Origin of the sequence: Cellulosimicrobium sp. MI9406 (assembly GCF_040595865.1) — a bacterium.
In the GTDB taxonomy this organism is placed as follows: Bacteria; Actinomycetota; Actinomycetes; order Actinomycetales; family Cellulomonadaceae; genus Cellulosimicrobium; species Cellulosimicrobium funkei.
The window spans coordinates 1-57,671 of the sequence record NZ_JALIZI010000005.1; the positions used below are offsets into that span (position 1 = coordinate 1).

At 72.8% G+C, this 57,671-nt stretch carries 45 protein-coding genes and 2 pseudogenes (1 of these 47 running past the window's edge); 25 read left to right on the forward strand and 22 right to left on the reverse strand.

All coding sequences use genetic code 11. From position 1 onward, the window contains the following. The 4 genes and pseudogenes from MT994_RS10290 to MT994_RS10305 all read right to left on the reverse strand — a co-directional run. Nucleotides 1–224, reverse strand: a pseudogene (locus MT994_RS10290) (glucosamine-6-phosphate deaminase); the annotation flags it as partial. Then, entirely contained in the window at nucleotides 224–1,306 is a 1,083-nt protein-coding gene (locus MT994_RS10295; RefSeq protein ID WP_354806139.1) for a Gfo/Idh/MocA family oxidoreductase, read from the reverse strand. The gene MT994_RS10295 and the pseudogene MT994_RS10290, both read right to left, overlap by 1 nt. Beyond that, a complete protein-coding gene (locus MT994_RS10300; protein ID WP_354806140.1) occupies nucleotides 1,303–2,370 on the reverse strand; it encodes a Gfo/Idh/MocA family oxidoreductase in 1,068 nt (355 codons plus the stop codon). The genes MT994_RS10295 and MT994_RS10300 overlap by 4 nt, the downstream gene beginning before the upstream one ends. Then, on the reverse strand, nucleotides 2,367–3,122 hold the full coding sequence (locus MT994_RS10305) for a GntR family transcriptional regulator (protein WP_021481961.1): 756 nt from the start codon (nucleotides 3,120–3,122) through the stop codon (nucleotides 2,367–2,369). Before MT994_RS10305 ends, MT994_RS10300 begins: the two co-directional genes overlap by 4 nt. 100 nt (nucleotides 3,123–3,222) lie before the next feature. Here MT994_RS10305 and MT994_RS10310 point away from each other — a divergent pair, with 100 nt between their 5' ends. The 8 genes and pseudogenes from MT994_RS10310 to MT994_RS10345 form a co-directional block, all read left to right on the forward strand. Then, nucleotides 3,223–4,827, forward strand: coding sequence for an ABC transporter substrate-binding protein (locus tag MT994_RS10310; protein ID WP_354806141.1), 1,605 nt, complete (start codon nucleotides 3,223–3,225; stop codon nucleotides 4,825–4,827). Nucleotides 4,828–4,958: 131 nt separating this feature from the next. Further along, on the forward strand, nucleotides 4,959–5,915 hold the full coding sequence (locus tag MT994_RS10315; protein ID WP_021481963.1) for an ABC transporter permease: 957 nt from the start codon (nucleotides 4,959–4,961) through the stop codon (nucleotides 5,913–5,915). A 1-nt stretch (nucleotide 5,916) separates the two neighbouring features. Next, nucleotides 5,917–8,016, forward strand: coding sequence for an oligopeptide/dipeptide ABC transporter ATP-binding protein (locus tag MT994_RS10320; protein ID WP_354806142.1), 2,100 nt, complete (start codon nucleotides 5,917–5,919; stop codon nucleotides 8,014–8,016). Next, on the forward strand, nucleotides 8,013–8,855 hold the full coding sequence (locus tag MT994_RS10325; RefSeq protein ID WP_354806143.1) for an ATP-binding cassette domain-containing protein: 843 nt from the start codon (nucleotides 8,013–8,015) through the stop codon (nucleotides 8,853–8,855). The genes MT994_RS10320 and MT994_RS10325 overlap by 4 nt, the downstream gene beginning before the upstream one ends. A gap of 74 nt (nucleotides 8,856–8,929) precedes the next feature. After that, a complete protein-coding gene (locus MT994_RS10330) occupies nucleotides 8,930–9,853 on the forward strand; it encodes a dihydrodipicolinate synthase family protein (protein WP_354806145.1) in 924 nt (307 codons plus the stop codon). Further along, nucleotides 9,846–10,847: an ROK family protein gene (locus tag MT994_RS10335; protein WP_354806147.1), complete on the forward strand. Its 1,002-nt coding sequence runs from the start codon at nucleotides 9,846–9,848 to the stop codon at nucleotides 10,845–10,847. The genes MT994_RS10330 and MT994_RS10335 overlap by 8 nt, the downstream gene beginning before the upstream one ends. Further along, on the forward strand, nucleotides 10,844–11,560 hold the full coding sequence (locus MT994_RS10340) for an N-acetylmannosamine-6-phosphate 2-epimerase (RefSeq protein WP_354806148.1): 717 nt from the start codon (nucleotides 10,844–10,846) through the stop codon (nucleotides 11,558–11,560). The genes MT994_RS10335 and MT994_RS10340 overlap by 4 nt, the downstream gene beginning before the upstream one ends. A 335-nt stretch (nucleotides 11,561–11,895) precedes the next feature. Next, nucleotides 11,896–12,360 (forward strand): annotated as a pseudogene (locus MT994_RS10345) (zeta toxin family protein); the annotation flags it as partial. A gap of 308 nt (nucleotides 12,361–12,668) precedes the next feature. Here the strand turns inward: MT994_RS10345 and MT994_RS10350 are convergent. Both MT994_RS10350 and MT994_RS10355 read right to left on the reverse strand, forming a co-directional pair. Next, the gene (locus MT994_RS10350) at nucleotides 12,669–14,069 is read right to left on the reverse strand and encodes an ATP-binding protein (RefSeq protein WP_157446543.1); all 1,401 of its coding nucleotides are present in this window, start codon (nucleotides 14,067–14,069) and stop codon (nucleotides 12,669–12,671) included. Nucleotides 14,070–14,190: 121 nt separating this feature from the next. Then, a complete protein-coding gene (locus tag MT994_RS10355) occupies nucleotides 14,191–14,967 on the reverse strand; it encodes a hypothetical protein (protein ID WP_354806150.1) in 777 nt (258 codons plus the stop codon). A gap of 291 nt (nucleotides 14,968–15,258) precedes the next feature. Between MT994_RS10355 and MT994_RS10360 the strand changes: the two genes are divergently transcribed. Beyond that, nucleotides 15,259–16,626, forward strand: a complete 1,368-nt coding sequence (locus tag MT994_RS10360) for a hypothetical protein (protein WP_354806151.1) — start codon at nucleotides 15,259–15,261, stop codon at nucleotides 16,624–16,626. Between the two features lie 21 nt (nucleotides 16,627–16,647). Here the strand turns inward: MT994_RS10360 and MT994_RS10365 are convergent, their stop codons facing one another. Beyond that, nucleotides 16,648–17,040: a hypothetical protein gene (locus MT994_RS10365; RefSeq protein WP_157446541.1), complete on the reverse strand. Its 393-nt coding sequence runs from the start codon at nucleotides 17,038–17,040 to the stop codon at nucleotides 16,648–16,650. Nucleotides 17,041–17,498: 458 nt separating this feature from the next. Further along, on the reverse strand, nucleotides 17,499–21,074 hold the full coding sequence (locus MT994_RS10370) for a P-loop NTPase fold protein (RefSeq protein ID WP_354806153.1): 3,576 nt from the start codon (nucleotides 21,072–21,074) through the stop codon (nucleotides 17,499–17,501). A gap of 222 nt (nucleotides 21,075–21,296) precedes the next feature. Between MT994_RS10370 and MT994_RS10375 the strand changes: the two genes are divergently transcribed. Continuing rightward, nucleotides 21,297–22,361, forward strand: coding sequence for a PDDEXK nuclease domain-containing protein (locus MT994_RS10375; RefSeq protein WP_354806154.1), 1,065 nt, complete (start codon nucleotides 21,297–21,299; stop codon nucleotides 22,359–22,361). 164 nt (nucleotides 22,362–22,525) lie between these two features. Here the strand turns inward: MT994_RS10375 and MT994_RS10380 are convergent, their stop codons facing one another. Further along, entirely contained in the window at nucleotides 22,526–23,281 is a 756-nt protein-coding gene (locus tag MT994_RS10380) for a class I SAM-dependent methyltransferase (RefSeq protein WP_354806156.1), read from the reverse strand. A 68-nt stretch (nucleotides 23,282–23,349) separates the two neighbouring features. Continuing rightward, nucleotides 23,350–23,865, reverse strand: a complete 516-nt coding sequence (locus tag MT994_RS10385) for a DUF664 domain-containing protein (RefSeq protein WP_354806157.1) — start codon at nucleotides 23,863–23,865, stop codon at nucleotides 23,350–23,352. Between the two features lie 232 nt (nucleotides 23,866–24,097). On the opposite strand from MT994_RS10385, the gene MT994_RS10390 reads away from it, so the two are divergent. Genes MT994_RS10390 through MT994_RS10415 form a run of 6 tightly spaced genes read left to right on the forward strand, consistent with a single transcriptional unit; the run spans nucleotide 24,098 to nucleotide 30,929 of the window. After that, entirely contained in the window at nucleotides 24,098–25,336 is a 1,239-nt protein-coding gene (locus tag MT994_RS10390) for a SpoIIE family protein phosphatase (protein WP_354806159.1), read from the forward strand. Then, nucleotides 25,333–27,348: a glycosyltransferase family 2 protein gene (locus MT994_RS10395; protein WP_354806160.1), complete on the forward strand. Its 2,016-nt coding sequence runs from the start codon at nucleotides 25,333–25,335 to the stop codon at nucleotides 27,346–27,348. The genes MT994_RS10390 and MT994_RS10395 overlap by 4 nt, the downstream gene beginning before the upstream one ends. Continuing rightward, nucleotides 27,345–27,680 (forward strand): STAS domain-containing protein, encoded by a 336-nt coding sequence (locus MT994_RS10400; RefSeq protein ID WP_051028350.1) that lies wholly within the window; start codon nucleotides 27,345–27,347, stop codon nucleotides 27,678–27,680. Before MT994_RS10395 ends, MT994_RS10400 begins: the two co-directional genes overlap by 4 nt. Nucleotides 27,681–27,687: 7 nt before the next feature. Next, nucleotides 27,688–28,134 carry an ATP-binding protein gene (locus tag MT994_RS10405; RefSeq protein ID WP_114553422.1) on the forward strand — a complete coding sequence of 149 codons (447 nt, stop codon included), beginning with the start codon at nucleotides 27,688–27,690 and terminating at the stop codon, nucleotides 28,132–28,134. A gap of 57 nt (nucleotides 28,135–28,191) precedes the next feature. Continuing rightward, complete coding sequence (locus MT994_RS10410) at nucleotides 28,192–30,063, forward strand: sodium:proton antiporter (protein WP_051028348.1); 1,872 nt, start codon at nucleotides 28,192–28,194, stop codon at nucleotides 30,061–30,063. Nucleotides 30,064–30,110: 47 nt separating this feature from the next. After that, nucleotides 30,111–30,929, forward strand: a complete 819-nt coding sequence (locus tag MT994_RS10415; RefSeq protein WP_163186713.1) for a MerR family transcriptional regulator — start codon at nucleotides 30,111–30,113, stop codon at nucleotides 30,927–30,929. Here MT994_RS10415 and MT994_RS10420 read toward each other — a convergent pair. After that, on the reverse strand, nucleotides 30,845–32,578 hold the full coding sequence (locus MT994_RS10420) for a helix-turn-helix transcriptional regulator (RefSeq protein ID WP_354806162.1): 1,734 nt from the start codon (nucleotides 32,576–32,578) through the stop codon (nucleotides 30,845–30,847). The two genes, MT994_RS10415 and MT994_RS10420, sit on opposite strands and share 85 nt — an antisense overlap. Before the next feature lie 390 nt (nucleotides 32,579–32,968). Here MT994_RS10420 and MT994_RS10425 point away from each other — a divergent pair, with 390 nt between their 5' ends. Next, a complete protein-coding gene (locus MT994_RS10425; protein WP_354806164.1) occupies nucleotides 32,969–39,196 on the forward strand; it encodes a hypothetical protein in 6,228 nt (2,075 codons plus the stop codon). A 72-nt stretch (nucleotides 39,197–39,268) separates the two neighbouring features. Here MT994_RS10425 and MT994_RS10430 read toward each other — a convergent pair whose 3' ends face one another. The 5 genes from MT994_RS10430 to MT994_RS10450 form a co-directional block, all read right to left on the reverse strand. Further along, nucleotides 39,269–39,433, reverse strand: a complete 165-nt coding sequence (locus MT994_RS10430; RefSeq protein ID WP_158097153.1) for a hypothetical protein — start codon at nucleotides 39,431–39,433, stop codon at nucleotides 39,269–39,271. Between the two features lie 91 nt (nucleotides 39,434–39,524). Next, nucleotides 39,525–40,643 carry a glycosyltransferase family 2 protein gene (locus MT994_RS10435; protein ID WP_354806165.1) on the reverse strand — a complete coding sequence of 373 codons (1,119 nt, stop codon included), beginning with the start codon at nucleotides 40,641–40,643 and terminating at the stop codon, nucleotides 39,525–39,527. 175 nt (nucleotides 40,644–40,818) lie between these two features. After that, nucleotides 40,819–41,538, reverse strand: coding sequence for a zf-HC2 domain-containing protein (locus MT994_RS10440; protein WP_354806166.1), 720 nt, complete (start codon nucleotides 41,536–41,538; stop codon nucleotides 40,819–40,821). Next, nucleotides 41,535–42,041 (reverse strand): sigma-70 family RNA polymerase sigma factor, encoded by a 507-nt coding sequence (locus MT994_RS10445; RefSeq protein WP_269467723.1) that lies wholly within the window; start codon nucleotides 42,039–42,041, stop codon nucleotides 41,535–41,537. The genes MT994_RS10440 and MT994_RS10445 overlap by 4 nt, the downstream gene beginning before the upstream one ends. A gap of 20 nt (nucleotides 42,042–42,061) precedes the next feature. Then, the gene (locus MT994_RS10450) at nucleotides 42,062–42,748 is read right to left on the reverse strand and encodes a YceI family protein (protein ID WP_354806168.1); all 687 of its coding nucleotides are present in this window, start codon (nucleotides 42,746–42,748) and stop codon (nucleotides 42,062–42,064) included. Nucleotides 42,749–42,995: 247 nt separating this feature from the next. Between MT994_RS10450 and MT994_RS10455 the strand changes: the two genes are divergently transcribed. Next, nucleotides 42,996–43,547: a hypothetical protein gene (locus MT994_RS10455; protein ID WP_354806169.1), complete on the forward strand. Its 552-nt coding sequence runs from the start codon at nucleotides 42,996–42,998 to the stop codon at nucleotides 43,545–43,547. Nucleotides 43,548–43,623: 76 nt separating this feature from the next. Here MT994_RS10455 and MT994_RS10460 read toward each other — a convergent pair whose 3' ends face one another. The 5 genes from MT994_RS10460 to MT994_RS10480 all read right to left on the reverse strand — a co-directional run bounded on the left by MT994_RS10460 (nucleotide 43,624) and on the right by MT994_RS10480 (nucleotide 47,885). Then, nucleotides 43,624–44,037 (reverse strand): VOC family protein, encoded by a 414-nt coding sequence (locus MT994_RS10460; RefSeq protein WP_076403994.1) that lies wholly within the window; start codon nucleotides 44,035–44,037, stop codon nucleotides 43,624–43,626. A 3-nt stretch (nucleotides 44,038–44,040) separates the two neighbouring features. After that, nucleotides 44,041–44,823, reverse strand: a complete 783-nt coding sequence (locus tag MT994_RS10465) for a deoxyribonuclease IV (protein WP_074804546.1) — start codon at nucleotides 44,821–44,823, stop codon at nucleotides 44,041–44,043. A 43-nt stretch (nucleotides 44,824–44,866) separates the two neighbouring features. Further along, nucleotides 44,867–45,115: a hypothetical protein gene (locus tag MT994_RS10470; RefSeq protein WP_144681297.1), complete on the reverse strand. Its 249-nt coding sequence runs from the start codon at nucleotides 45,113–45,115 to the stop codon at nucleotides 44,867–44,869. A 229-nt stretch (nucleotides 45,116–45,344) separates the two neighbouring features. After that, a complete protein-coding gene (locus tag MT994_RS10475) occupies nucleotides 45,345–46,484 on the reverse strand; it encodes an RDD family protein (RefSeq protein WP_354806170.1) in 1,140 nt (379 codons plus the stop codon). Between the two features lie 132 nt (nucleotides 46,485–46,616). After that, nucleotides 46,617–47,885: an MFS transporter gene (locus MT994_RS10480; protein WP_354806171.1), complete on the reverse strand. Its 1,269-nt coding sequence runs from the start codon at nucleotides 47,883–47,885 to the stop codon at nucleotides 46,617–46,619. Nucleotides 47,886–47,951: 66 nt separating this feature from the next. On the opposite strand from MT994_RS10480, the gene MT994_RS10485 reads away from it, so the two are divergent. Next, a complete protein-coding gene (locus MT994_RS10485) occupies nucleotides 47,952–48,383 on the forward strand; it encodes a MerR family transcriptional regulator (protein WP_354806172.1) in 432 nt (143 codons plus the stop codon). Nucleotides 48,384–48,439: 56 nt separating this feature from the next. On the opposite strand, the gene MT994_RS10490 is transcribed toward MT994_RS10485, so the two are convergent. After that, complete coding sequence (locus tag MT994_RS10490) at nucleotides 48,440–48,751, reverse strand: YnfA family protein (RefSeq protein WP_354806429.1); 312 nt, start codon at nucleotides 48,749–48,751, stop codon at nucleotides 48,440–48,442. 108 nt (nucleotides 48,752–48,859) lie between these two features. On the opposite strand from MT994_RS10490, the gene MT994_RS10495 reads away from it, so the two are divergent. From MT994_RS10495 to MT994_RS10520, 6 genes are all read left to right on the forward strand, one after another. Beyond that, complete coding sequence (locus tag MT994_RS10495; RefSeq protein WP_194521670.1) at nucleotides 48,860–49,876, forward strand: LacI family DNA-binding transcriptional regulator; 1,017 nt, start codon at nucleotides 48,860–48,862, stop codon at nucleotides 49,874–49,876. Between the two features lie 296 nt (nucleotides 49,877–50,172). Continuing rightward, nucleotides 50,173–52,347 (forward strand): alpha-galactosidase, encoded by a 2,175-nt coding sequence (locus MT994_RS10500; RefSeq protein ID WP_354806430.1) that lies wholly within the window; start codon nucleotides 50,173–50,175, stop codon nucleotides 52,345–52,347. After that, entirely contained in the window at nucleotides 52,344–53,279 is a 936-nt protein-coding gene (locus MT994_RS10505; protein ID WP_076403986.1) for a sugar ABC transporter permease, read from the forward strand. Before MT994_RS10500 ends, MT994_RS10505 begins: the two co-directional genes overlap by 4 nt. Nucleotides 53,280–53,286: 7 nt before the next feature. Next, nucleotides 53,287–54,240 carry a carbohydrate ABC transporter permease gene (locus MT994_RS10510; RefSeq protein WP_021480452.1) on the forward strand — a complete coding sequence of 318 codons (954 nt, stop codon included), beginning with the start codon at nucleotides 53,287–53,289 and terminating at the stop codon, nucleotides 54,238–54,240. A gap of 91 nt (nucleotides 54,241–54,331) precedes the next feature. Next, the gene (locus MT994_RS10515) at nucleotides 54,332–55,672 is read left to right on the forward strand and encodes a sugar ABC transporter substrate-binding protein (RefSeq protein ID WP_021480451.1); all 1,341 of its coding nucleotides are present in this window, start codon (nucleotides 54,332–54,334) and stop codon (nucleotides 55,670–55,672) included. A 102-nt stretch (nucleotides 55,673–55,774) separates the two neighbouring features. After that, nucleotides 55,775–57,671, forward strand: the 5' portion of a protein-coding gene (locus MT994_RS10520; protein ID WP_354806174.1) for a hypothetical protein. 1,007 nt of this gene lie beyond the right edge of the window; the window shows 1,897 of its 2,904 coding nt (coding positions 1–1,897); the start codon lies at nucleotides 55,775–55,777; the stop codon falls past the right edge of the window.

The window sequence follows — 57,671 nt, forward strand, 5'->3', positions numbered from 1 at the left end:
TGATCGACCGGCAACCCCACGTACTCGTCCAGCATGAACGCCCGCACCCCCGCGAACGACAACCCCTCCTGCACATGACGCCGCACCAGCTCGTCGTACACCTTCAACGGCGACGACCCCGTCGCCAGCCCCAGCACCGCCCCCGGACCCGACCGCACCACCGCCTCCACGGCATCTGCAGCCAGCACCGCCAACCGCTCCGCCGGAGCGATCACGACCTCCATCAGACCCTCGCCTCCTCGGGCACCGTCCGGTGCTCCACCGCGACCACGTCGCCCCTGTCGACCGAGCGGTACGCCGCGTCGATCACGGCGAGCGACGCGCGCGCCTCCTCGATCCCGTAGTCCGGCCGTCCGCCGGCCAGCACCGCCCCGACCACGTGCCGCAGGTACGCCGCCGCGGCGACCTGGCCCGCGTCCGCGGCGATCGTCGTCCGACCGTCCGCGCCGAACCGCGCGACCGCCGGGGCGTCGTCGTCCGCGACGGCGTGGCCGTGCGACCCGAGCAGCCGCACCGACGACGTGGTGGGCGTCCCGCCGGGCGCGAACGGGACGCGCCCGAGGGTGATCGTCGCGGTCACGCCGCGCTCCAGCTCGAGCGTGACGACCGCCGTGTCCTCGACCCCGGCCTCGCGGTGCGGCTCGACGAAGAGCGACCCCGCGAACGCGTGCACCTCGACGGTGCGCAGCCCGGTGAGGTGGTGCGCCGCGTCGGCGCAGTAGCCGAGGAAGTTCAGCAGCTCGCCGCCCCCGGAGAGCGCGCGGTCCACGACGAGGCCCGGGCGCTCGACCGACGTCGCGAAGTGGGCGCCGGACGCGAGGAACTCGAGGTCCAGGTGGCGCGGCAGGCCCACGTGGCCGGCGTCGACCCACGCGCGCAGGCGGCGCAGCGCGGGCGCGTGCGTGCGGTTCACGACGGCGCACGTCCGGCCCGTGCGGGCGGCGAGCGCGACGAGGTGGTCGGCGTCGGCGAGGGTCGTCGCGACGGGCTTGTCGACGAGCACGTCGAGGCCCGCCTCCAGCAGCGCGGCGGCGAGGCGGGCGTGCCGGGTCGGCTCGGCGCACACGACGACGAGGTCCACCGCGCTGCCCAGGGTCTCCGCGACGGACGCGACGTCGGTCACCTCGGCGTACGGCATCCCGGTGCGCTCGGCGACGGCGCGCGAGTCGTCGCGCACCCAGCCGGGCGCGTCCGCCTCCTCGACGACGCCGACGAGCTCGACGCGGTCGTCGGTGGCGAGGAGGCGCAGGTAGTCGGCCGCGTGGCGCACGGCCGACGCGAACGCGACGCGCAGGACGGTGCTCATGCGGCCACCCCCGTGGTCGCGTAGCCAGGGACGTCGGCGACGCGCTCGCGCCGCCCGGAGACGAGCGAGCGCTGCGCGGCGAGCGCGGTCGCGAGCGCGGCCCGCACCTGCGGCGTGGTGACGACGGGCGCCGCGTCGCCGCGCACCACGTCGAGCCAGTGCGCGAGCTGGAGCCCCAGCGCGCCCTCGACGGAGACCGGCGGGGCGGTCGTGGCGTCGGAGTGCAGGCCGTCCTCCTCGGTGGTGGAGTGCGCGAGCGTCCCCTCGGTCCCCACGAGCACGACCCGGCGCACGAGCTCGCCGCGGCGGCGCAGCGCGTAGCAGAGCTCGAGCGTCGCGAGCGCGCCCGACGCCGTGCGGAGCTGCACGTGGAACGAGTCGGGCGACTCCATGTCGGGCGAGAACGTGCGGAAGCCGCGCGCGAAGACCTCGACCGGCTCGTCGTCGAGCAGCCACGTCGCGGCGTCCATGATGTGGGTGCCGTTGTGCACGGGGTGCCCGCCCGAGAGCTCCGGGTCGAGCTGCCAGCCGCGCCACCCGGCGGGCCACGCGTGGCCCGTGTACCAGGAGATGTGCGCGAGCCGCGGGGTGCCGATCTCGCCCCGGCGGGCCGCGGCGGCGAGCGCCGTCACGGCGGGCTGGAAGCGCACGGTCTGCCCGACGACGAGCGTCGTGCCCCGGCCCTCGGTCGCCGCGACCATCGCGTCGAGCTCGGGCAGCGACAGCGCCGCCGGCTTCTCGACCTGGACGTGCTTGCCGGCCTCGCCCGCGGCGATCGTGTCGCGCGCGTGCGTGGGTGTCGCGGTGACGACGTCCACGGCGTGCACGGCGTCGTCCGCGAGCGCCTCGTCGAGGGCGGTCGTCGCCCGGGCACCGGGGACGAGCGCCGCGAGCGCGCGGGTGCGCTCCAGGTCGTGCCCGACGACCCAGCGCACGTCCGCGCCGTCGAGCGCCGCGAGGGCCGTGAGGTGCTCGCGCGCGAACGCCCCGATGCCCACGACGGCGATCCCGACGGGGCGGCGGCTCGACGGTCGCCCGGCCGGGGGGAGGTGCTGGGGTCTCACGCGGTCGTCACCCCGAGTGCCCGGTCGATCGGCTGGTAGTGCGAGGCGACGGCGGCCCGGAACGCGTCGACGTCGCCGGCCTCGGCGGCGTCGAGCATCGCGCCGTGCGCGCGGGCGGTCTGGTCGAGGTCGGCGGCGACGGAGAGCCCGAGCTTGGGGATCACGGCGGTGTGCACGTCCCAGAACGCGGCGACGAGCTGCCCGACGAGCGAGTTGTCGAGCCGCGCGAGCAGGCCGGTGTGGAAGGCCCGGTCCTGGGTGGGGAACGACTGGCCCTGCGACGCCGCGGCGACCATCTCGTCGACGAGGGCGTGCAGCTCGGGGTTCGAGGTCCCGGTGAGGCTCGCGACGATGCGCTCGGCCATGGCGAGGTCGAGGGACTGGCGCACCTCGACGACGTCGCGCAGCGCCCGCAGGTCGTCACCGGGGGAGAGGACGCCGCGGAAGACGAGCGCCTCGACGAGCGCGTCGAGCGACATGCTGCCGACGAACGTGCCGTGCCCGTGGCGGACCTCGACGATGTCGAGGGTCGACAGGGTGCGGATCGCCTCGCGCACGCTCGACCGGGAGACGCCGAGGTGCTCGCACAGCTCGGCCTCGGTGGGGAGCGGATCCCCGGGCCGGAGCCCCTCGCCGAGGATGAAGTCCTTGATCCGGTCGGCGGTGGTGGTCCGCCGCGGTGCGGTCGCACCGGTGCTGCCGGCTCTGGAGGCGTCGAGCGTCGCGAAGCTCCTCCGCCGTGGTGTCGCCATCTTGACCCCTTCGGTTTCTGGTCCTAGTGTCATGCTACACAACGTCAGACATCAGACATCTTCTCTCCGGAAGAGTGTCGGTCTCATGTCAGGAGAACCAATGAAGCTTCACGTCAGCTCACCTCCCCGTCGCCGGGGAGTCGCTGCGGTCGCCGCGGGCGTCGTGCTCGCGCTCGGCCTCGCGGCGTGCTCGGGTGGCGACGCCGCGCAGGACGACCCGACCGAGGGCACCGCCGCCCAGGGCGAGATCGACCAGGACGCCGTGATCGAGGCGGGCATCTCGTACTCCCTCTCCGGTGGTTTCGACCCGATGATCACCACCGGTGCCGTGACAGTAGCCGCGAACTGGCACGTGTTCGAGGGACTCACCGAGCTCGACCCCGCGACGCGCGAGGTCTACGCGGCGCTCGGCACCGACCTCCCGGCGCAGGTCGACGACACCCACTACGAGGTGGACATCCGCGAGGGCGCGGTCTTCCACGACGGCACGCCCGTCACCGTCGACGACGTCGTCTTCAGCTTCGCGCGCGTCCTCGACCCGGCGAGCGAGTCGCTCTACGCCGGCTTCATCGACTTCATCGAGTCCGTGACCCCCGTCGACGACGACACGGTCTCGATCAACCTCAAGTACCCGTTCAGCCTCGTCCCCGAGCGCGTGTCGGTCGTCAAGATCGTCCCGAAGGCGCTCGTGGAGTCCGACTACGAGTCGTTCAACGCCCTGCCCGTCGGCACCGGCCCGTTCAAGATGACCCAGGCGACGCCCGACGACAAGATCACGTTCGAGCGCTTCGACGACTACAACGGCCGTCGTCCCGCGCTGGCCGCCGGCCTCGTGTGGAACCTGCTGTCCGACCCCGCGGCGCGCGTCACCGCGATGAGCTCCGGCACGGTCAGCGCGATCGAGGACGTCCCCTACATCGACGTCCCGACGCTCGAGGGCGCCGTGGACGTCGAGTCGGTCCAGTCGTTCGGCACGCTCTTCATGATGTTCAACACCGACCTGCCCCCGTTCGACGACGTCCGCGTGCGCCAGGCGTTCTTCTATGCGCTCGACATGGACAAGATCATCGACAACGGCCTGCTCGGGAACGGCGCCGCGGCCACGAGCTTCCTGCCGCAGAGCCACCCGAACTACCAGGAGGCGTCGACCGTCTACTCGTACGACCCGGAGAAGGCGAAGTCGCTGCTTGCCGAGGCCGGCGTGAGCGACCTGTCCATCACGCTGCTCACCACCGACACCGGCTGGGTCGCGGACATCGCGCCGCTCATCAAGGAGAACCTCGACGCGATCGGCGTCGACACGACGCTCGACATCGGCCAGTCCGGCGGCCAGTACACCAAGGTCGACAACGGCGACCTGCAGGTCATGGTGGCGCCCGGCGACCCGTCCGTCTTCGGCAACGACCCCGACCTGCTCATGCGCTGGTGGTACGGCGACAACGTGTGGTCGCAGTCGCGCTACCGCTGGAACGACGACCCGAAGTTCGCCGAGCTCCAGGGCATCCTCGACGCCGCCGTCCGCACGTCGGGCGACGAGCAGCAGGAGCTGTGGAACCAGGCGTTCGACCTGATCTCCACCGAGGTGCCGCTCTACCCGCTGCTGCACCGCAAGCTGCCGACCGCGTGGGACGGCGACACGCTCTCCGGCTTCAAGCCGCTGCCCATCACGGGCCTGTCGTTCCTCGACGCCGGCCTCGTCAAGTAGCCGCGGGCGCGTAGCCCTCGGCGCCGACCGACCCCGGGCCCCTCGCCCGCCCCGGCGAGGGGCCCGGTACCCGCCCGGCACCCAGAACGGACAGACATGCACCGCACCCCCGACGCACCAGGAGGTCGACCATGAGCGCGCTGCTGCGACTCGTCGGACGCCGCCTCCTGCAGCTGCCGATCATGATCCTCGGCATCACGTTCCTCGTGTTCCTCGTGATGTCGTTCTCGCAGGTCGACCCCGCGATCCAGGCCCTCGGCGAGGGTGCCTCGGTCGAGGCGCGCGAGGCGTACCGCGAGGCCAACGGGCTCAACGACCCGCTCCTCGTCCGGTACGTCGCGTTCCTCGGCGGCCTCCTGCACGGGGACCTCGGCACGTTCAGCGCACGCCAGGTGCCCGTGGCCGACGAGGTCGCGCGCGCCCTGCCGATCACCCTGCAGCTCACGCTCATGGGCCTCGTCATCGCCGTCGTGGCCGCGCTCGTCATGGGCATCCTCGCGGCGCTCTACCGCGACCGCTGGCCCGACAAGGCGATCCGCGTCGTGTCCGTCGCGTCCCTCGCGACGCCGTCGTTCTGGCTCGCGGTGCTGCTCATCCAGGTCGTCACGCTGAGCGCCGGGTGGCTGCCCGCGAGCGGGCCCCTGCCCGACCCGTCCGAGGACCTCGGCGGCTATCTCGCGCGCATGACGCTGCCCGCGCTCGCGCTCGCGATCCCCGTCGTCGGCCAGCTCACGCGCGTCGTGCGCACGTCCGTGGTCGAGGAGCTCGACAAGGACTACGTCCGTACCGCGATCGGCGCGGGCATCCCGCGCCACGTCGTCGTGGGGCGCAACGTGCTGCGCAACGCGCTCATCACCCCGATCACGGTCCTCGGCCTGCGCGTCGGCTACCTCATCGGCGGCGCCGTCGTCATCGAGATCATCTTCGCGCTGCCCGGCATGGGCACGCTCATCCTCAACGGCGTCACCAACAACGAGCCCAACCTCGTGCAGGGCGTGACCCTCACCGTGGCGCTCGCGTTCGTGCTCATCAACATCGTGGTCGACATGCTCTACGTGCTCGTCAACCCGCGGATCAGGACGGTGTGACGTGCGCCGACAGCTCACCGAACGACTCTCGACCCCCGGGCTGCGCCTGCGCGCGCTGCCCCTCGGGTCCAAGATCTCCCTCGCGTTCGTGCTCCTCGTGGCGCTCGCGGCCGTCTTCGCGCCGCTCGTCGCGAGCCACGACCCGCTCGCCACCGGCACGCCCGTCCAGCCCCCGAGCGCGGAGAGCTGGTTCGGCACCGACCGCCAGGGGCGCGACATCTTCTCCCGCGTCGTCTACGGCGCGCGGTACTCGCTCGTCATCGGCCTCGGGGCCACCGCCATCGCGCTCGCCGCGGCCGCCGTGCTCGGCGCAGTCGCCGCGACGGCCCGCAAGAGCGTCTCCGAGACCCTCATGCGCGTGCTCGACATCGTCATGTCGTTCCCCGGCATCGCGCTGGCCGCCGTGTTCGTCTCGGTCTTCGGCCGCTCGCTGCCCGTGCTCGTGCTGACGATCGCGTTCCTCTACACGCCGCAGCTCACGCGCGTCGTGCGGGCCAACATCCTCGACCAGTACGGCGAGGACTACGTCGCCGCGACCCGCGTCATGGGCGCCCGCACGGCCTGGATCCTCGCCAAGCACGTCGCCCGCAACTGCGCGGCGCCCGTGCTCGTGTTCACCACCGTGCTCGTGGCCGACGCGATCGTCTTCGAGGCGTCGCTGTCCTTCATCCAGGCGGGCGTGCCCGACCCGGAGCCCTCGTGGGGCAACATCATCGCCGCCGGCCGCGACCTCGTCATGGGCGGCTACTGGTGGGCGACGTTCTTCCCCGGCCTGGCCATCATGCTCACCGTCCTGTGCCTCAACATCCTGTCCGAGGGCATGACGGACGCGATGGTCGCCGCCCCGCGGGCGACGCGCGCCACCCCGGCGAAGGCCCTCGCGACCGACTCCGACGACGCGGCCGTTGCCGCGGAGCTCACCGCGATGGACGCCGACGAGCCGGTCGAGACGGCGGACGAGGCACGCCTCGCCGAGTCCGAGCCGGTCGTGCCGGACGTCGAGCCGCAGGTCGCGCACGTCGGGCGGGCCGTGCCCCTCGCCTCGCGCCTCGCCACGCTGCGCGCCGCCGAGGCGGCCCGCACGGACCGGCCCGTGTACGACGGCGACGCCGAGCCCCTGCTCGAGGTGCGCAACCTGTCCATCCGCTTCCCGCGCCACGGGGACGTCGCGGTCGTCGACGACGTCTCGTTCTCCGTGCGGCCCGGCGAGACGATGGCGCTGGTCGGCGAGTCCGGCTGCGGCAAGTCGATCACCTCGCTCGCCGTCATGGGCCTGCTGGACCCCTCCGCGCAGATCAGCGGCGAGATCCGCTACGGCGGCAAGGACCTGCTCGCGATGGGCAACCGCGAGCGCGCGGCGCTGCGCGGCACCGAGATCGCGATGATCTACCAGGACGCGCTGAGCTCGCTCAACCCGTCGATGCTCGTCCGTGCGCAGATGAAGCAGCTCACGCGCCGCGGCGGGACCCGCACGGCCGAGGAGCTCCTCGAGCTCGTGGGCCTCGACCCGGAGCGCACGCTCAAGAGCTACCCGCACGAGCTCTCCGGCGGGCAGCGCCAGCGCGTGCTCATCGCCATGGCCCTCACGCGCGACCCGAAGCTGGTCATCGCGGACGAGCCGACGACGGCGCTCGACGTCACCGTCCAGGCCCAGGTCGTCGCGCTGCTCGACGAGCTGCGCGTCAAGCTCGGCTTCGCGATGGTGTTCGTCAGCCACGACCTCGCGCTCGTCGCGCAGATCGCGCACCGCATCACGGTCATGTACGCGGGCCAGGTCGTCGAGCAGGCGCCGACGAGCGAGCTGCTCACCGACCCCCGCCACGAGTACACGCAGGGCCTGCTCGGCGCGGTGCTCTCGATCGAGCAGCGCTCCACGCGCCTGCACCAGATCCCCGGCACCGTCCCGTCGCCGCGCGACTTCCCGACGGGCGACCGGTTCGCGCCGCGCTCGTCGCGCCCCGACCGCGGTCTCGACGTGCGGCCCGTGCTGCGCGCCGTGGACGCCGACGGGCAGCACCTCGTCGCGATGCCGCCGGACGAGCCGGTCGGCGCCGTCGCGGGCGGTGGCCCCGCCCCGATCACCACCGGAGGGACGCGATGAGCGCCACCGACCAGACCCCGACCGCCGCGGAGCGGGGGTCCGCGACCGACCGCGACACCCCCGTCGTCGAGCTGCGCGGCGTGCACGTCGTCTTCAAGGCCCGCACGGGCACGCTCTTCAAGGCCAACCGGGTGCACGCCGTGAACGACGTCAGCGTCGCGGTCCGCCGCGGCAGCACGCTCGGGATCGTCGGCGAGTCCGGCTCGGGCAAGTCGACCATGGCGAAGGTGCTCGTCGGGCTGCAGGCGCCGACGTCCGGCGAGATCCGCTTCCGCGGGCAGCCGGTCGACAAGTACACGACGCGCGTGCGGCGCGACGTCGGGCGGGTCGTGTCCGTCGTCTTCCAGGACCCGGCCACCGCGCTCAACGCCCGCATGCGCGTGCGGGACGCGCTGCGCGACCCGCTCGACGTGCACCGCGTCGGCGACGCGGCGTCGCGCGAGGCGCGCGTCCGCGAGCTCGTGCACCTCGTCGGGCTGCCCGAGTCGGCGCTCGACGCGCTGCCCGGCCAGCTCTCCGGCGGGCAGCGGCAGCGCGTCGCGATCGCTCGCGCCCTCGCGCTCGCGCCGGACGTGATCGTCGCCGACGAGCCCACGTCCGCGCTCGACGTGTCCGTGCGTGCCCAGATCCTCAACCTGCTCGCCGACCTCAAGGCCACGCTCGACCTGGGGATGGTCTTCATCTCGCACGACATCCAGACGGTGCGCCACGTCTCCGACGAGATCGTCGTCATGCAGGGCGGCCGCATCGTCGAGTCGGGCCCCGCCGCGCGCGTGCTCGACGACCCGCAGGACGACTACACCCGCACCCTGCTCGGCGCGGCGCCCGCGCTCCTGTGAGCGCCGCCGCGCCCCGCCCGACACCGGGCACCACCCCGACCACCACACCGCTGAACCCAGAACCGGAGCTCCTCGTGACCACCCCCTTCCGCGGGATCGTCCCGCCCGTCCTCACCCCGCTCACGACCGAGGGCGAGGTCGACGTCGCGTCCCTCGAGCGTCTCGTGGACCACCTCGTCACCGAGGGCGTGCACGGCCTGTTCGTGCTCGGGTCGACCGGCGAGGTCGCCTACCTCACCGATGCGCAGCGCGACGTCGTCGTGCGGACCGTCGTGCGCACGGCCGCGGGCCGCGTGCCCGTCATGGGCGGCGCCATCGACCTGACGACGGCGCGCGTCGTGGAGCAGGCGAAGGCGCTCGTGGCGGGCGGGGTGGACGCGGTCGTCGCCACGGCCCCCGTCTACGCGCTCAACGACCTCGACGAGATCGAGCGCCACCTGCGCGCCGTCGCGGCCGCCGTCGACGTGCCGCTCTTCGCGTACGACATCCCCGTGCGCGTGCGGACGAAGCTGCCCGCGGACCTCCTCGTCCGGCTCGGCACCGAGGGCGTCCTCGCGGGCGTCAAGGACTCGTCGGGCGACGACGTCGCGTTCCGCCGCCTCGTCGCCGCCAACGCGGCGGCCGGCTCGCCCCTCGCGCTCTTCACAGGGCACGAGGTCGTGGTCGACGGGATGCTGCTGCTCGGCGCCGACGGCGTCGTGCCGGGCCTCGCGAACGTCGACGCGGGCGGCTACGTGCGCCTGTGGGACCTCGCCCAGGCGGGGAAGTGGGACGATGCCCGGATGGAGCAGGACCGTATCGCCGCGCTGTTCGAGATCGTGTTCCAGGCACGCGGCCGCTCGGGCGACGCCGCGGGCGTCGGGGCGTTCAAGGTGGCCGCGCAGCGCCAGGGGCTCATCGAGACCGCGACGCTCGCGTACCCCGTCGAGCCGCTCGCGGACGACGTCGCCGCGCGCGTCGAGGAGATCACGCGCGCCGCGGGGCTCCTGCGTGGCTGACGCCTCCCCGGTCGCCGCGTCGCCGACGGTCGTCGTCGGCGTCGACCTCGGCGGCACCAAGACGGCCGCGGCGACCGTCGCGGCCGACGGGACCCTCGGTCCCGTGCTCGCCGTGCCGACCCCGGCCGCGGGCGGCCCCGACGCGGTGCTCGACGCCGTCGCCGGGGTCGTGCGCGAGGTCGTCGCCGCGCTGCCGGGCGCGGCGCGCCTGCGCGCGCTCGGGGTCGGCACGGCCGGGGTGGTGGACGTCGGTCGCGGCGTGATCGTCTCCGCGACCGACACCCTGCCCGGCTGGCCCGGGACCGACGTCGCGGGCGGCCTGCGCCGCCGGCTCGCCGACCTCGCGGCGGACGCCGACCTGCCCGTGTTCGTCGAGAACGACGTCGACGCGCACGCCGCGGGCGAGGTGTGGCGCGGCGCCGCCGCGGGCGCGCGCAGCGCGCTGCTCGTCGCCGTCGGGACCGGGGTGGGGGGCGCCGTCGTGCTCGACGGGCGTCCCCTGCGCGGCGCGCACCACGTCGCGGGGGAGCTGGGGCACGTGCCCGTCCCCGGCGCCGAGCTCCTGCGCTGCCCGTGCGGACGCACCGGCCACCTGGAGGCCATCGGGGCGGGCCCGGCCGTCCACCGCCGCTACCTCGCGCTCGGCGGGGACGCGACCAGCCCCGACACGCGCGACGTCGTCGCCCGGGCCGACGCGGGCGACGAGCTCGCGGCCTCGGTCGTGCGCGACGCCGCCCGGGCCGTGGGCCGCGCCGTCGCCGGGGTCGTCACCGTGCTCGACCCGGAGGTGGTCGTCGTCGGCGGCGGCATGGCCGGAGCGGGCGACCTGTGGTGGTCCGCGCTCGAGGACGCGCTGCGCGCGGAGGTCGTCGACGTGCTCGCCGACCTCCCCCTGCGGCCCGCCGCGCTCGGGAACGTCGCGGCGGTCGTCGGCGCGGCGCGCGGCGCGTGGAACCTGCTGGACGACCGCACGACCGACGGAGGGGCGCGATGAGCGCGGAGCAGCACGACCGGACCCCGTGGACGCGCGACCGCGTCCTCGACGCGATGCGCGGACGCCTCACGGTGTCCTGCCAGGCCTACCCCGGCGAGCCCCTGCGCGACCCGCGCACGACGGCGCAGATGGCGCGCGCCGTCGTCGCCGGGGGCGCGGCCGCCGTCCGCGTCCAGGGCCTGGACGACGTCGCGGCCGTCGTCGCGGCGGTCGACGTGCCCGTCGTCGGGCTGTGGAAGGACGGCGACGGCGGGGTCTTCATCACCCCGACCCTCCGGCACGCCGTCGCGGTCGCGGACGCTGGCGCGCACGTCGTCGCGCTCGACGGCACGCGCCGGCCGCGCCCCGACGGACTCACGCTCGCCGAGACCGTCGCGCGCCTGCGCGAGACGACCGACGCGCTCGTCATGGCGGACTGTGGGTCGCTCGACGACGCGCTCGCCGCCCAGGACGCGGGCGTCGACCTGCTCGGCACGACCCTTTCCGGCTACACCGGCGAGCGGCCCCGGACCGACGGACCCGACCTCGCGCTCGTCGACGAGATGGTCGCCGCCTGCACCCTCCCGGTCGTCGTCGAAGGGCGCGTGCACACCCCCGCCCAGGCCGCCGAGGCGATGGCGCACGGTGCGTTCGCCGTGTGCGTGGGCACGGCGATCACCCACCCGACGACACTGACGTCCTGGTTCGTCGACGCGGTGGCGCCGCCCGCCTGACCCGGTGGGTGCCGGGGCGGCGACGCGTCGCCCCGGCTCCGCGTGCTGCGCAACCCCGGCGCGAGCGCGGACTGCGCGGCGTGCGACCTCGCCGGGCTGCGGGCGATCCACCGGTAACCGGCGCCCCGCTGTCACGCGAGAGTCTGCACGCCACCATCGCGAACCCGGCCTGGTTCTTCACCCCCGGGATGCCGACCCCGATGCGCGAGGAGCTGCACGCGCTCCTCCTCGGCTTCGTGCCACGATGGAGAACGAGGTCGCGCACGACAAGTGCGCGATCGTCCTCGCCGTGCCGCCCGGGGCCGGCAAGTCGCGGATCCTGGGAGGGCTGATCGGTGAGCCCGGTAGCGAGAGCCAGCGCAAGTGGCTTGAAGTCGATCCAGACGAGATCAAGATTCAGCTACTGGACGCGGCCGCCGCCGACGGGTCCTACGGGAACTTCATCAAGCCGGCCTCGGTGCGCGAGCTCGAGGCCCAGGGAGGAGCGGCTCTTCCCGCTCGACTTCGCCGCCCTCGTGCACAAAGAGTCCTCCGCGCTGGCCAAGGTCGTGCACGAGGAAGCGATCCGCGCCGGCGCCAACGTCGTCATCGACTCGGTCCTGTCCAAGCCGGACGCCGCCGTCGAGCCCGGGCATCAGCTCGAGCGCGCCGGCTACCTCGTCGACGTCGTCGATGTCGAGGTGCCCTACGACGTCGCGGCCGCCAGAATCGCCCAACGCTGGCGCGACGACTACACCCTGGCGCTCCAGGGAGACCCCGAGTACCGCCACGGCGGCCGCTGGGTCCCCGAGGACTACGCACGCAGCGTGTACCCGGAGGAGGGAACCCGCGCGATCTCCCAAGAGTCGGCTGAGCGCCTGGCGCACGAGTGCACCAACGTCGTTAGCTTCCGCCGCTACTGGACGCCGGCGGGTGACCGGCCGCGGGTCACGGAGTCGGATCGAGTCCGACACGGTGGCGGACTGATCGAGCGCCGGGCTGCGGAGGTTCCCGGACTGCGGGCGCGAGCTTTCCTGTTCCACCGCGGAGGGGGCGGCGCAGCGGCCGGAACCCTGAATCGCGCGGCACCGAACGGTAGACGCGGCGTAGGTGAGGCGGGCCCCCGAGATCAGCTCCCGCCCTGCTGCCGCGGGTCTGGATTGGGCTCTTCGCCCAGGCCAGCGAGGGCATTGGCTGCCTTCTGCTTCTCGGAAGGCGTGGGATCGACCTCGGTCCAGAAGGTATCGACAGCATTGATGTCGAACAGCATGCGCGCATGCGTATGCATGAGGGGCGTTGAGAACCTGTATTGCCCCCCGAGCGTCTTCCGAATGACCGCGCCTCGGTCATCCCCCTGAAGGCGCACAAGGTATGTCGTGAGATTACCTGATGGGTAGTCCGGCTCGGTTTCTCGGATCTTCAGATAAAGCTCGTTGTGCGTCGCGCCAGATTCTCCGAAACTAGCCAGGGCGCTGAGGATCAGCGCGTAGTTGTCGAACTTGCGCTTTCGCTGGACGACCGCCAGCGCCTTCTCGAACGCCTCGCGCACCTGGGGGGCGCGGGTCCGTCCGTAGGAGCGCTTAGCTGCTTCCAGAGCCGCCGGGGTTACCTGGACGCTTTCGGCCGCGGGCTCTTCGATGCCGAGTTCCTGGCACGACATGAAAGCTAGGGCGTGGGTGACGCTGGCGAGACCGACGGAGTGTCGGATGATCTCGGTACGGACCTTGGAGAAGTCCACGTTCAGGAGCTCGGAGCCAGTGTCGAGGATTGCGCCCAGCTCCTCGGGCGTCAGCGGGGGGACTTCGATGGAAACGAGCCTCCCGGGGAGGTTCGCCGGGCTTCCCCAGACTTCGGCAGGGGTGTTTGCCGCGCCGAGTACGACGATGGTCGTCTTCGGAAACTCCTGGCTCATGTCCGAGAACACCTTTAGAGCGTGGGCCAGGCTCTCCTTGGTTTTGTCGCTCACCTTGTGGAAGTCATCGATGATCCACGAGACGCCCGCCGCGCCGAGGCGGCGCGCGAGGTGCTCAGCGGTCCGCGGGGCTTCCACCACCGGGGAGTACGACTTCTCGTTGTTGACGGTCCAAGACGCATGCGACTCGGCCCCGGCCACTCCGGGGGCTCCGACCGAGCCTTTGGCTCCCACTGTTGCTTCGTCGGTCTGCCGCACGCCTGTCGTCGCGTTGGCCCCGATCTGGTGGAACGCCGAGGTCAGCACATCTTCGTATGAGGTGACGGCGTCACAGCTCGTCACGATGCGCCTCCGGCCGAGGTCTGCCATCACCCGGTGCGCGAGGGACGACTTGCCGGCGCCCGATTCTCCGTAGACCACGATCTGGGTGCCGGGCGTCTTGAGCGCTGTTCGGAGGTCTTGCTCCGGTCCTTCGCGCTTGACGTAGGCCTGGTTGGCGGGCCGGCTGGGAGTGAAGACCGTGTCGAGCCTGACCTGCGGAGAGGCAACACCAGGCGCCGGGCTCGGTTGCTTCTTCCAGCGTCGCCAGAAGGCAAGCACGCTCCAGTTAATCGCCATCTTGCCCCTCGTCGGTCCCGTCGGATCGGACCATCATCCCAGGTCTGCGGGCTGGTAGAGGTGCGTGCTCGTGAGATGCGAGTCCCGGGCTCCATGCGGGCGGTCCCGCGGTCCCGCGCGCTCATGCGCTATTGCTATCGGCCTTCACCCGCCATATATGGCCGGCCTGGAAGTACAGAACCAGGGTGATAGCGGCGAAGGTCGCCGGTTCCGCGTCGGCGCCGCTCACTCCGAGAGGAACCTCTGGGTCATCGGTCCCGTGATGGTCGAACTCGCTGCGCCACACCATTCCCATCAGGTGATGGAGCGTGTCGCGGGAGTCGTTGTGCTCGTCACCGTCGAGTCGGACGCGGAAGTTCGAGCGGCCCGTACGAAGGTTGCCCATCAGCTTCCCGAGAGTCGCGTCGTCGTCATCGGGAGCGAGCGTGCTCTTACCCGCTGCTTCGATCGCCTTCACCGCGTGCCAGTAGGCCCCGCTTGGATCCGGGTGGAGGCCGTAGAGCTTGGCCCAGGCCAGCCGCAGGTGTTCTCCAGCCCGCCGTCGTGGCCCTGAAGCAGCCAGATGCGCCGCAGAGTCGGCGGTCGGTGATACCTCCCGGCGGAGGCCGTAGCAGCCACGACCGTTCTCGTCCGTGTCGAGGACCGCGACGCGCCAGATGGATTGAGCGGCTTCAAAGTAACTGCTCGACATCCGGCGACGCTCAACCCCGCGAGTCATCTGGGTTCGCGTGGGGTAGAACAGTTCCAGCCAGTCCCGCAGCAACCGACGACCATGCTCGTTGAACGTCGTGCGCGGCTTGAGCCACTCATCGATGGGAGCCCACCCCTCCCGGACCGGCAGCGGGAGCATCCAATCTGCAACTTGCTGATCGTCGACGGTGTCGCCCTCGTCACTCATGCGAGGAAGGCCACGCGGCAGCAGGAAGGAGCGGCTCGACGCTGCGCTCCTTTCACCCGTTGCCAACGGCAGCGGGCATTGCCTGACCGGCGCGATCGTCGGCCTCGCCGCGAGACGCGAGCTCGTGCATCCCATGCAGCCCGCACGGACCGGGAGCGGTGGACCTATTGCGGATACGGTTGCTCGAGACGTCTGGTCTCGCCCGGAAGGTTCCGAAGTGGAACGCATCAGCCCGCGCCCTGCGCGCCGCTCGTCGACTACTGCTCCTGCCGACGCAGGGAGCAGCCAGGAATGAGTCCATCTGGTGGGATAAGAGACGAGCCCATCGAGGTTCTGGGCAAGTGGTGGCTACCTGAGACACCCGACCACAAGGTCAACGGTGTCCTGACCTTCACCGAGGAAGACGGAGCGCGCCTGCAACTCAATGACGCCCTGCGTCCTAACGCGGAGGTCGTCTGGGACGACACACAACCCGACGGCACCCGCGTCGGGCACGTGACCAGTCAGTCGCTCCAGCACGCCGGTACGTACCCGCGCATCGTTGGCCGCGCCGACAATGAGTCCTACACGCTCGAGGACTGCTTCCGAACCCGATTGCGCGGCTCCCTGGGACTCGGCGACGCCGCCGAGACAGTCCATGTCAACGCAGTTCTCCGTGGGATCGAGTTCGAGGCCGACGAGGCGTTCGAGTTCACCTCCGCCACCGTCTCCCTCACGCAGCTCACGGCCTGGAGCGGCATCAACGGCATCACCGTCGAGCACCACCGGGTCGCGCCAGGCGCCAACGATTCGCCCACACCGTTCGTTACCGTCACAGCGAGCACGGTGCCAACGCTGGAGGTTCCGTTCGACGGTGGGTCTGTGAGACTTCTGCATCGGATGTCGGCAAGTCCACAGATCCCCAACGTCATGACGATCACCCAACAGGCCCGCGTTCAGGTGACTTTCGATGGTGAGGAGCTGCGGCCGCTACCGGATTTCGTCGCGCGGGTGAACGACGTGCAGGACCTCGTCACGATTGCGACGGGTACGACCGCCGCGAAGCACCACTTCCAGCTGACCCATCCTGACACCGGCGGCCCGCCCGCCGACTACTTCGTCCGGTGGAACAACCGAGCCACCACAGACACGTACCTTCACTCCACCGAGATGCTCTTCACCCTCGCCGATCTTGGGACGGACGGCCTCGCGGCATGGCTCAAGACCGCCACGACCTTCCAGTCCGAACTGCGACGCATCACCGCCACCAAGTACCAACCGTCGATGTTCCTCGAGGACAGGGCAACCAATCTCATGGCCGCGCTCGACTCACTCACGCGCCATGGGAAGAAGAAGCCCGGCAACTTCGGTCCCCGCATCACCGCTGCAATTCACGAAGTGGGCGAACCGTTCCTCACGCTCATTGGTGGCGATGTTGCCGGATGGACCGAGCACGCGAAGCAGCGGCGCAACGACCTCGCACACCACAACGTAGGAGTGCTCGAGACGTCGTCTAGCTCCGTGCAGCTCACCCGCGAGATGTACTGGCTCACCGTGCTGCTGCTGCTGCGTCGTGCCGGAGCACCCGCGGCGGTCTTCGACAAGATTGGCCGTTCGAGCGAGTTTACCTTTCTCGCCGAACAGCACGCGGCACAGCGAGCCGCCGCACCGCCGTCGTAGCCTCGAGCACCACGACGACGGCTACGCGCCGCAGGTTGGCTCGACCGGTGGTGGTGGGATCGTCTCGCCGGTGAACGTCAGCAGCAGGTAGATGACGAGGGCGACAGCGAGAATGACGGCCACGATTTTGCCCACGTGCCTTGGGCGCGCGATAAGAAGCCCGACGACGGTCGGTGCGACCAGCATCACGATCGACTCTGCATACCCCTGAGCCGCTGTGTGGCGGCACATGTCAGGGATAGGCCCCGACTCGCGACAGTTGCCGTTCTTGAAGTCGGTCGCGACGGCGAAGGTGATCACTATCGGGATGAACAGTGCGACGGTGCCGCCGAGGGCAACGATCGAGCCGAGCAGCGCACGCCACCACGGAACCCGCAGCGCTGTGGTCTGCAGAGCTTCTGCCAGTGAGCTCACCACCGGAGTGTTCCATCGCGCGACGCGCACCATGGGACGCCTCCCGAGGTTACGTGCATCAGATGCACGAAACCTGCGGTGATCTGCGGCAACACGGCAAGAGCCGGGAGATCCTTGCGACCGTCACGACGGAGCGACGGCAGTCCTGCCCTGCACAGACGCGGGCTTCGCCGCGAGGTGCGAGCTCTTGCGTCGGATGCAACTCGCACGCATCTCTCGCCGATAACCTCTGTTACGTCTGGTTTGTGATCCAACGCCGACTCGGGCCTCCGGGATCGCGTGAGCTCGTCGGGGCGGGGGAGTGCGACCTGCTCGTCGGGGGCAGGCCGTCGTAGGTGTAGTTGGCGACGATGAGGGGTGGGGCGCGCCGACGAGGGCGTAGCGGTCGGACGTGCGACGGTGGTCGTTGACGGTGAAGCGGACCTGGTGCTTGGACCAGCTGCGCTGCACTCCTTCGCTCAGCCCTTCTTCCTCCGTCGGAGGACGGAGTCGACGGCGCGGGAGACGGCGCCCTTCTTCGTCGATAGCAGTCTCATGTCGTGCAGTTGTGCCATCTGCTTCTGCGAAAGTTTGTGGTTCGCCAGAGAGGTCTCGGCGTCGAACGCGGCACGGAGCTTCATCACGCGGCCGTGGGCGCTGTCGCCAAGCTGCAGTGCGACCTTGGCAGCGAGCGGTCCGTCACCACGTACGTTCGTGTGCAGCAGCGCCAGGGCGAGGTCCGCCAGGGCGCGGGCGGCCGCCGTGTCCGCGGGGCGTGCTGCCAATGCTCGCTCAACGAGCTTGGTGCGTTCGGCCTGTGCGGTTGACCTCGGTAGCAGCTCCATGATGGTCGTGAACGCGGTCGCGCTCACACCGTGTTGTCCGACGATGGTCAGGGAGTTCACGTCGGCGGAAGCCATGGCCTGCCATAGGGTCGTGCGATCCTCGGTCGTGAGTCGCTTGGCATAGGTGGCTAGCACGTCCGTCCTGGCACTTCGGATCTGCCGAATACGGATGTAGTCCGCAACGGGCGGTTGTAGCCCGACCCAGTCGGAGACGACTCCGTCCTTTGGATCGGCGAGCGGCACAACTTCGAGCATCACGTCGAGGGGCAACGCCGCTAGCTTCGCGACGCTCCGAGCGGCCAGCCGGATCCGCACGGAAGCGACGAGGTCTGCTGGCGTCGTCTCGCGCTCCTCGAAGGCGGCGTCAACACCAACAGCCGTTTCCTTGTCCAGCTGGTGCACACGTGCCAGCACATCCGCGACCGTCTCGGGCGCAAAGTACGACTCGAACGCGGCGACCAAGTCGCTCACAAGCGCCTCGCGTACCCGCTTGGCCTGACTGCCGTCGAACAGCTCCTGCGCGAGCGCATACAGGGCCGTTCGCTGCTCCTTCTCGTCGGCGTCCGCGGTCCACTCGATCTCTGCTGCCGCGTCGACGAAAGTGTCCACCGCCGCCTCGACACCAGCGTCGTCGGCGTACCCGAGCGCGGTCCTGGCCGCTGTCTCGATCGCCGACGCAACCGACCTGGAAGCCCCCGGCAAGTCGGCGATCAGCCGTACGGCGGCACGCTTCGCGAGGGATTCGTCGGCGGTGTCCGCCGTCGCGAAGCTCGCCCACCACGCGCAGTTCTCGAGGGGCGCTTGAGCCATTCCAACTAGCGCGTGCTCCGTGCGCTTGCGGGTGTCGGTGACGCGCTCAATCGCGGCGTCCTCTCGCTCGAGCACGGCGGCCTGAACAGAGGTGGCTTCGCACAACTGGCCTAGTATCAGCACTCCGGAAACGAGGGAGCCTGCGTCGTCGGAGCGCGCCATGACGGCGTCCATTAGATCGCGCCAGCGTCCTGCAGCATCCGGTTTGTCCGCTTCGTCCGCTGGAGCTGTCCGGCTCGTGGTCGCTGGTCGGGCGGCCGTGTCCTCCTCTGCCATCTCGGTCAGCAGCTTGTCTATCCGGTCACGGCTCAGAGTCCAGAGCTTCCACGCACGGTCCGGGGGCAGCGTCCGCAGTAGGTCGTGCATCGCCTCTGGGTGGTTCCGGTACGCCTGCAGGAGCAGGCGGCGCACGGTCTCGACCTGCTGCTCGTCTCCGGATCCGAGGACCGGGCCAAGTCGCGTCAGTAGCCCCTTTTCGGCGAACTCGTCGGCGGAGTAGCGGGCGACTAGCTCGTCCACCAGGTCGGTCCGGCCAGTAACGACACCGAGCGTGAATGCTCCGGGGATCGCCCCCTCGCGTAGCGCTCCCTCCTTAGTCACGGCGCGTACGATCGGTTCGACCAGCTCGGCGACCTGCCCGAGGTCGTCGTGATCCAGGCCCTCCAGCAGACGGCACAGCGACTCCACGATCGTCGCGCGACCCGGGCCGAGTTCATCCTCGGCCTGCTGGGCGAGTAGGTGCGCTGCGGTGGTGAGTACCTCCACCGGCTGACCGTCGAGGGCCTCAAGAACCTCGTCTGGCGAGAGATCGGCTGCGATATCGATGACGTGCCCGACCTCAGGGTCGGTAATCCCGTGCTGGGAACCTGCGGACTGCATGTAGAACAGGTCGGGGCGCGGGTCGTCGATGCCCTGAGCGGCTGCCTTGGCGAGGTAGGACCGCAGTTGAGTGTTCAGTACGCGGTTAGCCACCCGTGCGCTCTCGTCGCTCTCTTGCTCCGAGTTGAGCATCGGGCCGGCGGGCTCCCCGCTGCCAGTGGGGGCGTACTCCTTCACCAGCTGCTGCAGCCGCTCCGCCCCTGCGGGGACAGGCGCTCCGCGCAGGTGAGTCAGGAGCATCGGAGCGGTCGCCAGGTCGGCGGCCAGTCGTGGGAACTCGACCTGGAGGACGGTGTACATCGCGATTTCGCTTGCACGCGGTAGCCAGTCAAGGCCACGGGACTGCGCGGTGCGGACGGTCGTCGCGTAGTGATTCAGAAGGACCTTTACGCGTCGTGGGCTTCGAACGTGGACGGGGACGAGGAGGTAGACGACCTCCAGAAAAAGCTTGTCGTCGGGCTGCGCGGCGCGCAGCTCAGCCCATATCCCTCCGTGCCCGTCCACGAGGTCGCGAGCGAACTTGGTGAGCGTCTGTGGACGCAGCGGTGGCAGGGCGAGCTGGTGCTGGAAGATCTTGTCGAGGAACGCGCCGGGTGTGGAGTAGTACGGGTCGCTCTCGCGGATGGGGGTGGTCTGGGGGACTTCCTGCAGCGCCGACTCCAGCACCTCGCGGTCGGCTGCCACGACGAACACGCAGCCTGACACCTCGAGGAATGTCTTCAGGTCGACGAGGGTCGCGACGACGTCTTTCGGGCTACACCGGTCGAGTTCGTCGACGAACACGACCAGTTTCTTCTTTCCCTTGTCGGTCGCCTTGTCCACGAGCTTCTTGAACCGGGATGCGAACTGGTCGTCGGTTTGCGGAGCGGGCGTGGTGACCTTGACGACCGCTGAGTCCAGCATCCGGGGGCCGACGAGCAGGGCAATGAGCGCCAAGCTGAGCACGGAGCCGAGCCCGGTGACGGTGACGTCCATCGCTGTGCCAAAGCCTCGTTCGCGGCTGACTAGGAACGCGGCGAACGAGGTGGCGAAGAACCAGAGCGCGGCGATGACTGCTGCCACCAGCAGGCCGAGCAGCAGCGTCTTCCAGTTCGTGCGCAGGTAGCGCAAGAGTCTGACGTGGTTGGTTTCTTGGTCGACACGCAGGCCGGTGCCGAAGTCCTCGGCCTTGATGCCCAGGTCGTCCGCGAGCGACTCGATGAAGTTCAGTTTGAGCGCCCGACCGCCGTACTTCCACGCGTCGTAGCGCACGACGCGGACGCCGCGGCTTCGTTGCTCGAGGGCGGCACGCAGGGAGGACAGGAAGGAGGACTTGCCTGAACCCCACGACCCAAATAGCGCGATGTTGACCGGCGCATCGGTGGCGAGAACCATGTCGGCGGCGACCTTCACGATCGCCGCGTGATCCAGCCGGTCATCGTTGGCACTGGTCAGCACGGTGTCGCTGACCATGTCGGCAGCCATCTCGTTCTTGTCGGTCTCGCGCCGGCTGCGGGCGCTGGCATCCGTCTGACGGGTCATCCTTGAACCACGACCATCGACACGTCCCCTCGAGCCTCGCTGTGGCGCGTCATCGTATCGGTCAGGTCCGACAGCCTCGCCCGTGTTGCGGGGCGGCGCCGCTCACGCTTCGGAATGGGCGTGGAGCCGTGCAGCGCGCGAGCTTGCGATCGGTGTCAGCTGGGCTGACGAGCAACGGTGTGAGGTCGCTCCTTCGTGGGATAGCTACGGCAGGATGTGCGGATGACGTCGTCTGGAAGCGAACTGGAGCCTGCGGGGTACGCCGAGCTCCTGGCGGAGCTGAAGGCGCGGGTGCGCGCGACGCGGTTCCGTGCGGCGCGCGCGGCGAACACCGAGGTTCTGCGGCTGTACTGGTCAGTGGGCCGCGACATCCTCGATCGGCAGCGTGCGGCGGGTTGGGGCAGCAAGGTCGTGACCTCGTTGGCGGCGGACCTGCGGCGCGAGTTCCCTGACCAGCGGGGCTGGTCGCGGTCGAACCTGCTCTACATGCGCCGGGCGGCGGAGGCGTGGCCGACGGAGGAGGAGTTCGTCCACCACGTTGGTGGACGATTGCCGTGGCGCCATGTCACGGTTCTGCTCGACCGGCTCACGACCCGTGAAGAGCGGGACTGGTACGCCGCGAGTGCGGCCGAGTACGGCTGGTCGCGCGCGGTGCTCGAGCACCAGATCAAGGCCGACCTGCGGCGCGCCGTCGGTGCTGCGCCGACGAACTTCACCGAGGCGCTCGAGGCCCCGGACTCTGAGCTGGCGCAGCAGCTGGTCAAGGACCCGTACGTGTTCGAGCACCTCGCGCTGGTCGAGCGCGTGGCAGAGCGCGACGTCGAGCAGGCGCTCATGGACCGGCTGCAGGACACGATGCTCGAGCTCGGTCGCGGCATGGCGTTCGTCGGGCGCCAGGTGCGCCTGACCGTCCCGGACGACGCGAGCGACCGGGTGGACGAGTTCTACGTCGACCTGCTCTTCTTCCACGTCGAGCAACTGCGCTACGTCGTGGTCGAGCTCAAGATCGGGCCGTTCGAGCCCGCCCACGTCGGCCAGCTCGGCACGTACGTCGCGATCGTCGACGATCAGTTCCGTCGGCCCGAGATCCACGCCCCGACGATCGGGATCTTGCTGTGCACGGGCAAGACCGGCCCGACGGTGCGGTACGCCCTGGCCGGCACCCGGGTCCCGATCGCCGTCGCGGACTACCAGGGCTTGCCCGAGGAAGCCCGCGGTGTGCTGCCGTCCGCCGCCGAGCTCGAGGCCGTGATCGAGGACGAGCTCGACCACCGGGCCGCGGAATGAGGAACCCGGTCTGGCCAGCAAGAACGCAGCGCCGTTCATCAGCCGTACGTCACACCCCCCGTCCGACCGCCGCAGAGACTCTCCTCGCTCCTCTCACCCCGACCAGCCGTAGCAGCTCTCGATCACCACAGCGGGTCGGGCCAGGCTCTCGACGGCATGCCGAGCTACTGGGGACCAACTCCCGAGACCGGTGCACAGACGATCAACCAGGACGTGTAGTGCTCGACGACGCGCCCTCCGAGGTCCGCGACGGCCGCTGCGACCTCGTCGACCTCGTCCCGACTCCAGTCGCTGAACGTGCTGAAGAGCCCGTGAACCTGCTCGGGGTCGAGCTCGATGCTCCAGCGGTACTCACCGATGTCCTCGACGGCGAACAGCCCGGACGCAGTCAGCCCTGCGGCGGTCGACCTGACGTCCTCCGGGTTCCCGGCGCGCGGCGGCCTGCTCCGCCGCGCGACGATCCGCGCGACCCGGTCACGGAAGGCGGTCGGCTCCGCCGCGGGGTCACCGAAGACGTGCCGCCAGACGAGGAACCGCCCGGCTGGCACCAGGGCGCGATGGAGCCGGGGCAGGAGCGCGTCGAGATCCATCCAGTGGATCGAGGTCGCGGCGACCGCCAGGTCGAACGCGGCTCGGCCGAGCTCGGCGTCCTCGGCCCGTGCGACGACCACCTCCGCCGTCGGGTGACGGGCCGCGAGCACGGCGGCCAGCTGCGTGCCTGGTTCGACGGCGACCACGTCGACCCCCGCTGCGAGCAGCGGCCCGGTCGCCTCACCGGTGCCCGCGCCGAGGTCGACCGCTCGCCGACCCGGCGCGACCAGGCCCGTGCGACGCACCCGCTCCCACAGCTCGGCCGGGTACGGCGGACGGGCGGACGCGTAGGCGTCCGCCAGCGCGTCGAAGTGCATCGGGTTCCCCACCGTCCGACCCTACGACCGCAGGTCCTGGCGCCCGGCGGTCGCGCCTCGCTCGTCGATCCGGCGCTGCGTCAGGCGCGCCCGGTGCGCTCGAGCACGCCCCGGAGGTAGGCGGCCTGGCCCGCGTGCTCGAGGGCGTCCACCGCGACGCTCACGAGCCGGACGCCCAGCGTCACGGGCGGGTCCCACGCCTCGTCGACGACCCGGTCGAGGTCGTCGGCGGTGAGGGACGCGAGCACGTCGCGGGACTCGACCTGGACCGCGTGGACGTAGCCGAGCAGCAGGTCGTCGCGCGCGCGGACGCGCGCGACGTCGTCGGCCGACTGCCCGTAGCCGGTCGCGCCGTCGTCGAACGGCAGGTCGAACCGGCCGGCCCACCCGTCGCGCGTCCACACCTGGTCCCGCCCGACGGCGCCCGCGACCTGGGCGTCCTGCCCGCGCGCGAGGTGCCACGCGAGCCACGCGATCGTGTTGGCGCCCGGGTCGACGCGCGCGGTGAGCGCGTCCTCGCCGAGGCCGTCGACCGCGCGCGTCGCGGTCGGCCCGATCCTCCCGAACAGGTCCTCCAGCACGGTGATCGCGTCCACGGTCCTCCCTCTCCTCGGGTGCCCGGCGGTTCGTCGCCTCTGGCAGCGTCTCCGGACCGCGGGACGCTCGCGACCGGAGCGGCCCCACGCCGAGACGCGCGGCGGCGCGCACGGGCGAAGGTCCAGGTCCGGGACGTGCGGACGGCCTCCTGCCCCTGCGGCCCGCAGCACTCCGTGATAGATGTCGGGAGGTCGCGTCACGACGGAGAGGCACGAGCAGGGGGAAGAGACTTTGACGACGACCGACGCGCTCCAGGACGAGCGCACGCGGGTCCTGGCGCTCCAGCGGCTCGGGGTGCTCGACAGCTCGCCCGAGGAACGGTTCGACCGCGTGACGCGGCTCGCGCAGCGCCTGTTCGGCGTCCCGACGGTGAGCATCACGCTCGTGGACGCGGACCGGCAGTGGCGCAAGGCGTTCGTCGGCCTCGACGGCCCGGTCGCGCAGCGCGAGGGCGCGTTCTGCGACGTGACGATCCGTGCGGACCGCACGCTCGTCGTCGAGGACGCGGCGCAGGACGCCACGTTCGCCGACAACCCCTTCGTGGTCGGCGACCCGCACCTGCGGTTCTACGCCGGGCACCCCATCGCGGCGCCGGGCGGCGAGCTGGTCGGCACGCTGTGCGTCATCGACACCCGGCCGCGCCGGTTCGACGACGCCGACCGCTCCCTGCTGCGCGACCTCGCGCTGTGGGTCCAGGGGGAGCTCCAGCACGACGTCGAGCTCGACCGGGCGGGCGCGGTGCAGCGCGGGCTCCTCCCGCGCCGCGCCCCGGAGCTCGACGGCTACCGGGTGGCCGCGCGGTGCCTGCCGGCCCGCGGCGTCGGGGGCGACTTCTACGACTGGACGACGACGGCCGACGGCGCCGGGTTCGTCGTCGCGGACGTCATGGGCAAGGGCATGCCCGCCGCGATCGTGGCGGCGTCGGCACGCGCCGCGCTGCGGCCCGCGCTCCGGTCGCCGTCGCTCGCGACGGGCGTCGAGACGGCTGACGACCTGCTCGCCCCGGACCTGGAGGAGGTCGGGTCGTTCGTCACGGCCTGGTGCGCCACGGTCGAGCGGGACAGCGGCCGGCTGGCGTACGTCGACGCGGGCCACGGCCTGGCGAGCGTGCTCCGGCCCGACGGCGGCATCCACCGCCTGGAGGCGGACGGCCTGCCGCTCGGCGTCGCGCCGGGCACCGCGCGGGTCGTCCACCACGTGACCCTCGACCCGGGCGACCGCCTCGTCGTCGTGAGCGACGGGCTCGTCGACCTGCTCGCCGACCTCGGGGTCCCGGGCGGGGACCCGCGCCTCCTCGACCCGGACGTCCCGCTGCCCGTCCCGGACGGGCCGGCCCTCGCGCGTGCCGCGCGCGAGGTCCGGCAGGCCGGGGACGCCGCGGCGACGCTCGAGGTCCTGGTTGGGCTCGCCGAGGGGCGGTACGTCGGGGACGACCTCACCGTCCTCGTGGTCGAGCGGGTCGCGGCATGAGGGGCTCCGCGCGGCGGCTCGTGCTGATCCGCGTGCTCGTCGTGCTGGCGCTGGTCACGGGCGTCAACTACGTCGCGTGGCGGTGGCTCGAGTCCGTGGCGTGGTCGCACTGGTGGATCGCCGTCCCGCTCGTGCTGGCCGAGACGTACAGCCTCGTGGACACCGCCCTCTTCGGCGTGACGATGTGGCGCCTGCGCGAGCGGGGCGAGCCGCCCCCCGCCCCGGAGGGCGTCACCGTCGACGTCTTCGTCACGACGTACGACGAGCCCGAGGAGCTCGTCCTCGCGACCGCCCGCGCGGCCCGGGCCATCCGGTACCCGCACCGCACGTGGATCCTCGACGACGGCGCGCGCGAGAGCATGCGGGCCGCCGCCGCGGAGGCGGGCGTCGGGTACCTCACGCGCAGCGCGAGCTGGGCGGGCAAGCCGCGGCACGCGAAGGCCGGCAACCTCAACAACGCGCTGTTCCAGACGGACGGCGAGCTGCTGCTCGTGCTCGACGCCGACCAGGTGCCCGACCCGGCGATCCTCGACCGCACGGTCGGGTACTTCACCGCGGACGAGCGCGTCGCGATCGTCCAGACCCCGCAGTGGTTCGTCAACGTCGACGACGCCGACCCCCTCGGGAGCCAGGCGCCGCTCTTCTACGGGCCGATCCAGCAGGGGAAGGACGGGTGGAACGCCGCGTTCTTCTGCGGCTCCAACGCCGTGCTGCGGCGCGAGGCGCTCATGCAGCTGGGCGTCGTCGGGTACGTGCGGGGCGTGACGGTCGGCGTGCGGCGCGCGCTGCGCACCGCGGGCTCGGTGCTGGCCCGGGCGGCGCGCTCGCCGGAGGCGGCCGACCCGGCGGTGCGGACCGCCGTCGAGCGGCTGCGCGCGGAGGCCGACGAGGCCCGCCGCGCCCTCGCGGCGGGGGAGCCCGCGGCCGACGTCACCTACCGGTTCCAGCGCCGCGTCGACGAGGCGTCGCGCAGCGTCGTCGCCGGCCAGGTGGAGGCGCTGCGGGCGGAGCTGGCGACGGTGGAGCCCGAGCTCGTGTCCGGCGGCCCGCTCCAGGTCGACGAGGAGATCGGCCAGCTCGTCGTCGACGAGGAGGCGCTCGACCGGCTCGCGCGGCGCGACCTCTCGCCCCTCGTCGCGGTCGAGGCGGTGCGCCGCCTCGCGGACGCGGTCGACGTCGGGCGCAGCGACGAGGCGCAGGCCGTGATGCCGATGGCGACGATCTCCGTCACCGAGGACATGGCCACCGCGATGCGGCTGCACGCGCTCGGCTGGCGGTCGGTCTACCACCACGAGGTCCTGGCCCACGGGCTCGCCCCCGAGGACATGCCGACGATGCTCCAGCAGCGCCTGCGCTGGGCGCAGGGCACGGTGCAGGTGATGCTCCGGGAGAACCCGCTCACGCTGCGCGGGCTGCGCGTGGGGCAGCGGCTCATGTACTTCGCGACGATGTGGAGCTACCTCGCGGGCTTCGCCGCCCTCGCGTACCTCGCGGCGCCCATGGTGTACCTGTGCTTCGGCATCCTCCCGGTGCAGGCGTTCGGGACGGACTTCTTCGTGCGCTTCGTGCCGTACTTCGTGCTCAACCAGCTCTTGTTCCTCGTCGTGGCGCGCGGGGTGCGGACCTGGCGGGGGCAGCAGTACTCGCTCGCGCTCTTCCCGGTGTGGATCCGGGCCTGCTGGACGGCGTTCGCGAACGTCGTCCTCGGCCGTCCGCTCGGGTTCGTCGTGACGCCCAAGACGCGGACCGGGGAGCACCGGCCGGCCTGGCGCACCATCTGGCCCCAGCTGACGGCCATGGTGCTGCTCGTGGTCTCGGCCGTCGTCGGGACGGTGCGCCTCGTCGCGTTCGACGCCGACCTCGGCGCGACCCTCGTCACCCTCGCCTGGGTGGCGTACGACCTCGCGGTGCTCGGGGTGCTCGTCCCCGCCGCGCGGTACTCCGGCCCGCGCCCGCCGCGCGAGCCCGTGCCGGAGACGACGATGACCGGACGACGGACGGAGGACCAGTGAAGCTCGACGTGACACCGCTCGAGGAGACGGGGGCGGTGATCGTGCCGCGGGGGCGGCTCACGCTCACCACGGCACCCCAGCTGCGCGACGCGGTCACCGACCTCGTCGAGGCCGGCCGGACCCGGCTCGTCGTCGACCTCGGGAGCCTCGAGTTCGTCGACTCCTCGGGCCTCGGCGCCCTCGTCGGCGGGCTGCGCACGACGCGCGCCGCCGGCGGAGACCTGCGGCTCGCGAACGCCGCGCCGTCCGTGGCGACGGTCCTGCGGCTCACCAACCTCGACCGCGTGCTGCGCGTGCACGACGACGCGGCGAGCGCGTTCGCCGACGGGTGACCCCCGCGTGACCCCGCCGGACGACGCCCCGCTCGTCGTGCTGAGCGCGACCGCGTCCCCGCCGTGGCTCGACGCCCTCCCGGACGCGTTCGCCGCGCTCTGGGGCCAGGCGCCGTGGGTGCCCGCCGACGACCGGCTCGCCGTCGAGCTCGCCACGACGGAGATCGCCGCGAACATCGTGCGGCACTCGCCCGCACCCGAGACGGTCGAGGTCCGGGCCGAGCTCGACGCCGGGGCGGGGCGCGTCGTCGTCGTGCTGCGCGACACCGCACCCGCCGCCGACGTCGACCTCGACCGCACGATGCCGCCCCCCGAGGCCGAGTCCGGGCGGGGGCTCGCGCTCGCGCGGGCGTGCGTCGACCGGCTCGAGCACCGCTGGGTCGCGGGGACCTCGGGCAACGAGTGGCGCCTCGAACGCCGCGTGCGCACCGCCGGAGACGGCCCCGGCGGCTAGCGTGGGGGCGTCCCGCGCGCGCCGACCCGGGCGCGGCGCCGGTAGCCGGAGGTGCAGATGGAGTTCCCGTTCAGCCTGACCGAGGAGCAGATCCTCTCCCTCATCGTCGTCGGGACGCTCGCGGTCGTCGCGATCGTCGGGGTCAACGCCCTGGCGCCGAAGGCGGGCGTGGCCGCGCCCCTCGTGCTCGTCGCGGTCGGCGTCGTCGTGAGCTTCGTGCCCGCCGTCCCCGAGATCGAGTTCGAGCCCGAGTGGATCCTCGCCGGGATCCTGCCGCCGCTGCTGTACTCGGCGGCCGTCGGCCTGCCCACCATGGACTTCCGGCGGGACTTCACCGCGATCAGCGGGCTCTCCGTCGTCCTCGTCCTGCTCAGCACCGCGCTCCTCGGCTACCTCTTCACGTGGCTCATCCCCGGCATCCCGCTCGCGGCGGGCTTCGCGCTCGGCGCCATCGTCAGCCCGACCGACGCCGTCGCGACGTCCATCGTCAAACGGCTCGGCGCGTCACCCCGCGTCGTCACGCTGCTCGAGGGCGAGAGCCTGCTCAACGACGCGTCCGCCCTCGTGCTCCTGCGCTCCGCCATCGCCGGGATCGGGATCGCCGTCGCGACCGGGGAGTCCGCCACCCGCGTGTCGCTGTGGTCGGTCGCGGGCGACTTCGTGTTCGCCGTCGTCGTCGCCGTGCTCGTCGGGTTCCTCGTCGGGTTCCTCGGCCTCTTCGTCCGGCGCCGCCTCGCCAACCCCGCGCTGAGCACCGCGGTGTCCTTCGTCGTGCCGTTCCTCGCCTACCTGCCGTCGGAGGAGCTCGGCGCGTCGGGCCTCGTCGCCGTCGTCACCGCGGGCCTCGTCACCGGCAACGGCGCCGCGAAGTACCTGCGGCCCCAGCACCGGCTCGCCGAGGAGTCGAACTGGCGGACCGTCGAGCTGCTGCTCGAGGGCACCGTCTTCCTCCTCATGGGGCTCGAGCTGTTCGCGCTCGTCACCGACGTGCAGGAGGCCCACGGCAGCCTGTGGCGCGCGGTCGGCATCGCTGCGCTCGCTGCCGTCGTCATCCTCGTCGTGCGCTCCGCGTACGTCGCGACGCTCCTGCGGTCGCTCGCGCGGCGCGCGCGGCGGGGAGAGTCGATGCGCGGCGTCATCGCGGGCATGCAGGAGAAGCTCGACGCGCGCTTCGCGGCCGACGGCACGCCCGTCACGCCGGCCACACCGCCCCCGGCCAGGCCGGCGCCCGGGACCCCGGAGCGACGCGGCGCGGAGATGGTCGCCAAGGCGCCCCCGGAGCGGGTGGGCCGGCTGCGGTCGTCGCTGCGTCGTCGTGCGGCCGACATCGACTACCTGACGGCCGAGCGGCTCGGGTGGCGCGAGGGCACGCTCCTCGTGTGGGCGGGCATGCGCGGCGTCGTGACGCTCGCCGCGGCGCAGACCCTCCCGCTCGACACGCCGCAGCGCTCGTTCCTCGTGCTCGTCGCGTTCGGGGTCGCGGCCGGGACGCTCGTCGTGCAGGGCGGCACTCTCCCGTGGGTCGTGCGCCGGCTCGGCCTCTCGGGCGGCTCCACGCGCGCCGACGAGGACCGCGGCGCCGTGCGCGCCGAGCTCGACGGCGCGGCCGTGGCCGTGATCGACGCGCCCGACCTCCGCCGCGCCGACGGCACCACCTACGACGGTGCCGTCGTCGCCCGCGTGCGCCGCGACGTCGTGCGCGAGCTGGAGAACCGCGACACCGACGCCGCGACGTCGGCCGACCTGTTCGCGCAGTACAAGGAGCTGCGGCTCCGGGCGATCGCCGCGCAGCGCGTCGCGCTGCTCGACGCGCGCACGTCCGGCGCGTACAGCTCGCAGGCGCTGCGGCACGCGCTCGACCTGCTGGACGCCGAGCAGATCGACCTGGAGCTCCGCCGCGGGCCCTACGTGCCCGGCGACGACGACTGAGCCGACCCCTTGCGGCTGCCCCAGGGGAAGGCCCTAGCGTCGCGGGCATGGACGAGTACACGACGGGTCAGGTGGCGCGCGCCACGGGGCTGAGCGAGAAGGCCGTCCGGATGTATGTGGACCGCGGGCTCCTCGACGCACGCCGCACCTCCGCGGACGGTCCGCGGCTGCTCGACGGCGGCCAGGTGGAGCGCGCCCGCCTCGTCCGGCTCCTGCGGGGCGTCGGGCTGTCGCTCGCCGAGGTGGGCGACGTGCTCGCCGCCCCCGACCCGGTCCCCGCGTTCGACGCCGTGTGGAGCGACCGCCGCTCGGCGCTCGCGGCGTCGCTGACGGCGGCGGAGTACGTCCGGTCCGCGCTCGTCGGCGCGCCACGGCTGGACGTCGTGGTGCACCGACGGCACGTGCCGGAGCGGCTCGTGCTCGGGACGGAGCGCCGTGCGACGCTCGCCGAGCTGCCGTCCGTGCTCCCCGAGGCGACCGGAGCGGTCTTCGCCGTGCTGCGCGCCGCCGACGTGCCCCTCGCCGGCCACCCCTACGTCGAGCTCCACGAGCGCGCGACCGAGGGGTACGCCGCCCGCCTCACGCTCCGGGTGCCCGTCCCCGCGCCCGTGCGGCCGCCGTCGGGCTTCGCCCTCACGACGGACGACGCGCACGAGGAGGCGTACGTCGCGCTCACGGCCGCGGAGGCCCGCGACCAGGAGCGTCTCGTTCTCGTGCACGACTACCTGGCGTCCGGGCGGGCGCTCGCGGGCGGTGTGCCCGCAGGGGACGACCGGGAGGTCTACCTGCCGACCTGGGAGGCAGGCGGTCCCGGCCCGGTGATGGAGGTCGCCGTGCCGGTCGCGGCTCGCCGACCCGGGGCGTAGCGCCGCTCCGACCGCCCGACGGCCTCCCCCCGGGCCGCGGCGAGGATCCCGGCCTCCTGCGCGACCGCGATCGCCTCGCGGCGGCTCGACACGCCGAGCTTGCGGTACAGCGTGCGGATCTGGGTGCGGATGGTGTTCACCGACACGTTGAACCGCGCCGCCGTCTGCTCCGCCGTGAAGCCCTCGCTGAGCGAGCGCAGCACCTTCCTCTCGCGCGGGGAGAGCCGGCTCGCGAGCGTGACCGGGGGCGTGTTGCGCGCCTCGACGGCACCCCGGGGCAGCACGTCCGCGGTGTCCGCGAGCTCGGCGAGCGTGCGCCGCTCGTCCGGCTCGAGCGCGAGGAACGGGGCGGCGTGCTCGGGAGACGACCGCAGCCGCAGGGCCTTCTGGAACCAGCTCCGCGCGCGGTCCTCGCGCCCGGCGCGGAGGTGGGCGACCGCGAGGACGACGTGGAGGTCGAGCGCGTCGGTCGGTGACAGGGACGCCTGGTGGATGGCGGACGAGGCGAGGCCGATCGCCTCGTAGTGCTCGCCCACCGACAGGTGCGCCCAGGCGTGGTGGTTCGCCAGCCACTCGGTCGTGTCCTCCTCGGACCCGTGGGCCAGGTGGAGCACGCGGCCCGCGCCGCCGGCGCGCAGGAGCAGCTTCGCCTCGGCCCGCAGGAGCAGCCGCCCGACGAACGACCCCGTGTCGGGGTCGACCGTCCCGTGCACGAGACGCACCTCGTCCAGCTCCCGCAGGCCCTGGAGGGGGTCGCCGTAGAAGGCGGCGTGGCTCGCGCGCGCGGACGCCAGGAACGGCCACAGCTCGCCCACGGCAGGGGAGGTCGGGTCCATGGTCTCGAGGATCCTCTGCGCCGTCACCGGGTCGCCCTCGTGGATCGCGAGGTGCGCCCGCGCGAGCGCCGCGCCGCGCACGTGTGCCCCCGCGATCCACGAGGGGAACGGTGCGGCGTCGCGGACCACGGCGAGCTGTTCGCGCGCGAGATCGTGGTGCCCCCGGTAGGCGGACAGGAGCGCGAGGTTCGACGCCGCGCTCACGCGGGCGAAGTGGCCGCGCGGTTCGTCCCCGGCCTCGTCGGCCGCGCGACGCAGGTGCTGGATCGCCGGGTCGGTCGCGCCGGACAACATCGCGGTGATCCCGCGCTGCGCGCTCAGCCAGCCCGGCCGCGCGTCCGGGCGCCCCGCTGTCCAGGGCAGCGGGCCTCCCGCCATGAGGAGCGTCGTGCGCTGCTCGACCCACGTGCCGATCCGCGTCGAAGCGTCGTGGTCGCGGCGGTGCCGCAGGCCCACGACGGCCGCGGTGCCGGCCGAGAGGACGTCGTGCAGGCGGGTGAACGCGTTGAGCCGCCTGCTGTGGCGGAGGCCTGCCCGGGAGTAGTGCCGCAGCAGGCGCGACATGCTGCGCTCGTCGTCGCGTTGGTGGTCGCGGCGTCTCTGGGCGAGGAGCACGAGGTGCGCGAGGCGCGGGCGGCGGTCGAGCACCTCGGGAGGGACGCGTGCGAGCGCTGTCAGGAGCTCGCGCGCGAAGCGGTCGGGGAGCTCGTACCAGAGCACGTCGAACGCGGTCTCCACGCCGTCGAGGTCGCCCGCGTCGAGCGCCCGGAGGATCTCCTCGCTGCTCCACGGGACATCTCTGGCGCCTGTCATAGCCGTGATCCTGACGGACGTGCCAGGTTCTGCAAGCGCGTCTCGCGGCGCCGGGTGAATTCCTTCACGGAACTGGTGATGGGACAGGTGATTTCCCAGGTCACGCTCGTCATGGGCCTCGGTGGCACGGGTCCTATGGGGTGACGACCGTGCACGCGAGGGGCGCGTGCGCACGACGAAGGGGACCCCATGCAAGGTTTCGAGCGAGACGCCGCGGCCGCGGCAGGCGGGCGACCCGCCAGGCACGCGGCACCCCGCGGCGCCCGGCACGCCCGCACCGGTTCGTGGTGGCGAGGAGCGCGTGCACGTCGCCTGATCGGTGGCGTCACGGCCCTGGTCCTGGGAGGCGCGGGGCTCACGGCCGCGGCGCTGCCCGCGACGGCGGCGACCGTGTACGAGCTCGAGGGGTCCTGGGCCGACACCACGCCCGCGACGCTCGAGACCGGTGACGCCGTGTCCGCCGCGTGGTGGTTCAACCTCAACGACGACGCGGCGGCCCCCGGCAACGAGCCGGTGGAGAACGTCACGGTGACGATCGCGGCGCAGGGAGCGGTGTTCGACGCGCTCCCGCCCGCGTGCCTCGTGGAGGGCGTCGACCCCGCGTCGAGCGTCGCCGAGGACGGCTCGACGCTCGTGTGCAACGTGGGGACGCAGACCGAGGGCACGGCGTTCTCGCTGACCACGCCGATGCGCGTGACGGCCGTGTCCGGGGAGACCGTGAGCGCGGGCGCCACGATCGCCGACCAGCAGACGTCGCTGCCCGAGCTGCCCGTGCAGAACGGGTTCGCGCAGGACATCCACTGGGTGGAGAGCGTGTCCGGGAGCACGCGCAACGACACGTCCCGCGACTTCACGTTCAACTGGACGCTGTTCCACGGCCCGAACAGCCCCGCCGGTCAGGACCCCGTCAGCTACGACCTCACGGTGTCCAACAGCCTGGGCGCGGTCACGCAGGTCGGGCCGCAGGCGTGCTCGCCGTTCACGAGCGGGACGGCGACCGGGCACCCGTGGTCGGGCGGGACCCACGACGCGAGCCAGGTGGCGCCGTCCGTCGCGTCCTGCACGCTCACGCGCAACAGCTCGACCTCGTACACGCTGACGCTGGCCGGGATCGACTACAGCCACGCGCAGGTGCCGACGACGGACTCGGCCGGGAACCCGCTGCCGACGGACCGCGTCGCGGTCGCGTCCGGGCAGATCCAGCTGCGGGTCGTCACGACGGCGGGCGCAGGGCAGATCTCGGTCACGTCCAGTGCGCCGACCTACACCGCGGTCGACGGGCAGACGGCCAACGACGACCCCGCGAACAACACCACGGCGAAGAACTGGACGACGGGCGTCTGGTCGCACGCGTGGCAGCCCGGCTACACGGGCTCGAACGCGACCGTGTGGTCCGACACCTACCGCGTCGCCCCGGAGTCGGAGCTCGGCTCGGCAGTGCGCGTGCTCTACCCGAACGTCCAGAACCAGAACTCCACGCAGGGTGGTCTCTGCCTGGTGCTGGACACGCGGTACGTGGAGTTCACGGGTGCCCTCACGCGCTTCGACAACGGGACGACCGGTGAGCCCGCCGGCTTGCCCGTCGCCTACTACGTCGGGACCTCGGCGCTGGTGAATCCCGCGAGCGCGTCCTACGACCCGAACGCGTTCACGTGCGAGGGGACCACGGGGTGGACCACGACCCGCCCCGCGGACCTGTCGACCGTCAAGGCGGTCCGCGCCACGTACTCCATGACGGCGGCACGCTGGCAGCGCGATCTCGTCCTGCAGGCGACGCAGCGGCTCCTGCCCAGCGCCCAGGTCGGCCAGGACGTGTGGACCTGGGGGTCGTACATCAACCCCTCGTCGGCCACGAACGCCTGGGTGAACGCGGCGCGGTCGACCTCACCGTCCGACGCCGGACCGTCCGCGACGCTGACGCCGGACGCGCGCTACCCGTACGCGGTGGGCGGCCGAGACATCGTGCGAGTCATCGGTGTCACGCCGGACGTGGCGAAGTCGGTGCTCCCGACGACGGTCGACCCGGGCGGGCAGGCGACCTACACGCTGAGCTACGCCGCGAACGGGACGGGCGCGGTCGCGCCCACCGTGGACGACTACCAGCTCGTGGACACGCTGCCGCTCGGCACGACGTACGTCCCGGGCTCGTCGAGCCCTGAACCGGTCGCTACGACGAACGGCTCCGGTCAGCAGGTCCTCACGTGGACCCTCGACGGGGTGCCCACGAACACTCCGCAGTCGCTGTCCTACCAGGTGACGTACCCCGACGACGTCGCCGGCGGTGAGCGGCTGGTCAACACCGTCACCGCCTCGGCCGAGGGCGTGCAGTCGGACTCCGCGACCGCGACGGTCGTGGTCAACGAGTCCGGGCTGACGCGGATCATCAAGACGGCGGACCAGGCGTTCATCCCCAACCTCGCGGGCGACGGCGCGGGCGCGGGCTCGTGGACCGTGCTGGTGCGCTCCGAGGATCCCCTCCCGCAGGAGTTCGTCGACGTGATCGACATCCTCCCGTACGTGGGTGACGGCCGCGGGACCGCGTTCTCGGGCTCGTACCGGCTCGACGGCCCGGTGACGTCCTCGGTCGGGGGGACCGTCTACTACACGACCGCCGACCCGGCGACGCTCACCGACGACCCGGCCGACGCCACGAACGGCTCGGCGGGCAGCACCACCGGCAACACCGTCGGGTGGAGCACCACGTACACCCCCGACGCCACCGCGGTGCGCGTCATCACCGGCGCCCTCCCGGCGCGGGGCGAGCTGACGCTCGACGTCCCGGTCGTGACCGACGGCATGGTCGGGGGCGACGTCCTCGTGAACCGCGCGCAGGGCCGTGCCGAGAACACGCGCCTCGTCATGCGCACGTCGGCGTCGACCTCGATCGCGAACTACTACTCGGCGTCGCTGAAGAAGTACGTGCAGGACGCCGACGGCGAGTGGCGCGACGCGAACGACCCGCTGGACTACCCGCGGTTCCGCGTCGGCGACACGGTCCGCTACCGGATCGTCGTGGAGAACACGGGTCAGGGGACGCTGACGAACGTCGCGGTCTCCGACGACCTGCAGCCGGAGCTCGGGTCGTTCACGATCGAGTCCCTCGCCCCGGGAGCGACCGAGAGCCACGAGTTCGAGATCGAGCTCACCGAGCCCGTCGCCGACTCCGTCGTGAACACGGCGTGCGCGGACGCGGACGTGCCGGCGGACTCGGGCGTCGAGCCCACGATCAACTGCGACCCGGCCGGGTTCGTCGTCGTCGGTACGCCGACGCACACCAAGGAGGTCGTCTCGGCCACCCCGGTCGGCGACGGTCGCTGGGAGGTCGTGTACGAGGTCGTCGTGTCGAACACGCAGACCCCGTCGACCACCTACTCCCTGACGGACGCGCTGCACTTCACGGACCAGGCGACGATCGTCTCCGCGACGGTGACGCAGGCGCCCGACGGCGTCGTCCTCGCCGACCCGGCCTGGGACGGCCAGGGAAACACCCTGGTCGCGGCAGACGTACCGCTGGCCGGGAACGACGACGAGGGCTACGCCCCGCACGTCTACCGCGTCACCGTCCTCGCCGACGTGCCGCTGCAGCTCGACGGTGCCGGCTCCGGCGCCGATGCCCCGACCGCCTGCCCCGCCGAGGGGTCGGACGCGGACCAGGGGTTCAACAACGCCTCCGGGCTGACCGGCCCGGAGGGCGAGACGGAGGAGGACCAGGCGTGCGCGCCGATCCCGTCGATCGACATCGCGAAGACGGTCTCCGCCGGCCCGACGCCGAACGGTGACGGGACGTGGACGGTGACCTACGACGTCGTCGCGACGAACGCGGGCGCTGCCGACGGCACCTACGAGGTGACGGACCGGATGACGGCCGACGGTGACCTCGAGGTCCGCTCGGGCGCCGTCGTCACCGCCCCGGACGGTGTGACGCCGAACGCGGCGTGGACGGGCCTGGGTGCCGAGGGCGCCCCGGAGAACGTCATCGCCTCCGGCGTCGTCCTGCCCGCGGGCGGGACGCACACCTACCAGGTCGAGGTCGTGCTGGGGATCGCCGAGGGCGTCGAGGGCGCGCCGGCGATCACGCCGTGCTCGGCCGAGCCCGGGGCTTCTCCGGGCGGCCTGTCGAACGCGGCGACGGTCGAGCACAACGACCTGACCGACGACGCGACGGCGTGCGTGGCGATCGCGTACATCGTCGTGGACAAGTCGATCAGCGCGGGCCCGACACCGAACGGCGACGGGACCTGGACGATCGTCTACGACGTCGTGGCCGAGAACGTCGGCGGCGAGTCGGGCGAGTACGACGTGTTCGACCGCCTGCACTACGGCGACGGCATCGAGATCGTCGACGCCGCGGTCACCGCGGCCCCGGACGGGGTCGAGACGAACGCGGGGTGGACCGGCCTGGGTGCGGAGAACGCCGACCCGGAGAACCTCGTGGCGTCCGGCGTCGAGCTCGCCGCGGGCGCGTCGCACACCTACCAGGTCGAGGTCACGGTCCAGATGGACGAGGCCACGATCGACCCGGTGGACCTGCAGTGCCCGCCCCCGGGCAGCGGTGAGAACGGTGGTCTGGCGAACTCGACGAGCCTGGACCACAACGGGATCGTGGTCGAGGACGAGGTGTGCGCCTCGCTGCCGCTGATCGAGTTCGACAAGTCGATCTCGGCGGGCCCGACGGGCAACGGCGACGGGACGTGGACCATCACGTACGACCTGGTGGCCACCAACACGGGCCAGGCTGCAGGCGACTACGACGTGGTCGACCGGCTGCAGTACGGCGAGGGCATCGTCGTCGAGTCGGCGACGGTGGCCACGGCGCCGGACGGTATCGAGCCGAACGCGGGCTGGACCGGCCAGGGCGAGGCGGGCTCGGAGGAGAACGTGGTCGCCACGGCGGCCACGCTGGAGGCCGGTGCCACGCACACCTATCAGGTGCAGGTCGTGGTCTCGCTCGATGCCGCGACGGTCACGCCGGACACGCTCGCGTGCCCCGAGCCGGGGTCCGGTGAGACCGGTGGTCTCGCCAACGCCGGCGCGCTGACGCACAACGGCGAGACGCAGGACGACGACGTGTGCGCCACCCTCCCGCTCCTCGACATCACCAAGTCCCTCTCGGGTGCGGTGACGCCGGTCGAGGGCGAGGACGGCGTGTACGACGTGGTGTACGAGGTCACGGTGACCAACCGGGGCCCGGGTGCCGGGGTCTACGACCTGGACGACACGCTCGCGCCGGGCGAGGGCGTGACGGTCGTCGGTGTCCAGGGTGTCGTCACCGACGCGCCGGAGTCTGTGGGCGTCAACGAGGGCTTCGACGGCCTCGAGGACGTCCGGATCGTGACCGGTCAGCCCATCGCGGGTGCCGGCACGGGCCCGGTCGTGCACACCTACACGGTCACGGTGCGGTACGCGGCGGACCTGTCCGACGTCGAGATCCCGGACACGGACGTGTGCACCACGGACGGTGGCACGGTGCCCGGCGGGCTGAACAACGTCGCGGCTGTGGACTGGAACGGCATCCCAGGGCAGGACGAGGAGTGCGTGCGTCCGGGCAAGCCCACCCTCGACAAGGCGCTGGTCTCCGCTCGACCGACCGGCGACGGGACGTGGGAGGTCGTCTACGACCTCACCGTCGGCAACGTCGGCGGGGAGGCCACGACCTACGACCTGGACGACGAGCTGCTCTTCGCCCCGGTCATCACCGTCGACTCGGTCGCGGTGACCGGTCCGGACGGCGTCACCCTGAACGACGGGTTCGACGGCGACACCGACCGGCGGATCGCGACCGACGTCGTGATCGGCGGCCTGGACGACGAGGGGTACGCCCCGCACGTCTACCGCGTCACCGTGGTCGCCGGCGTGCCGCTGCACTTCACGGACGTGGAGGACGACGGCACGGGCTCGCCCGCGTGCACCGCGGCTCCCGGGGGCAACCTCACCGAGCAGGGACTGAACAACGCGGCGACGCTCACGGACGAGACGGGCGGGACGCAGACCGACACCGACTGCGCCCCCGTGCCCTCCGTCGACATCACCAAGTCGACGGACGGCGCGCCGGTCAAGGGTCCCGACGGGTCGTGGACGGTGGCCTACACCGTCACCGCCACGAACGACGGCGCCGCCGCCGGGGTCTACGACCTCACCGACCGCCTGCGCTACGGCGCCGGCATCGAGGTCCGCAGCGCGACGGTCACCTCGGCGCCCGACGGCGTCACGCCGTCGGGCTCGTGGACGGGCCAGGGCGCGGAAGGCGACCCGGCCAACGTCGTGGCGACCGGCGTGAGCCTCGCCGCGGGGGCCACCCACACCTACCGGGTGGAGGTCGTCGCGACCCTCGACACGGAGCAGGTGGACGACACGACGTTCACCTGCCCCGAGCCGGGCTCCGACGGCAGCGGCGGGTTCGCCAACACCGCCGGGATCGGCCACAACGGGTTGACCGACGCCGCCCAGGCGTGCGCGACGCCTGACCGGCCGGGCGACCCGGGCACGCCGGGCAAGCCCGGCGGGTCGCTGGCCACGACCGGCGCGACCCTGGCGTGGGTCGCCGGCGGGGCAGCGCTCCTGCTGCTCCTCGGCCTCCTGGCCGTGGCTGCGGCCCGGCGTCGGAACGCCGTCGGCTGACGGCGCGACGAGGAAGGCCCTGCCCACGACCGTCCCCACCGGTCGTGGGCAGGGCTGTTCGTCGGCCGTCTCTCAGCGCTGCGCGCGGGCGGCGGCCCGACGGCGCAGGACGCGCGCCGTCGTGACGAGCGCGAGGCCGGCGACGAGGAGCGTCCAGGCCGCGACGACGTGGAACGCGGTCGCGACACCGGTGACGGCGAGGACGGGGGCGGTCTGGGCGAGGGTCGAGTTGTACATGGCTGCTGTCCTTCCGGGACGGGTGAGGGCATGCCGAGGACGTCCCGGTCGCGTGCGCGACGGGGCGGGTCGGCGAGGGGAGGGGTGAGGGTCAGGCGGTGGCGGCGACGTGGTTCCACGTCGTCTGGCGCCGCGTGACGAACAGCGCTGCGGCGTGCAGGAACGCGCGCTGCAGGGCGAGGTCGTAGAGGAGCTCCGGCAGCACGAGCGCGGCCAGCAGCCGTGCGCGCCGCCCGGCGCCCCAGACGGTGACGAGGCGCTCCGCGACGAAGACGAGCCCGACGGCCGCCCACAGCGGGGACAGCGTGAAGGTCCCCGTCACGAGGGTGACGACCGTGAGGAGCAGGTAGGCCGCCATCATGAGCGTGCCGACGGCGAGCATCACCTGCTGGCCGACGTAGCGCCACGTGGTGCGCGTGAGCCCGTACTCGGCGAGGTTGTCGAGCATCCCCTTGTACCAGCGGACGCGCTGCCGGTGCAGGTCTCCGGCCGTCGGCATGAGCTCGGTCGTGCAGCTCATGGTGACGGGGGAGCGCAGCTCGTGGCCGAGCGTGCGCAGCGCGAGGGTGAGCTCGGAGTCCTCGGTGATCGCGTGCCGGTCGTACACGTCGCCGCGCTCGCCGGGGAGGACCGAGCCGCGGGCGTCGGCGACCTCCTGCAGCGCGGCGCGGCGCACGAGCGCGGCGGTCCCGGTGAGCACGGCCGTGCGGCCGGTGAGGTCCACCTGCACGCCGTAGCGCGTGTACTCGTTGGCCTGGCAGTGCTGCAGGTAGCCCTGCGGCGGCCGACCACGGAACACGCCGCCGACCGCGGCGACCTCGGGCGCCGAGGCGAGGACGGCGAGCCCTTCCTCGACGAACGTGGGGGCGATCGTCGTGTCCGCGTCGAGGACCATGACGACGTCCTCCGTCGTGGTCGCGATCGCCTGGTTGAGCGCGCCCGCCTTGCGGGCCGTGTTGCCCACGGTCTCCATGACGTCCGCACCGGCGGCGCGGGCGACCGCGACGGTCGCGTCCGTGCTGTTGTCCGAGACGACGAGCACCCGGTCGGGGCGGCGCGTCTGGGCCGCGAGCGAGGCGACGGTGGCGGGGAGCGCCTGCTCCTCGTCGTGGGCGGGGATGACGACGACGACGCGCACGGCGGGCCCGTCCGCGGGATGGGCGGCCGCCTCGGCGCGGTGGCGGGGGGTGTGCGGGGCAGTGGTGTTCACCGGAGGCTCCAGGTCGACGAGTGCTGTCGACAAGGAGCCTCCGGCGGTCGCCTCAGCGTTCCCGCGGGGGCGGCGCGGGGGTCGGCGAGGTCTGGCTCAGCGTTCCGGAAATCTGATTGAGAGTTCAATCAGAGGAATTCCTGAGGTTCGCGCCGCCCTCGCGGCGCGGACGCGGTCAGACGTCGGCGGCCGCGAGCGCGCCGTCCACCCCCACGACCCCGAGCTCGAGCCGGGCGATCCCGTCCACCGGCACAGCCGACGACGCGCCCAGGCCCGACGAGCTCCCCGCCTCCGTCGAGGACCACGTCGCCACGACCGAGCGCGTGCCGTCGTCGTCCACGAGCACGAGCTCGTACGTCGCGCCGTCCTCCCAGACCCCGGCCGGGTACGAGCAAGACCAGTCGAGGCGCGTGCCCCACGAGGCCGGCGTGAGCGTGAGCTCAGCGCGCACGTCCGCGCCGCCGACCGGCTCGAGCGCGACCTGGGTCGTGCCGGACGTCGCGGGGGGCGGGACGTCGTCGGACCGCGTCACCGCCGCGCCGCCCGCGGCGCCCGCGACGACCAGGCCCACCGCCGCCACGGACAGGAGCGACCGCCGTCGGGTGCGGCGGCGCCGGGCGCTCGCGGCCACCACCGCGAGCGGCACGACGGCGCCCCCCGCCCCGCCGGACGCCTCGGCCGGGTGGTCGGTGCGCGCGTCGTCCACGAGCGCGTCCGCGTGCTCGGCCGTGAGCATGCCGAGGATGCCCGGCATGCCCGCGAGCTCCGCGACGGCCTCACGGCACGCCGCGCACGTCGCGAGGTGCTGCTCGAACGCGCGCCGGTCGCGCGGGCTGAGCGCGCCCAGCACGTAGGCGGCGTCCCACTCGCGGTACGGGTCCGGGGAAGCGGTCATGACGAGACTCCCTTCTCCTGCAGCGCGAGCCTCAGCGCGCGGAGCGCGTAGTGCATGCGGGACTTCACCGTCCCGGGCGGGACTCCGTGCGCCGACGCCATCTCGGCCACGGAGCGCCCGTGGTAGTAGGCGTCGACGACGACCGCCCGGTGCTCGGGCGAGAGCGAGACCAGCGCGTCCGCGACGAGCCACGCGTCGAGCACGGCCTGGGTCGCGTCGGCCTCGCCGCGGTCGGGCACGTCGGCGCTCGCGAGCTCGCGGCGGTGGTGGGCGCTGCGCAGCTCGTCGACGACGAGGTTGCGCGCCACCGTGAAGAGCCACGCGCGCACCGAACCCTCCGGCCGCTCCAGCACCTCGGGGTGGCGCCACGCGCGCAGCAGCGTCTCCTGCACCACGTCCTGCGCCTGCGCCGGGTCGTCGGTGAGGCGCGCGACGTAGCGCTCCAGCGCCGGCCCGTGCGCGGCGTGGACCGCCCGCAGCAGGTCGTCGGCGTCGGCGCGCACGCGCGGCACCTCCCCGTCGGTCACGACCCGGCCGACCGCACGAGGTCGAGACCGAACTCGACGCTGCCCGCGTCGTCGACCGTGACGAACCCGAGGCTCGGCGCCTCCACGTCGAAGTCGGAGAACGTGATCGGCACGCTCCCGACGACCTGGACGCCGTCGGTGGTCGGGCCGACCTGCGCCTCGACCGTGACGGCCTGCGTCACGCCGTGGATCGTCAGGTCGCCCGCGAGCTCGACGTCGCCCGACCCGGTCGGCAGGTCCACGGGACCGGTCAGCTCGAACGTCGCGGTCGGGTACGTCCCGACCTCGAGCGCGTCGCCCCGGAAGTACGCGTCGCGCGGCGGCTCGTCGGTCGCGACGCTCGCCATGTCGACCTCGATCGTCGCCGCGGTGAGCGCGCCGTCCGCGACGGTGAACGACCCCGTGACCTCCTCGGTCCGGCCGGTCACCGTGACGTCCTCGCCCTGCAGCACCTCGTGCACGCGGTACCCCGCGTACGAGCCGTCCCCGACCATCCACGCACCGGCCAGGTCCGCCGGGTCGAGCGCGGCGCCGTCGCCCGACGGCGCGTCGAGCGTCGGCTCCTCGGCCGCCGCGCGGTTGGACCAGTCCGCGTACAGGCCCGGGCCGAACGCGACGGCCGCACCGCCGAGCACCACGACACCGACCCCGACCCCCACGAGCACCTTCGTCCTCCTGCGCACGTCTGCCCCTTCCGATCATCCTCTGCGACTCCGTCACCTGGGAGACGAGGCAGCGGCCCGATCGGTTCACCCGGGCCCGTCGACGCTACGCGGCCGGGCGGTGGGCCCGACGGTCGGACGGGCCGCCGGACGGGCGTGCGGCGTGCGGGCCGACGCGCGGGCAGGCCGGTGAACCTCGTGACGCGCCGCGCCGTCGTGAGAGTAGGGGCCGTGCTCGCGACCCCGACCGTCCTTCCGAGGAGTCGACATGCGACGCACCCTGACCACCGGTGTCCCGGCCGCCACCACGTGGGCCGTCACCGCCCTGCTCGCCGCCACCCTCGCCGGGTGCTCCGGCGGGGGAGGCGGACTGTACGGGGGCGGTGGCTCCAGCCCGTCGGGCTCGGCCTCCGAGGGCTCGGCGGGCGGCGGCTCGTCGGACGTCGTGCTCGGCACGGCGGACTCCTCGCTCGGGACCGTCGTGGTCGACGGCCAGGGCATGACCGTCTACTACTACGACAAGGACACGAAGGGCTCGGGCACGAGCGCGTGCGAGGGCGAGTGCGCCGCCGCGTGGCCCGCCGTCCACGCGGCGAGCGCGGACCCCGAGGTCGACGGCGTGACGGGCGAGGTCGGCACCATCACCGGGGTCGACGGCGAGCTCCAGGTCACCGTCGACGGCCGCCCGGTCTACACGTACGCGGCCGACACCGGCCCTGGCGACGTCACGGGCCAGGGCGTGAACGGCGTCTGGCACGTCGTGGCGCCCGACGGCACCGAGATCATGGACGCGTCCCCCGCCGCCGGGTCGGGCTACTGACCGGTGCGCCGACCGGTCGCGCGCGGGCTGGTCCTGCGGGAACCGGCCTCGCGCCGGGCAGCCCTGCACCGGCCGCTCACGGGTGGTCGAGCGGCGGCGAGCTCAGGCAGAACGGGTGGCCCTCCGGGTCCGCGTAGACGCGGAACAGGTCGTCGGGGTGGCCCTCGTCCTCCGGCGTGCCCGTGAGCGGGCGCGCGCCGCACGCGAGCGCGTGCTCGTGCGCCGCGTCGAGGTCGGGGACGTCGAGGTCGACGTGCACGCGCGCCCCGCCGGGCCAGGGTCGTACCTCGGCGTCGGACCGCTGGAACGCGAGGCGCGACGCGCCGCCCGGGACCTGGAGCGAGAGCCAGTCGTCGCCCGCCGGGTCGGCGACCTCGTGGCCCGGCGTGTACGCCCAGCCGGTCAGGCGCCGGTAGAACTCCGCGAGCGCGCGCGGGTCGCGCGCGTCGACGGTGACGTTGCGGAGCCGCAGCGGGCGGGGGTCTCCCACGGCTCAGCCGACCTGCTCGCGCAGCCACGCGACGTCGGCCGGGACGTCGGCGTGCGTCTCGCAGACGACCGACGTGCCCGCCGCGCGCACGACCCCGAGCAGGAGCTCCGGGTCGATCGTCCCGGCCGTGAGGCCGGCGTGGCGGTCGGCGCCGGAGCCCGCGGTGTCGCGGCTGTTGTTGAGGTGCACGAGGTCGACGCGGCCGGTGATCGCGCGCACGTCGTCGACCGCCGTCGTGAGGTCGATGCCGCCCGCCCACGCGTGGCACGTGTCGAGGCAGAACCCGACGTTCTCGGCGCCGTCGGCCTGCTGCACGGCCGCCCACAGGCCCTCGATCCGGTCGAGTCGGCGAGCCATCGAGAAGTCGCCCCCGGCGGTGTTCTCGATGTACACGGTGACGTCCGTCTGGAGCGCGTCGATCGCCTTGCGCCAGTTGTCGAAGCCCTTCGCCGGGTCCTCCTTCGCGGTGACGTGCCCGCCGTGGACCACGACGCCCGTCGCGCCGACCGCCGCCGCGCCGTCCACGATCTGCTGGAGCAGCTTGCGGCTCGGGATGCGGATGCGGTTGTTGGGGCTCGCGACGTTGATGACGTACGGCGCGTGCACGACGAGCTCGAGGTCCGCCGCCGCGGCGGCGTCCTTCAGGGCCTCCGCGCCGCCGGGGAACGTGAACTCCGGTCCCTTCCAGGACTGGGGGTCGCCGAGGAAGATCTGGGCGACGTCCGCGCCGATGCTCGCTGCCTGCGCGATGACGTCCGACTGGTCGAGGTGGGCTCCGATCCGCATGGGGACCAACCTACGCGGCGCCGCCCACGCGCGCGGCCGCTCGTCACCAGCCGGTCGAGCTCCGCCGGATGACGTCACGGCGCAGGTCGAGCAGCGCCGCGCGGGCGCGCCGACGGCGGTCGGTCGGGTCGACCGTGAGCTCGTCGCCGGGGTTCGCCCGACGGCGCGGCTCGCCGTGGACGTTGAGGTCGGGCGCGGCGCCGTGGTCGGCCGCGCGGTGCGCCGTCGTGGTCGTCGGGCCGGCCGACGTCGGGGCGGGCGGTGCGGAGAAGAGCGGGCGGTTGTCCGGCACGGGAGCCTCCTCGGGGACTCCGTCGCGCGGGGCGGCGGAGGGTCGGGACGATGCTGGTGCGCCGGGCTCGCCGCCCGGCGCCCCCTCATCGTGCGACCGCGACGTTTCCCCCGGTCGTCCTGGACGTTTCGGCGATGTTGCGGTCCCACCCGGCCGCCGAGCACGGGGTTCCCGACCGCCCGAGACCGATCCCGGTCGCCGACCCCGTGCTCGACGGCGGCCGGTCAGGTCAGGCGGGGCCGCGGGCTCCGCACGTGGCGATCGTCTGCGAGCCTTCCTCGCCGTCGACAACCACCGAGGCCTCCCAGCGCCAGGCCTCCGGCAGGAGATCGACCGTCCCCGCCGGGACGTGGACCGTGCCGAGACCGGAGCCCGGCGTCGTGGGCTCGACCGACTCCCACTCTGGCCCGCCGTCCGGCGTCTGCTCCACGCGGAAGGACGACCGGTACTCGCCCAGCTCGTCGCCCTGCCACGTCGTGAGGCGCAGTACGAGCGCGCCGTCCAGCGGCCCGTCGAGCGCCACCCCCGGGGCGACGTCGACGGTGAACGCCGCCTCGAGGCCCGCCTCCTCGCCGGCCCACGCGGGGAGCGGGTCCGCGCGGGTCACGCCCCAGCGGGTCACGGTGCCCGGCACCGACCAGCCGGAGACGTCGATGTCGCCGACCGTCAGCGGGGACCCGGCCGCCACCTCGGGCGTGCACGACTGCATCTCCGGGTCGCCGGTGGTGGACGTGGCAGGGCCGAGCATGAAGACGGCGCTGCCCACAGCGAGGACCGTCGCCGCGCCGGTCACGACGCGCGACGGCGTCGGGCCGCCGAGGCCGGTGCCCGGGCCGAGGAACGGGACGGGCGGTCGCACGCGCCGGAGCACGACGGTGCTGCACAGCGAGTCGGCGAACGTGCGGCGCTGCGCGTTCCACAGGGGGCGGAGGAAGCCGATGTAGAGCAGCGCGTCGAGGATGTGCGCCACGCTCCGCAGGACGGTGCGCACGAGACCCGCGGGGCGACCCGTGGTGTCGTGCACGACGACGATCCCCACCGTCCGCTTGCCGGGGGTCGCGCCCGTCCAGGCCTGGAGGGCGAGGAGCGCGGCCACGGTGCCGAAGGCCCACCAGCCCCCGCCGGGCACCGGTGCCTCCGTGCTCACGCCGAAGCTGATCGTCGGGATCCAGGCGACCTCGTAGGCCGGCCCGACGGCGAGGAACAGCACCGTCGCGGCGATCGCGGTGTCGAGCAGCGACGCGACGACCCGGCGCGACCAGCTCGCGTAGGGGCCGTGCGCGGGTTCGAGCTCCGGCAGCGTGTCGTCGAGGTCTCCGGCTCCGACGGCGTGCGTCGGCCCCCTGCCGGTCGGGGCGTCGATGGCCACGCGCGCATCCTGGCACAGCGCGCCCCCGCTGACCACACCCTCCCGCCGAGCACGACGTTCCCGGCGTTCTCGTGCCGGGAACGCCGGGAACCTCGTGCTCGACGCGGAGCGACCTCGTGCTCGGCGGCCGTCTCAGCGGAAGGAGTGCCGCCGACCCCGGGCGACGGTCGCGAGCACCGGGACCATGAGCGCGAGGGAGACCCACGGGAGGCCGCCCGGTCCCGCGACGGCGAGCGCCGCGCCTCCGACGGCACCGCCGAGCGCGACGGACGTGTTCCACACGGTGACGAGGGCGGACTGCGCGACGTCGGCGCCGTCGCCCGCGGCCCGGGCGGCGGCGGTCGTGTAGAGCGTCCCGGCGCCGCCGAACGCTGCACCCCAGGCGGCGACGGCGAGCACGACGACGACGGTCGACGTCGGGGCGAGGCCGAGCACGAGCATCGCGAGGGCGAAGACGACGACCGACCCGAGGGTGAGGGCGCGCAGGCGGTGGTCGATCAGCGCCCCGACGAGCACGAGCGCCCCGGCGGACGCGGCGCCGAGGACGAGGAGCAGCGCGCTGGTGCGCGAGCCCTGGCCGAGGTGCGCGAGGTGGACCGCGACGTACGTGTACAGGGACGTGTTGGCGAGCACGTTGAGCCCGGCGACGAGCAGCACCGGCCGCAGGCCGGGGCGGGGGAGGACGGCGCGGATCGCGAGCTGCGCGCCGCGCGGGGTGCCCGCCGCGCCGGGGACGCCGAGCCGGATCCAGGCGAGCAGCGCGACCCCGACGACGGAGAGGACGCCGAACGTCCAGCGCCACCCGACGGCGGCGCCCAGCACGGCCCCGGCGGGGACGCCGAGAGTCAGGGCGAGCGGACCGCCTGCCATGGCGATCGTCATCGCGCGGCCGACGCGGTCTGCGGGCACGATCCGGCGCACGTACCCGGGCAGGAGCGCCCACGTCAGCCCCGCGACGAGCCCTGCGGCGAAGCGCGCGACGAGCGTCAGCGCGAACGACGACGACACCGCGGTGACGGTGTTCGCGACGACGAACCCCGCGACCGCCACGAGGAGCAGCATGCGGCGGTCCCACCGTGCTGTGGCGCGCGTGAGCGGGATCGCGGCGACGATCGCCCCGACGGCGAACGCGGTGACGGTCTGCCCGGCCGCGCCGGCCCCGACGCCGAGGTCGGCGGCCATGGCGGGCAGCACGCCCGCGGGGAGGATCTCGGTGAGGAGCGTGAGGAACCCCGACGCCGCGAGCGCGAGGAGCGCGGCGACGGGCAGGCGGCCGGGGGTCACCGGGGTCATCGGGGTCGCCGGGGTGTCGGCCGAGGCGGGGCCCGGGACGGCGGCCGAGACGGGGCCCGGGACGGCGGCGGCCGTGGGGCCGGTGGTGGGTGTGCTCGTCGTGGACATGGGGTTAGCATCGATGTCTGACATTGATGTGAAGGTCAAGCGACACGACCCGGTGAGGAGGATCACGTGCGGATCGGCGAGCTGTCCCGGCGCACCGGGACCCCGACGCGACTCCTGCGGTACTACGAGGAGCAGGGCCTGTTCACGCCCGAGCGGGCCGAGAACGGCTACCGCGAGTACGGCGAGCACCTCGTCGACCGCGTGCTCCAGATCCGCGGGCTCCTCGAGGTGGGGTTCACGACGAAGATCATCAAGGAGTTCCTGCCGTGCCTCGGCAACGCGCCGGAGATCCACCTGCACAACGCCTACCCGGACAAGATCGCGCTCCTCGAGACCGAGCTCGCGCGCCTGGAGGACCGCATCCGCATCCTCGAGAAGAACCGCGAGGCGATCGCCGACTACCTCGACCGCATCCGCCCGTTCGCCCAGCGCCCGGAGGACCGCGTCGCCGGGAGCGCCTCGTCGAGCACGACGTTGCTGTCGTCATCCCCCGGATAGCGACGGCAACGTCGTGCTCGGCGGGGGATGGGCAGGGCGTGGGCGGGGGGCCTCGGTCACTCGGGGCGTGGGGCGTACATGATGACGGCGACGCCGGCGAGGCACAGCAGTGCGCCGGCCACGTCCCAGCGGTCCGGGCGGAAGCCGTCCACGACCATGCCCCACGCGAGCGAGCCGGCGACGAACACCCCGCCGTACGCGGCGAGGATGCGCCCGAAGCTCGCGTCCGGCTGGAGCGTCGCGACGACGCCGTAGAGCCCGAGCGCGACGACGCCCGCCCCGATCCACAGCCAGCCCCGGTGCTCGCGGAGCCCCTGCCACACGAGCCACGCCCCGCCGATCTCGAGCAGCGCGGCGAGCACGAACAGCGGGTCGAGCGCGCGAGGTCCATGCGCGCCAGCGTAGGGGGGAGCGCGTGCGCCGTGGCGGTGTCTCTTCGTGCAAACGTAGGTCGGGATTCGGCGTAGCCTTCCGGGGTGACGACTCCCAGACACCAGCCGCCCGTGCTCTCCGACGTGGCTGAGCTCGCCGGGGTGAGCGTCTCGACGGTGTCGCGCGTCCTCACCGGACGCACCCCGGTGAGCCCGAGGCTGCGGGACAAGGTGCAGGCCGCCGTCTCGCAGCTCGGCTACCGCCCCAACGCCGCTGCGCAGACGCTCGTCAGCGGGCGGAGGTCGACGGTCGCGGTGCTCGCGCGCAACACGCTGCGCTACGGCTACGCCGCCACGCTCCAGGGGATCGAGGAGGCGGCACGCGCCGCGGGCTACGTCGTCTCGATCGCCGTCGTGGAGTCGGAGGCCCCCCGCGACCTGGGCCGCGCGGTCGACCTCGTCCTGTCGCAGTCGCTCGCCGGGGCGATCGTGGTCGAGTTCGACTCGCTCGGCGTGCGCACGCTCGAGGCGCTGCCGGAGGCGCTGCCCGTCGTGGCGGCCGCGGGTGCGCGACGCCGGCAGGGGCCGCGACCGCACGCGTTCCTCGACGACCAGGCGGGCGGCGAGGAGGCGACGCGCTACCTCCTGGGCCTGGGGCACCGCACCGTGCACCACGTCGCGATCCCCGCGACCCGGCCGCGCAGCGGACGCAGCTGGGGGTGGCGACGCGCGCTCGAGGCGGCCGGGGTCGAGCGGCCGGACGTCGTCCAGGCGAGCTACGACCCCGACTCCGGCTACGAGGCGGGGCTGCGGCTGGCCGACGACCCCGACGTCACCGCGGTCCTGTGCGGCAACGACGAGCTGGCGATCGGCGTCATGCGGGCGCTGGCCGAGCGCGGGCGTCGCGTCCCGGAGGACGTCAGCGTGGTCGGGTTCGACGACCAGCCGTTCGCGCGCATGTGGAGCCCGCCGCTGACGACGGTCGCCCAGGACTTCGTCGACCTCGGACGGCGCACCTTCGGGATGCTGGCGCGCTGGGTCGAGACGGGCGAGCCGCCGCAGGACAGCGCGACCCGGCCCACGCTCGTCGTCCGGGAGAGCGCCGCGCCGCCGCGCGCCTGACCCCACGCCCCGGAGCGCCCGATGTCGCGCGCGTGACACCCCGCGCGCCTGAGACCCCGCGCGCCTGACGTGCTCCCGTGCCGCTCGGTCTGGCGCACCCGTCCCCGAACGCGCGGCCCGACGTGTCTGCCCCGTCCCGAGGCCTTCTCTCGCGTCGCGACCACGCCGATGGCTCGCCGCCGTTCTGACCGACGTTTGCAGAACCCCGGATGTGTGCGTTAACTTCTGACCAACGTTTGCAGGACCCGCACCGATGCGGGGCGACGAGGGAGTGCGCGTACGTGGTGAGCACAACGATGGCCGAGGACGTCCGTGACGCGGGCGGGACCCCCGTCTGGCCCCGGGTGGTGCGTCTGGCGGCGGCGGGTGCCGCCGTCGTCCTGCTGCTCCCCGAGGACGGTCTGCCCGAGGTCCTGCACTGGGGCTCCGACATCGGCGAGAGCCGGCACGACCTCGAGGCCCTCGAGCGCGCGACCCGCCCCGTCCTCGCGACGAACGGCGTCGACCAGGGCGTCCGCGTCTCCCTGCTGCCCGAGTCCTGGACCGGGTGGACGGGCACGCCGGGGCTCGCGGGGCACCGCGCGGGCGCGAGCTGGTCGCCGCGGTTCCGCCCGGTCCGGATCGACGTCGACCAGCGTCGGGACGGCGGCGCGGTCGTCGTCGAGGCGCACGACGCGGACGCGGGGCTGCGCCTCGGGCTGGAGCTGGAGATGCTGCCGTCCGGGCTGCTCCGCCTCCGCGGCCGCGTCACCAACGTCGCCGCCCGGCCCTACGCGCTCGAGGGCCTGCGGCTCGCCCTGCCCGTCCCCACGACGGCGGACGAGCTCCTCGACCTCGCCGGTCGCTGGGCCAAGGAGCGGGTCCCGCAGCGGTCCCCCTTCGTCGTCGGCTCCCACGTCCGCGAGGGCCGGCACGGCCGGACCGGCGCGGACGCCGCGACCGTGCTCGTCGCGGGCGAGCCCGGGTTCGGGTTCGACGCCGGGGAGACGTGGGGAGTCCACGTCGCGTTCAGCGGCAACCACGTCGTCTCCGCAGAGCGGACCTTCGACGGGCGTCGGCTCCTCCTCGGGGGCGAGCTGCTGCTCCCCGGCGAGGTCGAGCTCGCGCCGGAGGAGTCGTACTCGGGCCCCTGGCTCTACGCGAGCCACGCGGACGGTCTCGACGCGCTCGCCGCCCGCTTCCACGACCACCTCCGCGCACGTCCCGGGCACCCGCGCACCCCGCGACCGGTCGTCATGAACGTGTGGGAGGCCGTGTACTTCGACCACGACCTCGACCGGCTCAAGGAGCTCGCCGACCTCGCGGCCGAGGTGGGGACCGAACGGTTCGTCCTCGACGACGGGTGGTTCGGCGGGCGTCGGGACGACGCCACGGGCCTCGGCGACTGGACCGTGTCCGACGACGTCTGGGGAGAGGGGCGCTTCGCGGACCTCGTTCGGCACGTCAAGGGGCGCGGGATGGAGTTCGGCCTCTGGTTCGAGCCCGAGATGGCGAACCTCGACTCCGACCTCGCGAGGCGGCACCCCGAGTGGATCCTCCAGGTGGAGGGACGGCTCCCCGTCGAGGCGCGGCACCAGCAGGTGCTCGACCTCTCGCACCCGGGCGCGTACGAGCACGTGCTGTCGAGCATCGTCGCGATCGTCCGCGAGCACGGTGTCGACTTCATCAAGTGGGACCACAACCGCGACCTCGTCGACGCGGGCTCGACGCGCACCGGTCGTGCGGGGGTCCACGAGCAGACGCTCGCGACGTACCGCCTCCTGGACGAGGTCCGCGCACGGTGCCCGGGGCTCGAGATCGAGTCCTGCTCGTCCGGCGGAGCGCGCGTCGACCTCGGGATCCTCGAGCGGACCGACCGGGTCTGGGCGTCGGACTGCATCGACGCCCACGAGCGGCAGCAGATCCAGCGCTGGACGGCGCAGCTCCTCCCGCCCGAGCTGGTCGGCAGCCACGTGGGGGCCGACCGGGCGCACACGACCGGGCGCCGGCTCGACCTGTCGTTCCGCGCGGCGACGGCGCTCTTCGGCCACTTCGGGATCGAGTGGGACCTCTCGGAGGCCACCGAGGCGGAGCGGCGCGAGCTCGCCGACTGGGTCGAGCACTACAAGCAGGTGCGCCACCTCGTGCACACGGGCCGCGTCGTGCGCCGGTCGCTGGAGGGGGGTGACCTGTGGCTGCACGGCGCGGTGAGCCCGGACCGCACGGAGGCGCTGTACGGGCTCACGCTGCGCGAGCGCCACGTGACGTGGCCGGCGGGGCGCGTGCAGCTCCCCGGTCTCGACCCCGACGCGACCTACGTCGTCCGCCCGTCCGGGCCGTCGGTGGTCCGCGCCGACGACCCGCGGTCGGCGCCCGCGTGGTGGGCGGGCGGGCTCCGCCTGAGCGGAGCGGCCCTCGGGTCGGTCGGGCTGAGCGTCCCCGCGCTCGACCCGGACCAGGCGGTGCTGATCCACGTGGAGGTGGAGCGATGACCACGCAGGCGACGGGTCCACGGCGGGCGACCGCCCCTCCGGCGGCGCGACGCCGGTCGCAGGAGCTGCGGAACCTGCCGGCGGCCCTGCTGTTCGTGCTGCCCGCCGGCATCGGGTTCGTCGTGTTCTTCCTGTGGCCGGCGCTCCGGGGGATCTGGCTGAGCCTCACCGACTCGACCGCCTTCAACACCGGCGGGTTCGTGGGGCTCGAGAACTACCAGCGGATGGTCGCGGACCCGGTGTTCTGGAACGCCTTCAAGGTGACCGTCTGGTACGTGCTGCTCAACATCGGCCTCCAGACGGTGCTCGCGGTGGTGGTGGCGGTGCTCATGCACCGGCTCACGCGGTCCTTGGTCGTCCGCGGCATCATCCTCACGCCGTACCTCGTGTCCAACGTCGTCGCGGCGATGCTCTTCCTCATGCTGCTCGACTACCAGCTCGGCTTCGTCAACGAGCTGGTCGAGTCGCTCGGCGGCGACCGCATCATGTTCTTCGGCGACCAGTCGCTCGTGATCCCGACGATCGCCCTCGTCAACGTGTGGCGCCATCTCGGCTACACGGCGCTCCTGCTGTTCGCGGGCCTCCAGACGATCCCCGAGAACCTCTACGAGGCGGGCCGCGTCGACGGCGCGTCCGAGCTGCGCATGTTCCGGTCGATCACGATGCCGCTGCTGCGCCCGTACCTGGGCCTCGTGCTCATCGTCACGATGATCGGCTCGTTCCAGGTGTTCGACACCGTCTCCGTCGCGACCCAGGGCGGCCCGGCGAACGCCTCGAACGTCATCCAGTACTACATCTACGAGGTCGCCTTCAGCCGCGGGTACGACTTCGGGTACGCGTCGGCCATGTCGGTCGCGCTGCTCGTGGTGCTCGCCGCGATCGCGATCGTCCAGTTCCGGCTCACCCGGGCGAACCAGAACGACATGGCGTGAGGTACCGATGACCACCACAGCTCCCGCTCCCGTCGCCACGCCGACCGGACCCGCCCACCCCGAGCCGGCACCCCGCCGTCGCCGACGTCGCACCACGCCGGGCCGGGTCCTCGGCTGGGTCGTGCTCGCGCTCCTCCTGGTCGTGACGCTCTTCCCCTTCTACTGGATGCTCCGCACCGCGTTGTCCACGAACGCCGCGCTGCCGGGAGGGGCGGCCGACCCGCTGCCGGTCGGGTTCAGCGGGGAGGGTTTCCGCCGCGCGCTCGGGCTCGCCACCGCGCAGGAGTCGCTCGCGGACGGCGGGTCCGGCGCCTCGATGGACTTCCCGCGCTACCTGCTGAACTCCGTCGTGGTCGCGACGCTCGTCACCGTGTGCCAGGTGTTCTTCTCGGCGATGGCGGCCTACGCGTTCGCGCGGCTGCGCTGGCCGGGCCGCGACGCCGTCTACGCGGTCTTCCTCGCCGGCCTGATGGTCCCGACCATCTTCACGCTGCTGCCGAACTTCCTGCTCGTGCGCGACCTCGGTCTGCTCGACACGCTGCCCGGCATCGCGCTCCCCACGATGCTCATGACGCCGTTCGCGGTGTTCTTCCTCCGCCAGTTCTTCGCCGGGATCAGCTTCGAGATCGAGGAGGCGGCGAAGCTCGACGGCGCGGGCCGGTTCCGGACGTTCTTCACCATCGTGCTGCCCATGGCGTCGCCCGCCGTGGTGACGCTGGCGGTCCTCACGTACATCACTGCCTGGAACGACTACCTGTGGCCCCTGCTCGTGAGCCAGTCCGACGACTCACGAGTCCTGACCCTCGCGCTCGGGATCTTCCGGGCGCAGTCCCCCCAGGCGTCCCCGGACTGGGCGGGGCTCATGGCGGCGACGCTGCTCGCAGCGCTGCCGATGCTCCTGCTCTTCCTCGCCTTCGCGAAGAGGATCGTCAACTCGATCGGCTTCACCGGGATCAAGTAGCCGCTCGGCACCAGGGGGCACGGGCCGGCGGCCGTCGGACCCGACAACCATTCCGCACCATCGACGCGGATGTCTGCGAAAGGGAACAACGATGCGAAAGTCTGTCCACGTCGCGGTGGCGGGATGCCTGGTCCTGGCTCTCGGTGCGTGCTCGTCGGGAGGCGGCTCGGGCTCGGGAGGGTCGGGCGAGCAGGTCTCGTACTGGCTCTGGGACTCGAACCAGGTGCCCGCCTACCAGGAGTGCGCGGCCGCGTTCACGGAGCAGAACCCGGACATCACGATCAAGATCGAGCAGTTCGCCTGGGACGACTACTGGACGAAGCTCACCGCCTCCTTCGTGGGCGGCTCCGGCCCGGACGTGTTCGTCGACCACCTGTCGAAGTACGGCGAGTTCGCGGCGCAGGGCCAGATCGTCGCGCTCGACGACCTCGTGGAGGAGGACTCGGTCGACACGTCGGTCTACGCCGAGGGCCTCGTCGACCCGTGGCGCTACGCCGACGGCTCGCTCTACGGCCTGCCGAAGGACTGGGACACGACCGCGTTCTTCTACAACGAGGCGCTGGTCGCCGACGCGGGCTACACGGCGGAGGATCTCTGGGCCGCCGACTGGAACCCCGACGACGGCGGCACGTTCGAGCAGATCGTCGCGCACCTGACGGTGGACGCGAACGGCGTGCGCGGTGACGAGGCCGGGTTCGACAAGTCGAACGTCGCGGTCTACGGCCTGGGCATCAACCCGAACTTCGAGGAGACGGGCCAGATGCAGTGGGCCAACTTCACGGGGTCGCTCGACTGGGACTACCTCGACCAGAACCCGTGGGGCACGCGCTACAACTTCGACGACCCCGAGTTCCAGAAGACCGTCGACTGGTTCTACGGCCTCGCGGACAAGGGCTACGCGCCCGCCGCCGGGGTGTTCTCCGAGGAGACGCTCACCCAGGTGGGCTCCGGCAAGGTCGCCATGGGCACCAACGGCTCGTGGGCGACGGGGACCTTCAAGGCGCTCGAGGGCGTCGACGTCGGGATCGCGCCCGGCCCGGTCGGGCCGACGGGTGACCGCGCCTCGCTCTTCAACGGCGTCGCCGACTCGATCAGCGCGTCGTCGAAGAAGCAGGACGCTGCGTGGGAGTGGGTCAAGTACCTCGGGTCGAGCGCGTGCCAGGACGTCGTCGCCGAGCACGCCGTCGTGTTCCCCGCGATCCCCGGCTCGGCCGACAAGGCGCTGGAAGCGTTCGACGCGAAGGGCTGGGACGTCTCGGCGTTCTTCAGCTACCGCGAGGACGGGCGCACGTTCCTCCCGCCGATCACCGTCCGGGCCGGCGAGGTGAACGCGATCGCGTCGGTCGCCTTCGAGGACATCGCGCTCGGGAACAAGGACGCGTCGTCGCTGACCGAGGCCAACGAGCAGATCAACGCGGTCCTCGCGGACTGAGCACCAGCACGACGGCGGGGTGCGGCGGAGTCGCCGCACCCCGTCGGCGGGGCGGTCGTCCCGGCCGCCCCGCTCCCCGACAGCACGAAGGAGTGTGGACAGATGCACGGCAGGAGAGCGGACGGCGGGCGCAGGATGCTCCGCCGGCTCACGGCGGGGCTGACCGCGTCCGTGGTCGTGGCGACCGGCGCGGTGACCGTGCTGCCCGGCGCGGCGGCCGCGGAGGACGTGGAGGTCCTGGCCGTCGACCTGGCAGCGTCGACGGGCGCGGTGCAGGGCGGAGCCTCGGGCATGCTTTACGGGCTGGGCGACGACGGCGTGCCCACCGACCCCATCATCGCGGGGGCCCGGCCGACCAACGTCACCCAGAAGGCACCGCACGGCGCGCAGCACCCCAACGGGGACCCGCTCGACGTCGAGCGCTCGCTCTTCGAGAACGGGGGCGAGTACCTGATGGTGAACATCCAGGACTACTACCCCGACTGGGCCTACAACGGCGGCAAGCGTCCCGAGGACTTCGACACGTACCTCGACATCGTGCGCACCGTCGTGACGAGCATCGTCGAGGAGTCCGACTACCCCGAGCGGTACGTCTTCACGCCGTTCAACGAGCCCGACGGCATCAACTGGTACGGCGACTGGAACGTCATGCGGGACACGTTCCTCGCGGACTGGAAGGCCGCCTACGAGACCATCAAGGAGGTCTACCCCGAGGCACGGATCGCCGGCCCTGGTGACGCGTGGTGGCACGGGACGAGCACCCGCCAGATCCTCACCTACGCGAAGGCCAACGACGTCCTGCCGGACATGTGGACCTGGCACGAGCTCGGGGTCGAGAACCTCGCGACCTTCCGCTCGCACCTCGCCGAGTTCCGCCGGATCGAGCAGGAGGTCGGCGTCGGCCCGCTGCCCGTGAACATCACGGAGTACGCGATGCGCCGCGACATGGGCGTGCCCGGCCAGCTGGTGCAGTGGATCTCGATGTTCGAGGACGAGAAGGTCGACGCCCAGACGGCGTACTGGACGTTCGCGGGCAACCTCAACGACAACATGGCCAAGAACAACGGCGCGAACGGCGCGTGGTGGCTGCTCAAGTGGTACGGCGACCTCACGGGGGAGACCGTGGAGCTCACCCCGCCGGCGCTGAACGCGGTCGACACGCTGCAGGGGCTCGCCGCCCTGGACGCCGAGAAGCGCCAGGCGACGGTGCTCTTCGGTGGCGGCTCGAAGGACGTCCGCCTCGACGTGTCAGGGGTCGACGCGGAGGTCTTCGGCGACGAGGTCGACGTCCAGGTGCGCCGGGCGGAGTTCACCGGGCAGGAGGGCGAGGCCCTGGCGCCGCCGGTCGTGGTGGCCGAGCGCGCGTCGGTGGTCGACGGCGCGGTGCAGGTCGTCGTCCCGAACGACGACCGTCACTCCGCCTACCAGGTCGTGGTGACGCCGGCCCTCGACGAGGCGCCCGTGGCGGACACGACGTGGAGGCAGCGCGTGGAGGCGGAGTCGACCCGGCTGTCCGGGCTGACGGTCGTGGACCGGCCGGCCGGTGACGCGTGGACGTTCGCGGCCTCGGGCGCGAAGGACGTGCGCGGGTTCACGACGGCGGGCGCGTCGGCGTCGTGGACGGTCGACGTCCCGACGACGGGCACGTACCGCCTGGGCGTCATCGCGGGGGTGAACGGGCCGAACGTGGGGCCGGGCTCGCACGCGCTGTTCGTCGACGGGGCTCCGGCGGGGACGATCCGCTACGAGGCGGGGTTCTCGGACTCCTACCGCGGCAAGGCGGAGGTCCTGGTGGAGCTCGAGGCGGGTGCGCGCGAGCTGTCGGTGCGCGCGAGCGCCGACGGGTCGACCGTGCTGCCCGGGGCGAACGTCACGCTCGACCGGTTCGACCTCGAGCGGGTGGACGGCCCGGACACGACGACCTACCCGGCCCACCTCGCCCGTCTGCAGGGAGCGTCGGTCTCCTACGACGCCGGAGAGGCCGGGCGGGTGCAGGTCG

Excerpts from the sequence above, each read along its gene's own strand:
- MT994_RS10295 (WP_354806139.1), bottom strand. The coding sequence starts at position 1,306 with ATGAGCACCGTCCTGCGCGTCGCGTTCGCGTCGGCCGTGCGCCACGCG.
- MT994_RS10305 (WP_021481961.1), bottom strand. The coding sequence starts at position 3,122 with ATGGCGACACCACGGCGGAGGAGCTTCGCGACGCTCGACGCCTCCAGA.
- MT994_RS10310 (WP_354806141.1), top strand. The coding sequence starts at position 3,223 with ATGAAGCTTCACGTCAGCTCACCTCCCCGTCGCCGGGGAGTCGCTGCG.
- MT994_RS10315 (WP_021481963.1), top strand. The coding sequence starts at position 4,959 with ATGAGCGCGCTGCTGCGACTCGTCGGACGCCGCCTCCTGCAGCTGCCG.
- MT994_RS10325 (WP_354806143.1), top strand. The coding sequence starts at position 8,013 with ATGAGCGCCACCGACCAGACCCCGACCGCCGCGGAGCGGGGGTCCGCG.
- MT994_RS10340 (WP_354806148.1), top strand. The coding sequence starts at position 10,844 with ATGAGCGCGGAGCAGCACGACCGGACCCCGTGGACGCGCGACCGCGTC.
- MT994_RS10350 (WP_157446543.1), bottom strand. The coding sequence starts at position 14,069 with ATGGCGATTAACTGGAGCGTGCTTGCCTTCTGGCGACGCTGGAAGAAG.
- MT994_RS10355 (WP_354806150.1), bottom strand. The coding sequence starts at position 14,967 with ATGAGTGACGAGGGCGACACCGTCGACGATCAGCAAGTTGCAGATTGG.
- MT994_RS10360 (WP_354806151.1), top strand. The coding sequence starts at position 15,259 with ATGAGTCCATCTGGTGGGATAAGAGACGAGCCCATCGAGGTTCTGGGC.
- MT994_RS10370 (WP_354806153.1), bottom strand. The coding sequence starts at position 21,074 with ATGACCCGTCAGACGGATGCCAGCGCCCGCAGCCGGCGCGAGACCGAC.
- MT994_RS10375 (WP_354806154.1), top strand. The coding sequence starts at position 21,297 with ATGACGTCGTCTGGAAGCGAACTGGAGCCTGCGGGGTACGCCGAGCTC.
- MT994_RS10395 (WP_354806160.1), top strand. The coding sequence starts at position 25,333 with ATGAGGGGCTCCGCGCGGCGGCTCGTGCTGATCCGCGTGCTCGTCGTG.
- MT994_RS10410 (WP_051028348.1), top strand. The coding sequence starts at position 28,192 with ATGGAGTTCCCGTTCAGCCTGACCGAGGAGCAGATCCTCTCCCTCATC.
- MT994_RS10415 (WP_163186713.1), top strand. The coding sequence starts at position 30,111 with ATGGACGAGTACACGACGGGTCAGGTGGCGCGCGCCACGGGGCTGAGC.
- MT994_RS10420 (WP_354806162.1), bottom strand. The coding sequence starts at position 32,578 with ATGACAGGCGCCAGAGATGTCCCGTGGAGCAGCGAGGAGATCCTCCGG.
- MT994_RS10430 (WP_158097153.1), bottom strand. The coding sequence starts at position 39,433 with ATGTACAACTCGACCCTCGCCCAGACCGCCCCCGTCCTCGCCGTCACC.
- MT994_RS10440 (WP_354806166.1), bottom strand. The coding sequence starts at position 41,538 with ATGACCGCTTCCCCGGACCCGTACCGCGAGTGGGACGCCGCCTACGTG.
- MT994_RS10455 (WP_354806169.1), top strand. The coding sequence starts at position 42,996 with ATGCGACGCACCCTGACCACCGGTGTCCCGGCCGCCACCACGTGGGCC.
- MT994_RS10465 (WP_074804546.1), bottom strand. The coding sequence starts at position 44,823 with ATGCGGATCGGAGCCCACCTCGACCAGTCGGACGTCATCGCGCAGGCA.
- MT994_RS10480 (WP_354806171.1), bottom strand. The coding sequence starts at position 47,885 with ATGTCCACGACGAGCACACCCACCACCGGCCCCACGGCCGCCGCCGTC.
- MT994_RS10500 (WP_354806430.1), top strand. The coding sequence starts at position 50,173 with ATGGCCGAGGACGTCCGTGACGCGGGCGGGACCCCCGTCTGGCCCCGG.
- MT994_RS10505 (WP_076403986.1), top strand. The coding sequence starts at position 52,344 with ATGACCACGCAGGCGACGGGTCCACGGCGGGCGACCGCCCCTCCGGCG.
- MT994_RS10510 (WP_021480452.1), top strand. The coding sequence starts at position 53,287 with ATGACCACCACAGCTCCCGCTCCCGTCGCCACGCCGACCGGACCCGCC.
- MT994_RS10515 (WP_021480451.1), top strand. The coding sequence starts at position 54,332 with ATGCGAAAGTCTGTCCACGTCGCGGTGGCGGGATGCCTGGTCCTGGCT.